General features: G+C 63.1%; 45 protein-coding genes, 5 pseudogenes and 2 riboswitches (1 of these 52 running past the window's edge). Of the genes and pseudogenes, 28 read left to right on the top strand and 22 right to left on the bottom strand.

Annotated elements, in window-relative coordinates; translation table 11 throughout:
• A protein-coding gene (locus AB3X96_RS23160) for a response regulator transcription factor (RefSeq protein ID WP_368591708.1) crosses the window boundary here: on the top strand, positions 1-58 show its end. It extends 560 nt beyond the left edge of the window; 58 of the gene's 618 nt are visible here — the last part of the coding sequence; the start codon falls outside the window, past its left edge; the stop codon is at positions 56-58.
• A gap of 62 nt (positions 59-120) precedes the next feature.
• On the opposite strand, the gene AB3X96_RS23155 is transcribed toward AB3X96_RS23160, so the two are convergent.
• A complete protein-coding gene (locus tag AB3X96_RS23155; RefSeq protein WP_368591555.1) occupies positions 121-639 on the bottom strand; it encodes a response regulator transcription factor in 519 nt (172 codons plus the stop codon).
• 293 nt (positions 640-932) lie between these two features.
• Here AB3X96_RS23155 and AB3X96_RS23150 point away from each other — a divergent pair, with 293 nt between their 5' ends.
• The 4 genes from AB3X96_RS23150 to AB3X96_RS23135 all read left to right on the top strand — a co-directional run bounded on the left by AB3X96_RS23150 (position 933) and on the right by AB3X96_RS23135 (position 5,745).
• Entirely contained in the window at positions 933-2,414 is a 1,482-nt protein-coding gene (locus AB3X96_RS23150; protein WP_368591554.1) for a PAS domain S-box protein, read from the top strand.
• Positions 2,415-2,445: 31 nt separating this feature from the next.
• A complete protein-coding gene (locus tag AB3X96_RS23145; RefSeq protein ID WP_368591553.1) occupies positions 2,446-2,895 on the top strand; it encodes a response regulator in 450 nt (149 codons plus the stop codon).
• 3 nt (positions 2,896-2,898) lie between these two features.
• The gene (locus tag AB3X96_RS23140; RefSeq protein WP_368591552.1) at positions 2,899-4,452 is read left to right on the top strand and encodes a PAS domain-containing protein; all 1,554 of its coding nucleotides are present in this window, start codon (positions 2,899-2,901) and stop codon (positions 4,450-4,452) included.
• A gap of 138 nt (positions 4,453-4,590) precedes the next feature.
• Positions 4,591-5,745 carry a PucR family transcriptional regulator gene (locus AB3X96_RS23135; protein ID WP_368591551.1) on the top strand — a complete coding sequence of 385 codons (1,155 nt, stop codon included), beginning with the start codon at positions 4,591-4,593 and terminating at the stop codon, positions 5,743-5,745.
• A gap of 181 nt (positions 5,746-5,926) precedes the next feature.
• On the opposite strand, the pseudogene AB3X96_RS23130 reads toward AB3X96_RS23135, so the two are convergent.
• Positions 5,927-6,100 (bottom strand): annotated as a pseudogene (locus AB3X96_RS23130) (IS66 family insertion sequence element accessory protein TnpB); the annotation flags it as partial.
• Between the two features lie 661 nt (positions 6,101-6,761).
• Positions 6,762-6,965, bottom strand: a pseudogene (locus AB3X96_RS23125) (IS5/IS1182 family transposase); the annotation flags it as partial.
• Between the two features lie 566 nt (positions 6,966-7,531).
• On the opposite strand from AB3X96_RS23125, the gene AB3X96_RS23120 reads away from it, so the two are divergent.
• Complete coding sequence (locus AB3X96_RS23120) at positions 7,532-8,569, top strand: glycosyltransferase family 2 protein (RefSeq protein ID WP_368591550.1); 1,038 nt, start codon at positions 7,532-7,534, stop codon at positions 8,567-8,569.
• A 146-nt stretch (positions 8,570-8,715) separates the two neighbouring features.
• On the opposite strand, the gene AB3X96_RS23115 is transcribed toward AB3X96_RS23120, so the two are convergent.
• The 3 genes from AB3X96_RS23115 to AB3X96_RS23105 all read right to left on the bottom strand — a co-directional run bounded on the left by AB3X96_RS23115 (position 8,716) and on the right by AB3X96_RS23105 (position 12,516).
• Positions 8,716-9,381: a trans-aconitate 2-methyltransferase gene (locus AB3X96_RS23115; protein ID WP_368591549.1), complete on the bottom strand. Its 666-nt coding sequence runs from the start codon at positions 9,379-9,381 to the stop codon at positions 8,716-8,718.
• Between the two features lie 96 nt (positions 9,382-9,477).
• On the bottom strand, positions 9,478-10,734 hold the full coding sequence (locus tag AB3X96_RS23110) for a N,N-dimethylformamidase beta subunit family domain-containing protein (protein WP_368591707.1): 1,257 nt from the start codon (positions 10,732-10,734) through the stop codon (positions 9,478-9,480).
• A 912-nt stretch (positions 10,735-11,646) separates the two neighbouring features.
• Positions 11,647-12,516: a LysR family transcriptional regulator gene (locus AB3X96_RS23105; RefSeq protein WP_368591548.1), complete on the bottom strand. Its 870-nt coding sequence runs from the start codon at positions 12,514-12,516 to the stop codon at positions 11,647-11,649.
• A gap of 122 nt (positions 12,517-12,638) precedes the next feature.
• Here AB3X96_RS23105 and AB3X96_RS23100 point away from each other — a divergent pair, with 122 nt between their 5' ends.
• From AB3X96_RS23100 to AB3X96_RS23090, 3 genes are all read left to right on the top strand, one after another.
• Complete coding sequence (locus tag AB3X96_RS23100) at positions 12,639-14,030, top strand: MFS transporter (protein WP_368591547.1); 1,392 nt, start codon at positions 12,639-12,641, stop codon at positions 14,028-14,030.
• 106 nt (positions 14,031-14,136) lie between these two features.
• Entirely contained in the window at positions 14,137-15,255 is a 1,119-nt protein-coding gene (locus AB3X96_RS23095; protein WP_368591546.1) for an NAD(P)/FAD-dependent oxidoreductase, read from the top strand.
• A 196-nt stretch (positions 15,256-15,451) separates the two neighbouring features.
• The gene (locus tag AB3X96_RS23090) at positions 15,452-15,820 is read left to right on the top strand and encodes a hypothetical protein (RefSeq protein WP_368591545.1); all 369 of its coding nucleotides are present in this window, start codon (positions 15,452-15,454) and stop codon (positions 15,818-15,820) included.
• Between the two features lie 40 nt (positions 15,821-15,860).
• Here AB3X96_RS23090 and tatA read toward each other — a convergent pair whose 3' ends face one another.
• The 3 genes and pseudogenes from tatA to AB3X96_RS23075 all read right to left on the bottom strand — a co-directional run.
• Entirely contained in the window at positions 15,861-16,073 is a 213-nt protein-coding gene (gene tatA / locus AB3X96_RS23085) for a Sec-independent protein translocase subunit TatA (protein WP_176105829.1), read from the bottom strand.
• A 374-nt stretch (positions 16,074-16,447) separates the two neighbouring features.
• Positions 16,448-18,733: a hypothetical protein gene (locus AB3X96_RS23080; RefSeq protein ID WP_368591544.1), complete on the bottom strand. Its 2,286-nt coding sequence runs from the start codon at positions 18,731-18,733 to the stop codon at positions 16,448-16,450.
• Between the two features lie 544 nt (positions 18,734-19,277).
• Positions 19,278-19,715, bottom strand: a pseudogene (locus AB3X96_RS23075) (integrase core domain-containing protein); the annotation flags it as partial.
• Between the two features lie 512 nt (positions 19,716-20,227).
• On the opposite strand from AB3X96_RS23075, the gene AB3X96_RS23070 reads away from it, so the two are divergent.
• Together AB3X96_RS23070 and AB3X96_RS23065 are read left to right on the top strand one after the other, a co-directional pair.
• Positions 20,228-20,845 carry a hypothetical protein gene (locus tag AB3X96_RS23070; protein WP_368591543.1) on the top strand — a complete coding sequence of 206 codons (618 nt, stop codon included), beginning with the start codon at positions 20,228-20,230 and terminating at the stop codon, positions 20,843-20,845.
• Between the two features lie 280 nt (positions 20,846-21,125).
• Positions 21,126-21,536 (top strand): annotated as a pseudogene (locus AB3X96_RS23065) (IS21 family transposase); the annotation flags it as partial.
• Between the two features lie 453 nt (positions 21,537-21,989).
• Here AB3X96_RS23065 and AB3X96_RS23060 read toward each other — a convergent pair.
• A complete protein-coding gene (locus tag AB3X96_RS23060; RefSeq protein ID WP_176110364.1) occupies positions 21,990-22,394 on the bottom strand; it encodes a nuclear transport factor 2 family protein in 405 nt (134 codons plus the stop codon).
• Between the two features lie 947 nt (positions 22,395-23,341).
• Positions 23,342-24,331, bottom strand: coding sequence for a LysR family transcriptional regulator (locus tag AB3X96_RS23055; protein WP_368591542.1), 990 nt, complete (start codon positions 24,329-24,331; stop codon positions 23,342-23,344).
• 102 nt (positions 24,332-24,433) lie between these two features.
• On the opposite strand from AB3X96_RS23055, the gene AB3X96_RS23050 reads away from it, so the two are divergent.
• The 4 genes from AB3X96_RS23050 to AB3X96_RS23035 are packed head-to-tail and all read left to right on the top strand — an operon-like array spanning position 24,434 to position 27,724.
• Positions 24,434-25,927 carry an aldehyde dehydrogenase gene (locus AB3X96_RS23050; protein ID WP_368591541.1) on the top strand — a complete coding sequence of 498 codons (1,494 nt, stop codon included), beginning with the start codon at positions 24,434-24,436 and terminating at the stop codon, positions 25,925-25,927.
• 22 nt (positions 25,928-25,949) lie between these two features.
• Positions 25,950-26,603 (top strand): NADPH-dependent F420 reductase, encoded by a 654-nt coding sequence (locus AB3X96_RS23045; RefSeq protein ID WP_368591540.1) that lies wholly within the window; start codon positions 25,950-25,952, stop codon positions 26,601-26,603.
• Positions 26,604-26,623: 20 nt separating this feature from the next.
• The gene (locus AB3X96_RS23040; RefSeq protein ID WP_176105836.1) at positions 26,624-27,310 is read left to right on the top strand and encodes an NADPH-dependent F420 reductase; all 687 of its coding nucleotides are present in this window, start codon (positions 26,624-26,626) and stop codon (positions 27,308-27,310) included.
• 3 nt (positions 27,311-27,313) lie between these two features.
• On the top strand, positions 27,314-27,724 hold the full coding sequence (locus tag AB3X96_RS23035; RefSeq protein WP_176105837.1) for an ester cyclase: 411 nt from the start codon (positions 27,314-27,316) through the stop codon (positions 27,722-27,724).
• 32 nt (positions 27,725-27,756) lie between these two features.
• Here the strand turns inward: AB3X96_RS23035 and AB3X96_RS23030 are convergent, their stop codons facing one another.
• Both AB3X96_RS23030 and AB3X96_RS23025 read right to left on the bottom strand, forming a co-directional pair.
• A complete protein-coding gene (locus AB3X96_RS23030) occupies positions 27,757-27,927 on the bottom strand; it encodes a hypothetical protein (RefSeq protein WP_368591539.1) in 171 nt (56 codons plus the stop codon).
• A gap of 5 nt (positions 27,928-27,932) precedes the next feature.
• A complete protein-coding gene (locus AB3X96_RS23025; protein WP_368591538.1) occupies positions 27,933-28,838 on the bottom strand; it encodes an NAD(P)H-binding protein in 906 nt (301 codons plus the stop codon).
• Positions 28,839-29,076: 238 nt separating this feature from the next.
• On the opposite strand from AB3X96_RS23025, the gene AB3X96_RS23020 reads away from it, so the two are divergent.
• Positions 29,077-29,988 carry a helix-turn-helix domain-containing protein gene (locus AB3X96_RS23020; RefSeq protein WP_368591537.1) on the top strand — a complete coding sequence of 304 codons (912 nt, stop codon included), beginning with the start codon at positions 29,077-29,079 and terminating at the stop codon, positions 29,986-29,988.
• A gap of 34 nt (positions 29,989-30,022) precedes the next feature.
• Here the strand turns inward: AB3X96_RS23020 and AB3X96_RS23015 are convergent, their stop codons facing one another.
• The 3 genes from AB3X96_RS23015 to AB3X96_RS23005 all read right to left on the bottom strand — a co-directional run bounded on the left by AB3X96_RS23015 (position 30,023) and on the right by AB3X96_RS23005 (position 32,267).
• A complete protein-coding gene (locus AB3X96_RS23015; RefSeq protein ID WP_368591536.1) occupies positions 30,023-30,874 on the bottom strand; it encodes an anti-sigma factor in 852 nt (283 codons plus the stop codon).
• Positions 30,871-31,389, bottom strand: coding sequence for an RNA polymerase sigma factor (locus AB3X96_RS23010; RefSeq protein WP_176105843.1), 519 nt, complete (start codon positions 31,387-31,389; stop codon positions 30,871-30,873). Before AB3X96_RS23010 ends, AB3X96_RS23015 begins: the two co-directional genes overlap by 4 nt.
• A gap of 152 nt (positions 31,390-31,541) precedes the next feature.
• Entirely contained in the window at positions 31,542-32,267 is a 726-nt protein-coding gene (locus AB3X96_RS23005) for an anti-sigma factor (RefSeq protein ID WP_368591535.1), read from the bottom strand.
• 166 nt (positions 32,268-32,433) lie between these two features.
• Here AB3X96_RS23005 and AB3X96_RS23000 point away from each other — a divergent pair, with 166 nt between their 5' ends.
• From AB3X96_RS23000 to AB3X96_RS22965, 8 genes are all read left to right on the top strand, one after another.
• The gene (locus AB3X96_RS23000; RefSeq protein WP_368591534.1) at positions 32,434-32,706 is read left to right on the top strand and encodes a DUF4148 domain-containing protein; all 273 of its coding nucleotides are present in this window, start codon (positions 32,434-32,436) and stop codon (positions 32,704-32,706) included.
• A 175-nt stretch (positions 32,707-32,881) separates the two neighbouring features.
• A complete protein-coding gene (locus AB3X96_RS22995) occupies positions 32,882-33,931 on the top strand; it encodes a catalase family peroxidase (protein WP_368591706.1) in 1,050 nt (349 codons plus the stop codon).
• Complete coding sequence (locus AB3X96_RS22990; RefSeq protein ID WP_368591533.1) at positions 33,928-34,467, top strand: cytochrome b; 540 nt, start codon at positions 33,928-33,930, stop codon at positions 34,465-34,467. Before AB3X96_RS22995 ends, AB3X96_RS22990 begins: the two co-directional genes overlap by 4 nt.
• A 218-nt stretch (positions 34,468-34,685) precedes the next feature.
• A complete protein-coding gene (locus AB3X96_RS22985) occupies positions 34,686-38,207 on the top strand; it encodes an SNF2-related protein (RefSeq protein WP_368591532.1) in 3,522 nt (1,173 codons plus the stop codon).
• A gap of 1,037 nt (positions 38,208-39,244) precedes the next feature.
• The gene (locus tag AB3X96_RS22980) at positions 39,245-39,985 is read left to right on the top strand and encodes a response regulator transcription factor (RefSeq protein ID WP_368591531.1); all 741 of its coding nucleotides are present in this window, start codon (positions 39,245-39,247) and stop codon (positions 39,983-39,985) included.
• Positions 39,982-41,433, top strand: coding sequence for a FecR domain-containing protein (locus tag AB3X96_RS22975; protein ID WP_368591530.1), 1,452 nt, complete (start codon positions 39,982-39,984; stop codon positions 41,431-41,433). The genes AB3X96_RS22980 and AB3X96_RS22975 overlap by 4 nt, the downstream gene beginning before the upstream one ends.
• A 66-nt stretch (positions 41,434-41,499) precedes the next feature.
• Positions 41,500-43,986 (top strand): CHASE2 domain-containing protein, encoded by a 2,487-nt coding sequence (locus AB3X96_RS22970; RefSeq protein WP_368591529.1) that lies wholly within the window; start codon positions 41,500-41,502, stop codon positions 43,984-43,986.
• Between the two features lie 42 nt (positions 43,987-44,028).
• Positions 44,029-44,643: a DUF4136 domain-containing protein gene (locus AB3X96_RS22965; protein ID WP_368591528.1), complete on the top strand. Its 615-nt coding sequence runs from the start codon at positions 44,029-44,031 to the stop codon at positions 44,641-44,643.
• 38 nt (positions 44,644-44,681) lie between these two features.
• On the opposite strand, the gene bluB is transcribed toward AB3X96_RS22965, so the two are convergent.
• The 5 genes and pseudogenes from bluB to cobA form a co-directional block, all read right to left on the bottom strand.
• Positions 44,682-45,341, bottom strand: a complete 660-nt coding sequence (bluB, locus tag AB3X96_RS22960; RefSeq protein WP_368591527.1) for a 5,6-dimethylbenzimidazole synthase — start codon at positions 45,339-45,341, stop codon at positions 44,682-44,684.
• Positions 45,325-46,677 (bottom strand): cobyrinate a,c-diamide synthase, encoded by a 1,353-nt coding sequence (locus AB3X96_RS22955; protein ID WP_368591526.1) that lies wholly within the window; start codon positions 46,675-46,677, stop codon positions 45,325-45,327. Before AB3X96_RS22955 ends, bluB begins: the two co-directional genes overlap by 17 nt.
• A gap of 3 nt (positions 46,678-46,680) precedes the next feature.
• Positions 46,681-47,283, bottom strand: coding sequence for a cob(I)yrinic acid a,c-diamide adenosyltransferase (gene cobO, locus AB3X96_RS22950; RefSeq protein WP_018421084.1), 603 nt, complete (start codon positions 47,281-47,283; stop codon positions 46,681-46,683).
• The gene (locus tag AB3X96_RS22945) at positions 47,280-47,714 is read right to left on the bottom strand and encodes a cobalamin biosynthesis protein (protein WP_368591705.1); all 435 of its coding nucleotides are present in this window, start codon (positions 47,712-47,714) and stop codon (positions 47,280-47,282) included. The genes cobO and AB3X96_RS22945 overlap by 4 nt, the downstream gene beginning before the upstream one ends.
• 63 nt (positions 47,715-47,777) lie before the next feature.
• Positions 47,778-48,503 (bottom strand): annotated as a pseudogene (gene cobA / locus AB3X96_RS22940) (uroporphyrinogen-III C-methyltransferase); the annotation flags it as partial.
• A 243-nt stretch (positions 48,504-48,746) separates the two neighbouring features.
• Positions 48,747-49,015: riboswitch (cobalamin riboswitch) on the bottom strand.
• A gap of 80 nt (positions 49,016-49,095) precedes the next feature.
• A riboswitch (cobalamin riboswitch) is annotated at positions 49,096-49,374 on the top strand.
• Positions 49,375-49,576: 202 nt separating this feature from the next.
• Here cobA and cobW point away from each other — a divergent pair.
• From cobW to AB3X96_RS22920, 4 genes are all read left to right on the top strand, one after another.
• Positions 49,577-50,668 (top strand): cobalamin biosynthesis protein CobW, encoded by a 1,092-nt coding sequence (gene cobW / locus AB3X96_RS22935; RefSeq protein ID WP_303246724.1) that lies wholly within the window; start codon positions 49,577-49,579, stop codon positions 50,666-50,668.
• A gap of 13 nt (positions 50,669-50,681) precedes the next feature.
• Positions 50,682-54,500, top strand: coding sequence for a cobaltochelatase subunit CobN (cobN, locus tag AB3X96_RS22930; protein ID WP_368591525.1), 3,819 nt, complete (start codon positions 50,682-50,684; stop codon positions 54,498-54,500).
• Positions 54,497-55,588: an ATP-binding protein gene (locus AB3X96_RS22925; protein WP_368591524.1), complete on the top strand. Its 1,092-nt coding sequence runs from the start codon at positions 54,497-54,499 to the stop codon at positions 55,586-55,588. Before cobN ends, AB3X96_RS22925 begins: the two co-directional genes overlap by 4 nt.
• Before the next feature lie 131 nt (positions 55,589-55,719).
• Positions 55,720-56,259 carry a VWA domain-containing protein gene (locus AB3X96_RS22920; RefSeq protein ID WP_368591523.1) on the top strand — a complete coding sequence of 180 codons (540 nt, stop codon included), beginning with the start codon at positions 55,720-55,722 and terminating at the stop codon, positions 56,257-56,259.
• A gap of 63 nt (positions 56,260-56,322) precedes the next feature.
• On the opposite strand, the gene AB3X96_RS22915 is transcribed toward AB3X96_RS22920, so the two are convergent.
• Positions 56,323-57,267, bottom strand: coding sequence for a flagellar brake protein (locus AB3X96_RS22915; protein WP_368591522.1), 945 nt, complete (start codon positions 57,265-57,267; stop codon positions 56,323-56,325).
• Between the last annotated feature and the right edge of the window lie 404 nt (positions 57,268-57,671).

Raw genomic sequence — 57,671 nt, 5'->3', positions numbered from 1 at the left:
TCTTGTCAGAAAGGCGGAAGCACTTGGCCTCAAGCCGCAAGTGGACGGAGCCTCCTGATCGCGTCGCCCTGTTGCGGACGTCCCGGTGGCATCGTGCGGGCCGGGTGCGCCAGCGGGCGATTACCGATTGCCTTGCGGCGGCTGCTCCTTCAACGCGAGGCTGAGCCAGCGCACCACGTCGTCGGCTGCAACGGGTTTCTCGAGCAAGACCAGTGCGCCATTTTCAATGACTTCGGCGTGCAGGTCGGGAGTTGGAAACGCGGTGATGAAAATGGTGGGTGGTGCATTCCCCTGGCTACGAAGCCGGGCGTGCAGCGCGACACCGGACATGCCGGGCATTCGTACGTCGGAAATCAGGCAGGAGGTGTCTTCCACGTGTCCGGATTCGAGGAATTCCTCGGCAGATGCGAAGATGCGTACGTTCCAGCCCAACGAACGAACAAGGTTCGCAGTCGCGATACGGACTGCCTCATCGTCGTCAACGATCGTAACTACCTCAGACGTATCCACCAGAAGGACCCCGATCGTCGAGAAGAAGGTGTGCGGAGATATCGGCAGCGCATTGCGAAGAATAGTACGTGCATGTCGGAACAGAAATAATACGGATGTATGTAGCGCACGTGATGGAGTGCCAGGCATCTGCCGGATACTTCTCTTTTGAGGGTACTCGTGCTCCTAGCCTTGCCGCTTGTCGCGGCAGTGAAGCGTAGCGGAAGTGAGTCGTAAGGCACATCGGGAAGGCAGCATCCTTGCAGCGTGCGACGCGTTTGCTAGTATAAAAACCATGCCCTGTCGCGAAACGTGAACGACACGGAACCCGCAAGGCCTCGACTCGCGAAGTCCGCCTGACGATCTGGTGTAGCGGTCCAGGGCAGTGCGCCGCCGGCCTTACGCTCTAACCTTGAAAACGAGAATTCTTGCCAGGAGGTCAGATGGAGCAACGCAAGGAACTGAGCGGCCTGACTAACGAGCTCTTTCGGCAAGTCGTGGAGGCGGCTCCCAACGCCATGGTGATGGTGGACCGTGCCGGCAAGATCGTTCTCGTGAATGCGCAGGCGGAGAAGCTGTTCGGTTATGCGCGTCAAGAATTGATGACGAGAGGTATCGAAGCGCTTGTGCCCGAGCGTTTCCGATCTGGTCATCCGGATTTCCGGAGCGCATACTACACCGACATGAGGAGCCGCCCGATGGGGACAGGCCGCGACCTCTACGCAATGCGTAAAGACGGCTCCGAATTTCCCGTTGAAATAGGACTCAATCCTGTCTCAACCGACGAAGGCACGTTCGTCCTCGCGGCCGTCGTCGACATCACTGAGCGCAGGAGGCAGGAGGAACGTTTCCGGCAGGTGGTGGAAGCGGCGCCTAACGCAATGGTGATGGTGGACCACGATGGCCGGATCGTTCTCGTGAACGCACAAACGGAGAAGCTCTTCGGCTATCCGCGCAACGAGCTGATCGGGCAAAGCATCGAAGCACTCGTGCCGGAGCGTTTCCGTGCGCACCACCCGGAGTATCGTGCGTCGTTCTACAGCAATCTGACGAGCCGCCCCATGGGAGCCGGCCGTGACCTCTACGGGCTGCGCAAGGACGGCTCGGAATTTCCCGTCGAGATCGGCCTGAATCCGCTGTCGACCGACGAAGGGAAATTCGTACTTGCAGCCGTGGTCGACATCACGGCGCGCAAGCACGCGGAAGAGGAGTTGCTTAGAAAAACCGACGAATTGGCCCGCTCGAACAAGGACCTGGAACAATTTGCCTATCTGGCTTCGCACGACCTGCAGGAACCCCTGCGAGCAGTCGCCGGCCCCTTGCAGATGCTGCAGATGCGATACCAGGGGCAACTGGATAACCGTGCCGATGAATTCATTACACACGCGGTCGATGGCGCGACGCGGATGCAGGCGCTCATTAACGATCTGCTCGCCTATTCGCGGGTCGGCCGCTCCGATGACGCGCGCCAGTTGACTGACTGCGCGCAGATCCTCGATCAGGCGCTCAAGAGCCTGAGCGTCATGATGGAGGAAAGCGGCGCCGAGGTGAGGAAGGAAACGTTGCCTACCCTGATGGCGATTCCGACGCACCTTACGCTTCTGTTCCAGAATCTCATCGGCAACGCCGTCAAGTTCCGCGACAAGTCACGCCCTGTACGGATCGACGTGGGTGCGAAGCGCCAGGGCGAGGGGTGGCTATTCTGGGTCAAGGACAACGGGATCGGTATCGATCCGCAATACTTCGAACGGATTTTCCTGGTCTTTCAACGCTTGCACACGCGCGCAGAGTATCCAGGCACCGGGATTGGCCTGGCGCTTTGCAAGCGGATCGTCGAACAGCACGGCGGCCAGATCTGGGTCGAGTCTGCTCCGGAGGAGGGCGCGACGTTCTTTTTCACGCTGGGCGTCAAGAACACAATCTGAAGCCAAACACGAAAAAGAGGAGACAACTACGATGTTTTCCGAAAATAGCGAGCAGATGTTTCATATCCTGATGGTGGAGGATAGCCCCACAGACGTGATGATGACGCGCGAGGCGCTGGAATACTACAAGGTGCTCAATCCCCTGCACATTGCGGAGGACGGCGTGGAGGCAATCGAGTTCCTCAAGCGCGAAGGAAAACATGCAAACGCACCCCGTCCCGGCCTGATCATCCTGGATCTCAACCTGCCACGAAAGAGCGGCCAGGAAGTGCTTCAAGAGCTGAAAACCGATCCGGAGTTGATGAACATTCCGGTCGTCGTGCTAACCACGTCCAAAGCCGAGGAGGATGTGGCGAAGTCGTATGGCCTGCACGCCAACTGCTACATCACCAAGCCCGTGGACTTCGAGAAGTTCGTTCAAGTCGTGCGCAGCATCAACGACTTCTGGCTTCGCGTCGTGACGCTACCTACCCCCCGTTAAATCGTGAACATCGATCATGAAATACATATCCTCCTGATCGAGGACAGCGCGACTGACGCACTGTTGATCGACAGGGTGCTCGAGGACGTGGTGGAGTTAAAGTACCACGTGGTGCGCACCGAATCCATGGCGGAGGGCGTCGCGTGCGCGCGGACCACGCATTTCGACGTGGTGATCCTCGACCTGGGGCTGCCGGACGCAAAAGGGGGGCTCGACACCTTCAGGAAATTCCATCAGATGGTGCCCGGCATGCCGGTGCTGGTCCTTACCGGACTGGACGATAATTCGGTCGGTCTGCTGTCCATCCAGCACGGTGCACAGGACTATCTCCTCAAGAAGGATATCCGCGCTTCGGAACTGAGCCGTGCGATCCGTTACGCAATCGAACGCCACCGCGTCGCGGTCGAGCTAAGGGCGAGCGAGGAACGCTTTCAGCTCGCGGTGAGGGGCGCGACGGCGGGCTTGTGGGACTGGAATCCGCAGACGGGCGCGATGTACTTTTCGCCCCATTTCAACGCAATCATGGGCTATGGGGAAAACGACCTGCCCAATGAAGCGAGTGTGCATCAGGAGGCAATTCATCCAGAAGACATCGATCGGGTGACGGCCTGCCTCACGGCGCATCTGGAGCACAAGAACGCCTACGACGTCGAATATCGTATTCGCACCATGTCGGGAGAATACCGATGGGTTCAGTCTCGCGGACAGGCACTCTGGAACAATTCCGGCCAGCCCTATCGGATGGTGGGCTGGATCATCGACGTGACGGAGCGAAAACTGGCCGAAGAGGCACAGCGCGATTCACGCGAGCGGGCGGCGGACGCGTTGCAGCAAACCCAGGCCGATATGGCGCGCCTGAACCGCGTCTTGATGCTCGGCGAAATGGCGGCCTCGATTGCGCACGAGGTCAAGCAGCCCGTGTCCGCCGTCGTCATGCATGCTACGGCCGGATTGCGCTGGCTGGATGCCCAGCCTCCGGAGCTGGAGGAGGCCCGGCAGTCGCTGAATCACATTCTCAAGCAAGGCAACCGGGTAGTGGAGGTTGTTGGCCACGTGCGGTCTCTCGTCAAGCAGGCGCCGCCGCGCGAGGACCCGGTAGATATCAACGAGGCCATTGTCGAAGTGTTGGCCCTGATCAACGCCGAGTTGCAGAGAAACAGCGTGCGGTTGCAGACTTGCCTTTCCGCAAACCTACCGCCTGTGCTCGGCGACCGGGTCAAGATGCAGCAGGTGATCGTCAATCTTGTCATGAATGCTTCGGAGGCGATGAGCGCAGTGAGTGACAGACAGCGCGAGTTGACGATCGTCTCTGAGCGGAGTGACTCGGACGCTGTGATAGTCGAGGTGTGGGACACCGGTTCAGGGCTTCCACCTGGGAGCGCAGAACAACTGTTCCGCTCGTTCTACACCACCAAACCCAATGGAATGGGCATGGGACTCTCCATTAGCCGATCGATTGTCGAAGCCCATGGCGGGCGACTGTGGGTCACGCCTCGTGAGCCGAATGGCACGGTGTTCCGGTTCACACTGCCGATTGAGGCGAATTTCGCACAATAGCCGAAATCCGTGCTGTTGCCAGTTGCAGGTCCTTCTACAGGGAAGAGTCTACTCATGATAGTCATCCCGACGATCAGCGCGAGCTTGCGTGAACGCACGGCTTTGCTTGCAGCGAACCCGACGGCCGTGAATGAGCGCATGTATGAGACGCTGATGAGCGTCGAAGGTTACGAGAACCTGATGCCATCAGTCAGACAGGACATCGCAGCGTCGATCGACTTGACGGCCGGTTTGTGGTTCCAGTCGCTTCTGACGGGTCGCCCTCCATCGGCGGACGACATGGATCGCTTCCGGGAATTCGGCCGCCGACGCGTTCACCAGCGCGTACCGCTGCAATCCGTGCTGCGTGCCTTCCGGCTCGGATCGCGCGAAATCTGGCGCACTTACATTGCACAGGGAGAGGACGACGGAACTCTCGTCGACGAATTGCTGTTCGCCATCTCGCCCTACCTTTTCGACTTTTTTGACGACATGGCGCAGAGCATCGCGCAAAGCTATCTCGAAGAGCAGTATCAACAAGCGCGCTGGCGTGAGGCGTTGCGTCATCAGCTTTACAACATTGTGTTTTATACACCGGATGATCACGACGGCTTTCGGGAAACAGTGGAGGCGCTGGGTCTCGATTCCACTGCGCCACGCGTGGCGCTCGCCATCGACATCGAACTACCCGACCATACGTCGTACGAACGTGAACGGGAACTCGACCGCATCGTACTGGCGTCAGCGCGTCATCTTGCTGCCGCGCCAGGCGATCTGGTGCGAGCGTGGCATCGTGGCAGGCTGATTCTGTGGGCACCCTGCCTGCGAGGCGATTCGATCAACCGTATCGATCGGCTCACGGCAGAACGGGCCGGTGCGCTGGCGGCTGCGGTGCCGGAGCTTCATCGTATCGGCGTTGGCCTGATGAACGAAGGCGCGTCGGGTTGGGCGGCCACGGTCGACGAAGCGATCCGGGCATTGGACTTCACACCCAAAAGCCAGGGGCAGTCGCAGGTCGCAATGTATTCTAGTATCCTCATTGAAGAAAGCGCGCGTCTCGCATCGAACGCGCGGCGCTACCTCGTCTCCCTGCTCGAACAGCTAGCCAACGAGCCTGAGCTGGTGGCGACGCTGCAGACCTATTTCGAGCAGGGGCAGCGGCGCGGCCAGTCAGCGGCCGCCCTTGGCATACATCCAAATACGCTGAACTACAGGATGGAACGCATTGAAGCGCTGCTCGGAGCGAGCTTCGACGACGTCGGCTGGATTGAGAAGCTCGACATCGCACTGAAGCTGCGTCGGGCGCCGACGTGAGTCCTCGTTCGCAGGCCACTATCGTCACGTCGTGGGCTGGGAGATCGTGATTCGAAAGATCAAATTTGGATTGCGAACCGATGTGCGGGTAGAAGCCACTGTGGTCTTGCAGGCATCCACGGACCGATAAACGCGCATGTAAGAGGTCAACGCCACTTCGTGGATGACTCTGTTTAAGTATTCACGCTGCTCTTCTTCTCGAGGCTGCCAGGTCGCTACGCGCCACGAGCACGCAATCGTTCGTTTCGGCCTGCTCGACCCAACGTCGAAGCAGATTGGCGTACAGCTTGTGGTGCAACGCGATCGCCGCGAGCGACACCCCGGGCCCCTGGCAAGCTGCCACAACCTGAGCCTTGAACTCGACGCTCTAGCGCCGGCGGCGACGACGGCCAGGTGCCGCTGCTTCGTCATTAGTGTTCACGTGTCCACCTATTTAAGTGGACACGATGCTCCCAAGACTCTCAACGCAACTCAAGATGGAATAACCGGGCGCTTACGAACCGCCGCAGCGGCGTGAGGACAATAAGCCAGAGGTCTGCGGCTCATCGGGAGTGTCAGGGGCGATCGCAGCGATATTCGGCGACTGTTAGAGACAAATCCGGAGTTGATGTTCGAGAGGCTGCGGCACGCACCGCTTGATCTAGTCATGCAAGACAAGCGGACCGCTCCCGAACTTGCCGAGGCAAAGTTCGTCTGCTCCTTGCGGAAGGCTACCGCCTAACTAAACGGGGATTCGAGCGAATAACGAAGGCGCTCGTGGTGCCAGGTTTGCTGGAGAGGCGTTTCTACGCGTGAAAATGTGTTAGCCACAACGGAAGACAAATGGTTTAAAGACTCGAATCTTGGAAGTAATATGGTTGATCGAACCCCCAGTTGAACCGGTTCCAGCCTGCTCGATGGACCAGATCCGGAAGTTTTTTGGTTGAATTCTGCGGGTCGCGAAAGAGGTGACGCCGGGCCATTACGCGGATGGCGATGGCCTCTACATGCAGATCGCGGATAGCGGTGCGCGCTCATCCAACGATCAGCATGCGAACCATTAACTCCGGAGGGATCGATGGGCGGCCCGTGTGGCTGTAGAACGGCGCAAGGTGACGGCGCAGGTCATCAGCGTCGAACAGATGATCGATCCCACGCAGAAGGTGGTCATGCGGGACATGACTGTCCAGCTTAAATGAATAGAAGAGCCTATCCTGACCGCTAGCCTGTTGACCCATCATGACGATGCACTCCCGTCGATCGATGTCTTCCAGGATAGCCAAAATCTCGCTTCTTGGGCGGGTTTTTCAACAGAATCAACCAGAATGCGACGTTCGCTGTTGCGTTTCAACTGCCACTTACACTACTTACATATGGAAAGTGGCGCTTCACTCGGCTTCTGCGTTAAATTGGCTTCGACCTGTTTTGCATATGCTCGGGCCGCGCCAGGACAGTCAGATTTCATCTGACTTGCGTGTAAAACCGCCGTGGTGTTGGCAGGATCTCACAGGATTCCTCGGCCTGTTCATTGCCATCGGCAGTGCAGAATACGTCGCACACCTATCCAGGGACAAACCCGCACCATTCGATCGTTATATGTGGGGGCGCGCACCGAGACCACCAATTATCTGTCGACTCAGCGGGGCTTTGCCTCTGTTACTTGGGTAGTCCGACTGCGAGGGCATCGTCGCAGGCAACCCGTCGATTTGGAAAATCTCCATCCTCGCTTTGGGGTTATTTCCGCCTATCCCGACTTCAGCAGAACGCTGTCCGACAATCTTTGCAAACTTGCGTCAGAACCATGACTATGAGCTTAAAAGGCAAAAATCTCGCATCGGCGGCACTTCAAAGCGGTTTCGACGACAAGGAGCCAGCCACCGCGAATCGTACGAGCATTTCCGCGTTGGCACCTTCTGTCACTGTCGTGATGGCCAACTTCAATGGAGAGAACTGGATCGGAGAGGCGATCAGGTCGGTTCAGAGGCAGAGCCTCGCGGATTGGGAACTGATCGTTGTTGATGATGCGTCAACCGACGCCAGCACTGAGATTGTCCGCGCCGCTGCTGCTAACGACCCACGTATCGTTCTCCTCACATCTTCTTCCAACGCGGGGCCCTCGGTCGCGCGCAACCGTGCGCTGGCATGTGCGCGAGGACGCTGGATCACGATCCTCGACAGTGATGATGTGTTTGCGGACGGACGCCTTCAGTCGATGCTCGCAAGGGCCGAATCGGACGGCGCGGGCATTGTAGCGGACGACTTGCTCATCATGAGCGAAAGCGGCTCGCTGACCGGGTATTCGCTGCTTGGCCTGCGGACCGCGAGGACCGTCGATGCCGTTGCGCTTGTCAAAGCGCCGCAACTCGGCTATCTGCAACCCATGATCAGAACCGAACTGCTGTCCGAGCTTCGGTATGACGAGCGGGTTCGCTCCGCCGAAGACTTCGATCTTTTGTTGCGCATGTTGGTCAGGCACGAAGCGGAAATGGTCGTCTATCCGGCTATGGGTTACCACTATCGCAGACGTGATGATTCGCTTTCCACAGACAAGTCAGCGGATCGACGGGCGCTTCGAGGCATGCTCGAAGCAAACGCGCGTTTCCGCGCATCGCACGCGCTGTCAGGAAGGTTAGCCCACGCGTGTGCGCATCGGCAGCGAACCCTCGAAACCCAGCTTCGCTGGGTCGATGTCACCGAGGCAGTTCGTGAAAGGCGTTTCGCACAAGCCTTTCGGCACACAATGCATCACCCTAGGGTCCTCAGTTGCGCCGCGCAATTCCTTGCGAAGCATTTTCACTTTCTCGTACTCAGAAACAAACGCCGCGCCGTGACTTTGGGACTTTGAGCTGAGACGCGACGGATGCCGGCACGTCCGCAACGGAGGGTGCGGGCGCCCTTTGGGGCGCGGGCGATGCCTGCGATTTTCCAGAACTGCATGGCTCGAGGCGGCCGCTCAGGGGCGGCATTTGATCAGATGCATGCGTGCAAAATTTACCGCAACTTCAGCACGGCCACGTCCCATTTGAATCGCGTCGACGCGTGTGTGATACGGACACGATCGAGTTCGTCGAAGGCCGCCTTCAACCTGTTCCACGTCCGTATTCCGTCGTCGTGATACCAGATACTGACGATCAATAGCCCACCGGGCGCGAGACAGCGCGCGAGTCGACGAATCTGTTCCTCCGGTTCTTCCAGGTAATAAAGCATCTCGTTGAAGACGATGACGTCGAATACCTGCGAAGGCTCGAAGGTAGCGGCATCGGCGACGGCGAACTCCGCTCCATCGATATTCGCCTGGCGGGCCTGCTCAATGGCGACTTCGGAAAGATCAACGCCGAAATAGCTCGAAATCGAGGCGCCCGAAAGCCAACTTGCAAGAACGCCAGCGCCGCATCCAACGTCGAGCACTCGCGCGGCGGGTTTCAGATGCTTGCAATACCCGGCGATCACGCTATAGCGGGCAATTTCCTGCGTCGTTCCCAGATAATCCCAGGTGCCCGAGCCGTACGCCTGATTCCACGTCGCGTCCGAGATTGAGACGCTGTGGGCCGGCAGTATCCTGGCCTTGATCGCAGGCGGGACAAACCTTTTAACAGGCCACTTTATGGCTTTACCGAGGAATCCGTACACTCCTCTTCTATCTGTCGGATTAAGCATGGTCGGCTCTCATGTCAAACCAACTGACGCTACGTGGCTTCTTCAGGCCAGCACCCGATATCCCCGCGCGACTTTAGGTGCGCGGCAGAATCGTCATTAAGCCTGTGCTGTAACGGACTGTCTGTCGCGATTGCTCGGATTGGCCAGCAAGCGTTCGAAGACGTTGCTGGTGATACGGTCGACGACAGCATGACTTTCGGCGTGCGGATCCATGAGGACGCGAGCCCAGTCTGTCGTGCCTGCGTTGAAGACGATGCCCGGCTGAACTCCTTTTTCGGCCGCCCGCTGCAGCACGCCAAATACGCCGCGTCCGCCGACGTCCCATCCATTCAGCGCGCTTGTCATGCCAAGCACGTGGAAACCATTGGGGTTCGGCGGCAAGCCGTCTACTTCGTAGCCCACCAGACGATCTTCGGCACCAAAAATGTCTCCGTTGTTCAACTCCGTACCGGCGAGCGCCCAGTGACTCGCGTCCTCGACCCGGAATCCGGTTGCTGGGCGCTCGCGCCGGATCCAGCCACCACGCATTAGACGCCATTCTCCCCACCAGCCGCCGCCATAACCATAACTGAGCCCGATCAGGTCGCTTTCGTCGTGACCGGGCCAATTTTCCGCGAGGCGAGTCACGCGCAGATCGGGAGCGTGAGGGCTGCCGCGCGAAAATTCGATTGGCCGATAGCAGGTGTTTCCACTAAAGATCGCGTAGTGTCCGCCGTTTGCAATGAAGCCGGCCATCCTGTCACGCATGCGCCTGCTCCAGTATTCATGATGACCCACGCTAAGCACGCAGCGATACTGGGTTAGATCAAGGCGGTCACCATCATCGAGATCCAGGTCGGAGTAGAAGTCGCAAGCAATGTTCTTCGCCTGCAGCCAGCGCACGAACTTCGCGTCCCAGTGTGGGAACTGTTGGCGCGGGGACCGAGGTTCATAGGGGTCGGCAGGCTCGCCGAACTGCGCCCCGAAGCCGCCACCTGGTCTTAGCAGGGTCACGGTCGTGACAGGTTTCTTACGTCGAACGGGATCGTGATAAAAACCGCCGCCGCCGATCGAGTTGTACGCTTGATACGTCGCGACAGGCACGATGTAAGCGACCGACGCCGATGGTCGCGGAGGGCGCGCGACCAACATTGCCATACTTCTGCTGTCCGGCGGCAGCCCGTATAGAGGCTCATGCGCGGCGCAGTTGCGCCCCAGCGGGCGCACGGGCTCGCCGTTGGCGCGCACCTCGTAAGCCACCGCGACATACACCCCCGACGTCGCATCGGCTCGATCGAAGCGAAACCGGAAGCTCGGCCACCGCCATGCAGCGTCGCAACGCGTTGGGGTTCGTCCGCGCGGCGAAGTCAGCATCCATTGGCCACTCACGCTGTCGCAATCCATCGCGCCGCGGTCCTCTACAAGGATTCCGCAGTGGAACTCGAGCGCTTCTCCGATGCCTTGCCGGTAGATTGCAACAGAAAAGCGGCGCCCTGGCTCGACGGCGAGTTCGAAAATGCCGCCGGCATCGTAGGCGGGCGCGAGCGGATATAACCTCATCGATCACTTTCTCCGATCTTTGACGAAGCTGCACGTGGACGAGATGGCGGGTCATAGTGGCAACCATGTCCCGCACCGGGGCAATTTGACGCGGGGTTACTCACTGCGACGTGAATGCTTTGGGCGCCCTTTGGGTCTGTTCGGAATTGGCAAAATGATACCTCCCGCGCTCCGCTTTCAATTACACGGTATGCGACATAAGATACGCGGTATGCGCCGAGTGACATCGAAATGCTTGATCATCGGGCTGTTCAACGAGTCGGACTATCCGACGCTTGCCAGCATGTCGGAGAAATTCGCCGTCAGGCTCGCGGTGTTGCTATTTCCTGACGCGTCGGGCTGCTCTCGGCCGATACTGTTGAAAAAGTCGCTGCGTGGTTTTATCAGTCCCGCCGCGAGAGAATCGACCTCTCAGATCGGCCCACAGACCGCTCGCGCACACCGGCCAAGGGTAAGAAGACCCCTAAAAACCTAGCGCGAAGGACGGGCAGTGACTTTTTCAACAGTATCGACCCTCTCCGGTCGTTCAAAGCGAGCAACGGCGCATGGCAGCTTGCAAGGCAAAACGGTCATTGGTCCATCATGCTCGCTTAGTGATCGTCGGAGCCGGGAGGGGCGGCGTTGATGCTAATGGCCAGCGCAGCGTTTCTGGTCCACCGTCAAGAATCCCAGACAGCCAAGCCAATCACGATCCTTGCCGGTTCATCGTGCTGTTGCCGCGCCAATTCATTTGAGGGCGGCGAGAGCCATTTCGATAAGTTGTTGCTGACGTCCGGTAGCGTCGCTACTCTGTTTGCGCAAAATCATAAAAAGAGAAAGTGGGTCGGGCGGACTTAGCGCGATCCGGTGGATCGTGCAGCCCGTCTCCTTCGCCAATGGGGTCGTCAAAAAACTGGGAACGATGGCCCACGCTGCATTTCTGAGCATCGGCGCGAGCATGTGTGCTTTCTCAACCCAATTTACGTGCCGCGACAATCCGCGGCGGCTGCGCCACATGTCGAACTGAGGCGACCACGGCAGATAAATTTCTCTTGACGGTTCGAGGTCGGTAATGTCGAGGGCTTCCGGCAACGAGGTCTTACCCGAGCCAGCGTAGACCACAAGCATCGCGTAATCCCGGACCTTCCTTGAAACAAGATCGATGTGTTCGGATGGGGACAGCGTGAAGGCTACGTCCAAATGACCAGATGCAACCCGGTTGGCGAGTTGAAAGTAGCGCGAGCTTTCCATGTGCAGACGCACGGGCGGTGTCTCATCGCAGAGCGCAGCGACAAACGGAGGCAGGACGTTGATCGCGACCGCGTCTACGGAACCCACAGCAAGATGTCGTACCTGGTCGGCCTGAAGTTGCTCGGCCTCAATTTCAAGCATTTTCCAGCGCTCGGCAATGTCGAGAAAACGCTCACCCTCGGAGGTCAGTGTTATGCCCCTGGTTCCCCGCGAGCGCAGGAGGAGCGGATGTCCTATCCGGCGCTCGAGGGACTGGATCCGATACGAGACTGTCGATTGCGTCGTAGATACGATCTCGGCCGCCTGAAGCAAACTTCCCGAGCGGACCACCGCCAGGAACGTGTTGATCTCCTCGCTGAACAGCATATCGAATCCTTCGATATCTGGTGAATAAAATCTGACATTGACCGATATTGTGCCCCCACCTTAGCCTAGCTGAATAGAAAAACAAATCCCGTCATTTGATTCGGTAACGTTTGGAGGCACATATGGGAAAGGCACTCGTCGGCATCGAAGATTTACCTCCGAGCCGCTTTCATAAGAGGATAGCCCTCGTGGCGGCAGGGGGACCGTTCTGTGACGGGTATCTGCTAGGGATCATCGTTGTAGCGCTGCCGTTCATTGCGAAGGACCTCGCGCTGAACGCGCTGCAGATCGGTCTGATCGGCGCGTCGAGCCTGATCGGCATGTTTGCCGGCGGCCTGGTTTTCGGACCCATGACGGACCGCTTCGGCCGCCAGAAGATGTATGTGCTTAATCTCGCCGTATTCGTTATCTGCTCACTCGCGCACCTGTTCGTACATGACGTGACGACGTTGTTCATCCTTCGTTTCGTCATGGGGGTTGCGCTGGGCGCGGACTATCCCATAGCGACCGCGCTCGCAGCTGAATTTCTGCCTCGGAAGCTTCGCGGGCCGGTGCTCGCGAGCCTCGTGCTTTTGCTCTGGGTTGGATACACCATAAGCCTTGCAACGGGTCTGATCGTTAGCGGTAGTGATAGCGGTGTATGGCGCTACATTCTTGCGAGCGCTGCGATCCCTTCGGCGATATTCCTGCTGCTGCGCCTGAACATCCCCGAGTCGCCGCGCTGGTTGATTTCCGCAGGACGCGTAGAGGCGGCTCGTAGCATCGTGGCACAGCACCTTGGGCCACAGGTTGACTTCGATGCACTCGTTGCTGAAACGCGCGTGAGCACCTCCAGGCGTGGCCTTGGGCTGTCCAAAATCCGCGAACTGCTTTCGCGAGGCTATGGGCGCATGCTGGTGTTTTGCTCGATCTTCTGGATGTGTCAGATTGCGCCTTCGTTCGCAATCAAGACGTTTCAACCGATGCTATTGAAATCGCTCGGCGTCACTCAGCCACTCGCCGGCTCGCTCGTGATCATTTCATTTGCCATCGTCGGAACTGCGATCGGCATGTTCGTCGTCAACCGCGTCGGTCGGCGCACGCTTTGTCTGGTCTCTTTCGTTCTTGCAACGCTCGCGCTTTTTCTTCTGGCAACGCCGATGTCGAACATTGCCACGGTTGCGATCGGTTTGTTCGTTCTCTTCACGGTGGCCGAAGCTGCCGGCTCCGGGCTGCAATTCATCTACCCGAACGAGATTTTTCCGACTGATCTTCGTGCAACCGGTATGGGACTCGCGATGTCTGCAAGCCGCATCGGAGCCGCGGCAGGAACGTTCCTCCTTCCTACCGTGCTAGTCCATTTTGGAAGCGCGACTGGTCTGCTTATCGCGGGTGGGATCAGCCTGATTGGCCTGCTCGTATCGGTTCGCATGGCTCCCGAGACCCGTAACGTGTCGCTCGGCGCGGCGAATGCTCCGAGCATGGCAGCGAGCGCCAGCGAACACTCTCTGCAGCGAAGAGAGGCTCGCAGCTGAGCGGAAAGGACGGCGTAGCCATCGCTGACGCCGGTCAGCCACAGCAACTCGGATTTAAGAATCTCACCCTGGCAACACTTCTTGCACCAATGCAAAGAGGCACTCTATGAATTCGGCACCTAAAGTCATCGTCATCGGCGCTGGCATCATCGGCACCACACTCGCTTATGATTTCGCGAAACGCGGCGCGCGCGTCACCGTGCTCGACAAGAACGAAGTCGCGAGAGGCGCCACTTCTGGATCATTCGCGTGGATAACGAATCAGACGAAGTTCCGCAATGCGGACTCGCTTGGCGAAGTTGGCGCGCAGCATTACTTCAATCTGCATCGCCTGTCGCACCTGCGCTGGCGTTTCCTGCAAAGCGAAATCGACGGTCTGCCGATTCGCTGGTCAGGCTGCTTTCAAAGCGCCGAGCCCGGCACCGAGGAGGCACGGGAACTCGCGGCGGAACTGGACCGGCGCCTGCGCTGGGGCAGCCCGACGTACCGCGTCACCGCGGCCGAGGCACGCGAGATTGAGCCGGGGTTTGAGCCGGGAGCCGAAACGGACATTTTCTACACGCCCGATGAAGGGATGATGTCGCCTGTGCAACTGACGTCAATGATGCTCGATGCGGCGGTCGCACGAGGCGCGCAATATTCGCCGCACGACGCGTATCAAGGCTTCACCAAGACGGCGGGCGGTTACGAGATCCAAAGCGGAAGTGGCAAGCGCGAGGCCGACATTCTCATCTTCGCGGGCGGCATCGCGAACCCGGAACTCGTCGAAGGCACGGGGCTTAAGGCACCGCTCATCCACAGCACGGGGAGCGTCGTCCATCTCGCGCCGTTGCCACGGATTTTCGATTCGGTCATTCTTGGCGCGCATGTTCACGCGATCCAGCGCATCGACGGTCGTGTGGTCATCGCCAAGCACTTCTCCGGTTCGCCCGTTGGCGATCCAAGCACGCCCGACCCCGAGGAGCTTGTACGTGTCGCCGCGCGCGTGCTGCCCGGCTTAAAGGACGCCGTTGTAGAGAAAGTCACCGAAACGCGTCGCGTCATTCCCGCTGATGGACTGCCCGTCGTGAGCCGTTCTGAAGACCTGCCCGGCGTGTTTTCGATCACAACGAACGCGGGCATCAGTCTGGCAGCCGGATTGTCGCAGCTTATCGCGACTGAATTGCTTGACGGCGTGGCTGTGAATCTATTGGACCCGTATCGCTCACAGCGCTTTGCCGATTAAGAAAGGCTGTGACCCCATTCAGGCGGACCGCCATGAACGGCCTCGGTTTGATGACCGCTTGCCAATGCCCTCCGGCCGCCTGAAGGTCTCCGACCGAAGGGCGACGACCGTCGCCTATTGGCCGGTTGTACCCATTCAGATACGGCGCCACAAAGCTGCCGCTGCCGTAGGGAACGGCGGCTTTCAATGACGGGAGTTGAATGCGTACAACCGGCCACTTTCTGCCGCTCGCCTGAGCCATGCGGTGGTCGTTCGAACGACCCGTCCACTTCGAAACCCGCATGGTGCTCAACCCCAGTTGTCGGCCAGAGCCGACATTGGAGCGGGCTGGATTTTAGGTCAGCAATGTGGCGGATTGCCGACGGTGGAGCTATCGAGCGGCCGGACACCTGCTACCTGCATCGCCGAACTCACACTCTCAACCATCAACTGCCTTTGGAGCCGGCACCGCAGGCTCGTTATTGTTCACATTGAGTGGGACGATCTCGGCGCGGCCGCCTGGCAGGATATCGGCGAGATCGGGGCTTGTACCGAGCACACCGCAGAAACGAGCGAATTTCTGTAAACCGGAGGCTGTGGCTCTGGATGCTAATGTGGCGGGTCCGTTACTTCGCGATTACATCCTTCGCCTGAACATCAATCGTCGGCTGGGCCGCGGCTCCATTAGTGGTCGACGGTGACCCACCACCCATGCCTTCCTTGAACGCTTTGAAGGCACCGCCCAGGTCGGAACCGGCGGTACGTAATTTCTTGGTGCCGAAAACAAGCGCAATAATGGCCAGAACGATTAGCCAATGACCGATGCTGAGACTTCCCATATCAAACCTCTAGAACTAGAAAAACGTTGAACGATGACGCGCAGCTTTTCCGCACGTTCCGGAAATTAGTAGCGGGTTCCGGTGTAGCCCCCATTGTCAAACTCCGAAGCGATCCCGTCTCATTGAGCCATTTGCGGAATCGAAACCGTGATTGCCGCCACCAATGCGTGTCACCCGCAGACTCAAGAAAGCTCCGGTCGTCCCAGCCGTGATTTGCGTTCGCAGCGTTCGAAGCGTTCGCTGCCGATGCAATTGCGGACCTTCTCAAACGCAGAAGCCAGGTGTGAAAACGCTAGCGTTTACGCACATTCGGCATATCGAGACATGCTAGTGCCGTGACGATCGCGAATACCGACTCTGGCGTCCGCATCGGCTCAGGTGTCAGGATTCGCTGCGACGAAGCTCTGGAACGCACCGTAAGTCGGCTGGATCGGTACCAGACTGTTCGAGACGATGCCGAACGTCTGGTCACCACTCGTCAAGTCGTAGTACATCACCGACTGAACCGCAGACGTCTTGCGCGCCGCATAGAATTCGCCGAGTTGCTGACTGACGTAGGTCGCGCGGAACGCTTCGGTATCTTCGGGGGCGGCGTTCCATTCGGAGATGATGAACGGCACTCCATAGCGCGCCTTGCAGTAGATTGGCAGGTTGAAGCCTGGACCGGCACCGTCCGAGCCTACGTCGAAGATATCGCCATAAGGCTGGTAGTTGTGCCACGTCGTGATGTCCCAGCGAACCTTCGGGTAACCGCTCGTCCCATTCGGCTGCAAGCCATCCCATAGCATGTCAGAGGCGGCGATATCCGCCACGCAGAAGTTGATACCGCACTTGGCGTTCGGCTGCACGGATTTGATGCCATCGATCATGCCGCGCATCGCGCCGCGCATGATCGGCCAGTTCGCGTTGTTGAAGTCGCCCCTGCCTGTTCCGGCCGTTGCCGAATTCAGGATGATCGCCCCGTCGCGGGTCAGTTCATTGCCACATTCGTACATCGTGACGCCATACGGCGCCAGCGCCGTGGCAATCGCCGCAGCCCCTGAGAATGAAGCCTGATAGGCCGCCGATTCACTCGTGTACAGGTTGTTGTTTGTGTCACGGAGCCCGTATTCGACGAGCGGGAAAAGCGTCAGTCCGGCGGACTTGAAAGCGCTTGCCAGGGCTACCAACGCGTTTATCTGGGTCGGCGTGTTGAAAACGCCGACGCGATACGTCGTGCATCCTAGCGCACGCAGCGCGCCGACGACCTGCGCGGGCGTAAACGTATAATCGTAGTGCCCGTTGATGCCGTAGAACGCGCCCGGCGTCGCCGCCGCGGCGATACGCGGGTCCGTACACGGTAACCAGTTGCCGTTCCATGTCAGGACAGAGAACTGCCCGCCCGTCCCCGACTGATAGATCATGCCGCCATACCACAACAGCAGGCTCACGTTGGAGGAGGACGGATCCTTGACCTTGTTCTTGTAGATATAGCCGTTCGAAAGCGTCCAGATGTTGCTGGACTTGTCGATGATGTAGGCGGCGGACGGAATCGTCGTGCCGTCTGCCGAAGTGCCGCCAAGGCGCGGATCGATACACGACGTCCATCCCGACCCAAGCCACTGATAGAAATTGCCGCTCGTGTTTTCCTGGTACACGCTGCCGTTGTACCACAGCAGCATTGTGACGTTGTACGAGTAGGGGTCTTTGGTCCCGTTCCTGTAGATATACCCGTTGGAGGTCGTCCACACGATGCCGGACGCGTCGATAATGGACGTCGCCGGCGGGGTTGTCGTGCCGTTGGCCGAAATATTACCCCCGACGCGCGGATCGACAGAGGGTGTCCAGCCCGTCCCAAGCCATTTGTAGAAATCCCCGCCCGTGTTCTGCTGGTAGATGCTGCCGTTGTACCACAGCAGCAACGCGACGTTGTACGAGTAGGGGTCTTTGATCCCGTTCCTGTAGATATACCCGTTGGAGGTCATCCACACGATGCCGCTGGCGTCGACTATGGACGCCGCAGGCGGGGTTGTCGTGCCGTTGGCCGAAGTGCCCCCGAGGCAGGGATTGGAAGCCGGTGTCCATCCCGACCCAATCCACTGATAGAAATCTCCGCTCGTGTTCTGCTGGTAGACGCTGCCGTTGTACCACAGCAGCATCACGACATTGTACGAGTAGGGGTCTTTGGTCCCGTTCCTGTAGATATACCCGTTGGCGGTCATCCAAACACTGCCGCTGGCGTCGACAATGGCGGACGCCGGCGGGGTTGTCGTGCCGTTGGCAGAAGTCGTACCGTTGGCCGCAATGAGGCGCGGATCGACAGAGTTTGTCCACCCCGTCCCAAGCCACACATAGTAATCCCCGCTCGTGTTCTGCTGGAAGACGCTGCCGTTGTACCACAGCAGCATTGTGACGTTGTACGAGTAGGGGTCTTTGGTCCCGTTCCTGTAGATATACCCGTTGGAGGTCGTCCACACGATCCCGGAGGCGTCGACAATGGATGCTGCCGGTGGGGTTGTCGTGCCGTTAGGTGAGGTGGATACGCTGGCGTTTGCCTTGGCCGCACTGCTGTTGCTGCCAGGCGCAGTGGCGTCGCTGTTGCTCCCGCCACCGCACGCCACCAGTACATAGCTGCTTGCAGCAGCCGTCAGGCAGCCGAGAAATCGTCGTCGATTGATCACAGAAATAATCCGCAGCCGGAAGACCCGGCCAAATTCAGTTGGTAAGCACTCGAGTCACACGGGTCTGACGTGCGCCAGAAAGTGGTTGCATCTTTTAATTCGGTATGCTTATCAAACCGCTGCAATACGATCGGACGACGGCTCCCAGGCGTTCATCAAGGCGCCGCGTTTTCTATCGAACTGCTTGTCGGAGGGATTTCGATTACCGGAGCGATCCTCACTTGACCTGCCTTTGCGCAGCCAGCGAGCGAATTCGCAAAAAGGGAATAAGCGATAGTGATTCGGTAGTAATTACCTTTTCGAGCCTCTCGTCAGGTAAGAGATACTACTGGATGTCGGCAGGAAGTGGGCCGGAGGTTAGAGCACGGCGGAAAATAGGCTTATTCTTGCGATAAAAAGGCGCCCGCAGGTTACTTTTTTCGCGGTCTGCGAATCGGAAGCGACGAACGTCCAGAGGGTGGTGGACGATGAGCACTTTTCCACGGGGTATCTTTCCAATGATCTTGGGGAGCGTTCAGGGCCGGAAAGTGACCTTGCCCCTGTTTCACGAATCCCATAGCTGAAGTGTGTTAGCTGGAACTCGATCTGACAGGTAGTCTGGGCCGATAGAGAAGACGCGATCAATGGGAATGAGTTTCTCCCTCGCGAGTTGCAGTGAATCGAGAAAGGGGCGCATCGGGGTCTTGCCGTAACACCATCGTCCCTGATGTTCACGTTCATTGTTGTACTGGTCGAGCCACGCATCAAGATCAGTCTGCAACACGTCTATCGATTCGTAGATCTTCTTTCGGAAGGCCACACGATAGAACTCGTTGAGCATGGTTTTGTGCAGCCGTTCGACGATCCCGTTGGTCTGCGGCGACTTGGCCTTGGTACGAGTGTGATCGATATCCTCCACGGCCAGATACAGCTCATATTCGTGATGCTCGGGATTGCCGCAGTATTCCGTGCCGCGATCGGTCAGCACACGCAGCAGCGGGACAGATACGCTGTTGTTGAATAAAAAGATTGCGAGGACAACCTCTTTGCGTACCTCTAGAACCGTTTTTTACTTATCCTCGTTATGTTCGTTTTCCAACACAACACAAACAACACAACAGGTTTTTTCCCAACGTGCGTACTAAAAACATATGGCCCATCTATCATCTTCCTTGCACTATCAAAAAATGACAAGACCCTATGAGAGACCCTGCCGTGAGCAAGTTCGCAAAACTGTTGACGTTCGTTGTTTGCGCAACGAAGCGCCCGGAACTGCCGGAAGATCATGCGGGGAGTAGCAGCTGGCCAGATTCCCGAAGCTTTGTCGAGCAGTAGCCGCGACGCTCACCAGCCGGACTGACGATTAGAACGGTCGAGTCGGCAAGCCGTTAAATGCAACCGTCGGCACAGTGGGCTCTGGTCGGAAATTGGAAGGCCACGCGCCTCGAAAAAACGCTCACCGACCGCCGGCCAGGAGTCGGTCCGCGAAACCCTCATAAGGAAGTGAGGCCCGTCATGAACATGCTTACCATCACCGCTCGCCAGCTCTTGTTATATAGCCACACCCTCGTCTTCGCCTTCGCCATCGCGCGCGTGTTGCGGGAAGACGTGGCGCTGCTCACGGCTCGGCGCATTGATGCCGTCAGACTGGAAGCCACCGGACGTACCATTGCAGGGTTGCTCGGCCTGCTCTGGATAACGGGCGTCGCTATGATCCTGCTTGGCACCGGCTTACATATGGCTGTGCTGGTCTCCAAGCCGAAGCTGGCTGCAAAGCTGACAGTGGTATGCCTGCTGACGGCGAACGGCTTGCTGCTGCATCGAGTCGCGTTTCCGATGCTGACCACACCGCAGCGTCGCCCACGTCGGGCGGCGACGATATGCGTCTTGTTGGGGGCCATCAGTTCGGTGTCGTGGCTCTATGCGTCTTTTGTAGGCGTGGCGCGCCTTATCGCCCCGGCGATGTCCTATACGGCCTTTCTAGCCTTGTACGGGGTGGGGCTGCTGGGCGGGATCGGGACTGCGTTGGCGGTGGCGCGGCCGCGTGTGGAGCGGCTATTGGCACCGTTGTCCGGCGGGGACGTGGTTGCCGGTTCGGCGCCAGCCGGACGATTGAGCTTGCCGCCTTTTTAGCTCGACCCTGAAATAGCGCCGCACGCAACGCCATCCGGTCGTCCAAGTCGAGCGCGGGCTTGGCGATCTACGTCTCAAGAAGCCACTCGCGTTAAAGGAGTTGCTGCGCGCGATAGATGAAATAAGCGTGGCCACAAAATTGGGATGGCGGATCAGGAATGACCGTGCTTGCTGTCGTCTCGGACCTAGCGGTTTCTATGCAGTCCACGGGAATCTGAAGTATCCGAAGCGCACCAGTCCCAGTGTCATCGATGACTGGGCTGCGCAACTGACGGGTTGGCTCCGGGCGGACAGTCATCGACCGAAGCGTGACCGGCGCACGGCGCGCTTCATGTTCGAGGCAATCCGTGAACAGGGCTATGCCGGCAGCTATGGCCGTGTCAGCGCGTTCGTGCGTCGCTGGCGCGAGCGGCAGGCCGAAGCGCCGCGCAAGAAGGCCTATGTCCCGCTCGCCTTTGAGCCCGGCGAGGCGTTCCAGTTCGACTGGAGCTGTGAGTACGCCTTCATCGGCGGTCTGCGGCGCCGTCTCGAAGTCGCCCACGTCAAACTGAACGCCAGCCGCGCCTTCTAGCTGATCGCATATCCCACACGGAGTCACGAGATGTTGTTCGATGCGCACGCACGCGCATTTGCCGCGTTCGGCGGCGTGCCGCGTCGCGGCATCTACGACAACATGAAGACCGCCGTGGACACCCACCATTGCCACATCGTTGAAACAGGCAATGAATCGTGGCGCTTCAGGACCAGTTCTGCCAAAGCAAAAACGACGAGAAAGAGAGTTTCAAAGACGATAATGCGGTGGAAGTTCGGCACGTTGTAATTCGTTCCCGCGCTGCCTGCCGGCGTGCATTGCGCTTCGCGCAAAGCACCACCGATGTATTCGCGATGTATCCCTGCCGTCGCGCTGCGCGGGTCATCCCGCCCGATGCAGCTTCGTGGCTACCGTGCCGGCGTGACGCTTAACGCGTCGGGGTCCGTTCGCCGCTTTGCGGTGACGCCCCCTCGCTATGGGCCGGGCAATACCTGATCCGCGTTCTTGTTGCGGAGATGGACAGCCTTCCGCGTTGCGCTAAATCGCCGGGACTAGGTCGAATTCGGCATCCAGATTTGCCATACGTGATCTAACCTTGTAGGCCAATGATCTCTATGGCCGATGGGCCGCCGCTTCACGCGCCGTGTCGTGGTATTCCTTGAATTTTGTGACTCTTCCGTTTTCGATTGTGAAGACGTGAGCCCACTCATCTTCATACGTAATGCCAGTTGAATTTACGCGCCAGCGCTGGACCCCAAGCACGACCACCTTGTCTTCGCTGGCAATAAAATCGAGAGGTTCGAATCGTTCGGCAGTCTGAGTCGCAGCAAGCGCACTGAAGAATTCCGCGACCTCCTGAGGGCCGTGCCTTCTGCCGGCGAATGGGATGATTTCAGTGGGCCCAGGTATGAACCAGTCGACATTATCGGCGAGCGTTTTCAGGACGCCCTCGATATCGGCTTTGCTGAATGCATCGTATGCCTGCTGCACCAATTGAACGTTGAGTTGCTCGATCATCGCGCCTCCCATAATCGCCATTTGGAGATCTTCCAGCATCGCAGCGGAATCGAGATCCGTACAAGATCATCATAGTTGTGTCACCGAAATCGTGCTCGCCAAGCAGCAAAAATCTTAGAACCTGCTGGACGCTCCAAGCTCATGGATGGCTGTCGGAATCCTGACAGCCGCCGTCGAGGTCCGGCCGGGTCGAGAGGCAGAGATGGGTCGTGAAGACTCGTTCGCATTCCCCGGAAGGCGACATTCGCCGGCACCTGGTTGCCAACGACAGCAAAGGGACATGCAGCAGCCACACGGCGCCTGACCGGCGAGCGTCCGCATTGGCCGACCAGCCGCCGGCAGGCTCAAGGCAGCTGTGACCTGACGGTATCGCTGGCGGCATCGACCTCCGAAGTCATCTGGAGATGCAAGGCTTGGACGATCTCTCTTAAGCGGGCGGAGCTGATTTTCCGATGCGGCCCACCTAAGGCCGTTGAGTGCCGGGCGGGAATGCCGGTATCGCTGACGGTATCGGCGGCCGCTATGGGACCCGAATTAGGCCCAGCATTGGGTTTGCGGCGGGTTGTTGTCAATTGAGTGGGTGTTGGATCTTCTCCGAACGTGTTTTGCTTTGGGACTGCCTCCCCGTCATGCCGCGACAGGTCCGCCACCTTCGGGTCGTCTGTCGTGAAACGCAACACTAATTAGCCTAGGAACCGCAACGGAACTCAGCGCAGGTTTTGGCGCAGGTTTGTTGGCAGAGGCCTGTTGGGCAAGGCCGCTTCACTACTTCGACGAGAACGAATAGAGAAAATTGCGGACCATTCTGGGTGAATCCGAAGTGTTCCGTTGAGGCCGGTAAGTGCCCGCGCGAAGCGCGATGACTTGCTACCTTGATCGGAGATTTCAAGGCGGCGAACCAGCTGTCGATTGGGAAAGGGCCGCTTCCCGTTCCGTCGCCCGGCAGCCTACCCGGGAGCCTGTGTTTCCGCCTGCGTGGCCTGCTGCCGCCGTCCGATCGCGATCGCGCGCTTCACCGGTTCGCTTTCCCGCACTTCCGCCACGACAAATTCAACAAATGCCGTGACGCGTGGCGGCAGATGCCTGCGAGCGGGGTAGTAGACGCAGATGTCGCTGCGCCGCTCGGCGCATCCCGGCAGTACATGCTTCAGTCTGCCGGCGTCGATCAACGGCGCCGCGTGATGTGCGCCCAACAGGGCGATGCCACAGCCCGCGACGGCGAGTTCGGTCAAGGCCTCGGTGTCCGTCACGACCAGCCGGGAGCGAGGCTGAAGCACGATCTCGCTCGTGCGCGCCTGAAACTTCCATGTCTGAATTCGTCCGGTATTCGGCGAACGAAACGAAATAAGCTCGTGGTGCTCCAGATCTTCGACGGACGAGGGCTCCCCATGCCGTTCAAGGTATGCCGGCGCCGCGCAGAGAATCAACGTCAACGGTGCGAGCGTTCGCGCGACCACACTCGAATCCGTATCCTTGAGCTGACCGATCGCGCAGTCATAGCCCTCCAAAATCAGGTCAACGCGGCGATTATCGAAACGCAGATCGAGCTCTATCTGGGGGAAGCGCTCTCTGAATCGGCCCAGCACGGGCAGCAGCGCCGCGCGACTGAATGCGATCGGCAACGATACCTTCACGGGTCCGCTCAACTGCGTTTCGTCGGATGACAACGTCGTGATTGCGTCCTCGATCTGCTGCGTCGGCTGCCGCACCTGCGCGTAGAGCCGCCGCCCTTGCTCGGTGACCGACAGGTGCCGCGTGGTCCGCTGAAACAGCCGGCAGCCGACCAGCGCCTCGAGCATGCCGATCTGTTTGCTCACAGCGCCGGGTGTGACCCCGAGCTGGCGGCCGGCGGCCGAGAAATTCGCCAGATCGACCGTCGCGGTAAACGTCTTCAATGCCCGCAAGAGGTCAATCGAGCTGGCTCCGTCCGCTTTCATTTTGCACCTCCGCTCACAACTGTTTTCTCTCCGGGTAGCATAGACGAGCACTGCTCCGGCGCTGAAAATGGTCTCCACTTGGCAACAGTCAGGAGGTCGATCATGGTCCAGGAATCGGCGGCGCTCCCGCGGCGCAAGTGCATGCCGCGCGGTCAGCTTCTTATCGACGGCAACTGGCGTGACGCATCCGACGGCTCGACCCTTTCGAGCATTGATCCGACCACCGAAGGGACGGTCGTGGAGTTCGCGAAGGCGACTGTGACGGACGCCGACGCAGCGGTCAAAGCAGCACGCAGGGCATTCGAGACGGGCGCCTGGCGGCGCATGCATCACGAAGCGCGGGCAAGAATCCTGTTTCGCGTGGCCGACCTGCTCGAAGAGCGGGCGGAAGATTTCGCGTTGCGTGAATCGATGGATATGGGCATGCCGTACCGCGATTTCGTCGACGTCATCATGCCCCACTGCGCGGGCCTTTTCCGTTTCTTCGGCGGGATCGCGATGCACGCGATGGGAGGCGCCTATCGCACGTCATACGAACCACACATCCGTATCCTGACGCGTCGCGAACCGCTAGGCGTGGTCGCAGCGATCACGCCTTTCAATTTTCCGCTGGCGCTCACCTGCTCGAAAGTTGCGCCGGCGTTGGCAGCCGGCAACACCCTCGTGCACAAGCCGGCGTCCGATACGCCACTGACCGCGCTCGCGCTCGCCCAGGTGATGCTCGATGCTGGGGTGCCGGAAGGCGTCTACAACCTGATCACGGGACCCGGCGGAGCGCTCGGCGACGCGCTCGTGAAACACCCGCTCGTCGACAAGATCGCCTTTACCGGTTCGACCGCTGTCGGCCAGACGATTATGCGCAACGGCGCGGACACGCTGAAACACACGACGATGGAGCTCGGCGGCAAGTCGCCGAACATCGTGTTTGCAGATGCCGATGTGGACGCGGCAGTCCAGACGGCCTTCTGGGGTGTCTTCTGGAACAAGGGCGAAGTCTGCGTCGCCGGTTCGCGATTGCTCGTGGAGCGGCCGGTCTACGACGAGGTCGTCGAAAAGCTGGCGCGGATGGCGCAGGCCGCCGTGCTGGGCGATCCGCTCGATCCGCGCACACAGGTCGGGCCGATTGCGTCGAGGGCGGAATTCGACAAGGTGCAGCGGTACATCGACGCCGGCAAGTCATCGACGGCCCGCCTCGTAGCCGGTGGCGGCACCCGCCGGATCAACGGCAAGGGGCTCTTCATCGAGCCCACGGTGTTCGCCGACGCAACGAGCGATATGGCCATCAGCCGCGAGGAGATTTTCGGACCGGTGCTGCCGGTCATTCCGTTCCAGGGCGAACAGGAGGCCGTGCGCATCGCGAATGACACGCCGTATGGGCTCGCCTCAGGCATCCAGACTCGCGATCTGGGCCGCGCATTGCGGCTCGCGGATCGCATCGAGGCCGGCACGGTCTGGATCAACACCTGGCACAAGTACCACCCGAGCGGACCCTTCGGCGGCTACAAGATGTCAGGCTACGGCCGCGAGCAAGGTGCCGAAGCGTTCGAGAGCTATACGCAATACAAGTCCATCTGGGCAAACATTTCGCAGGCCTGACGATAGGGAAGGAGGCTCGACCATGAAAATCGGCATCATCGGTGCGGGAAATGTCGGAACCGGTCTCGCGAAGCATCTGCTCGGCAAAGGGCACTCAGTGATGCTAAGTTTCAGTCTCGACACAGAGAAGCTCCGGGCAACGGCGGCGGAGCTGGGTGCGGAGGTCGGCAGCGTCGCCGAAGCGGTGCGATTCGCTGATGTCGCGGTGCTGGCGACGCCCTGGGGCGCCGCGGCCGACGCGCTCGCGCAGGTCGGCGCGCCACCCGGGCGGAAGGTGTTGTGGGACTGTACCAATGCGCTGAGGCCCGACATGAGTGGTCTCGTCGTCGGCACGACGACTTCCGGCGCCGAAGAGATCGCGAAGCTGGCCCGCTGGGCAACAGTGGTCAAGGCCATCCCGCCTTTCGCGGAGTTGCTGCATTCGACGGAAGTAAGGGTCGGTGGCGAGCGGGTAGGTGTGTTTGTCTGCGGCGACGACGCAAACGCGCGGACGGTCGTCGCGCAACTGGTTGGCGACATCGGCGCCGAGCCGATCGACGCCGGTCCCCTCACGCTTGCGCGTTACACTGAACCTGCCGCCATGCTGCTCGTACAACTCGCATACACACGCGGGTTCGGCACGAGAATCGGCTTCTCGTTATTGCGCGATATAGCGGGAAACGTGCCTGGCGGCTAGCGTTCCTGATCGCGGAGGTGATGCTGGCGATCGCCGGCGGAGGAGAGGGTGAAATGAAAGTTGGTGTATTGGGTTCAGGTGATGTCGGGCGGGCACTGGCGGCAGGTTTTCTCAAGCATGGGCACGAACCGATGCTGGGTACGCGCACGCCCGGCAAGAACGACGTGCAGGAATGGGCGCGCAATCACGCCGGCGCAAGGACCGGTACGTTCGACGAGGCCGCCCGCTTCGGCGACATCGTGGTGCTGGCAGTCCTTGGCCGCATTGCGGGAAACGTGATCGAGCTTGCGGGAGCGGACAATCTCGCCGGCAAGACCCTGATCGACGCCACCAATCCGCTCGCCGATGAGCCACCGGTCAACGGCGTGCTGAGATATACGACAGGTCCGAACGAATCAGTCGGCGAGCAGATTCAGGCCCAGATTCCCCGTACGCACGTGGTCAAGGCATTCAACAGCGTCGGCAATGCGCTGATGGTGGATCCGCAGTTCCCGCAAGGCACGCCGACCATGTTCCTCTGCGGCAACGACGAACAGGCGAAGGAACGGGTTGCCGCGATCATCCGCGAGTTCGGCTGGGAACCCTACGACTGCGGAAGCATTGTCTCGGCACGCGCGCTCGAACCGCTTTGCATGCTGTGGTGTCTACCGGGCTTCCTGCGCAACGAATGGCGGCATGCGTTCAAGCTATTGACCAGCGAGGGGTGAGCCATGCAGCCATTACCCGTGCCACCGGCAGGCGATCCGGGATTCACGCTTGAAGAAATGAAGCAGTTCGTGATCGAGCACTTCGAGAACTTCGTGAACCGGAAGAAAGCGGAAGTTGCGCGGCAGAACCTGAGCGTCGATTTCCTCGACCACGACGAACCGTCAGGTCCCCAGGTCGGCCCCGAAGCCGCGATTGAGATGATGACGGAGCTTTACAAAAAATGGCCGGACCTGCATGTCACTGTCGAAGACATCCTCGCCGAGCGGGACAAGGTGATGGTCAGAAACACCTGGCGCGCGACCGACGCGGCGTCCGGGCAGAAGATCGAGTTCCACGGCTTCGTGCTGTGGCGATTTGCGAATCGCAGGATTGTCGAGAGATGGGCCACGGTGACCGCGCCGCGCGCAGTGTGACAAAAGCTGCAGTAAGCCGGAACGCCAGCAACCTAGAACACGCCGAAATCGTCGTTGCTATCGGGAATCGCGGCGAGCAGGTTCGCAAGCGCGCGGCAGCCGATCAGGCTCGAAAGCGTTATCGCCGCGCGCAGCCAGCGCTCGGCGCGTGAGTCTGGGTGCGCCGCTGCTCGCGCCACGCCGTCCGCTTGCCGGACGTCCATGCAGCTCACCGCGCCGCCGCTTGCGTACCGCCCACGCGCGATAGCAGCGCCTCCAATACCTGTCGCAACGTCGTGGCGCCGAAGCGTCGCTCGCTCACGTTCGCCTCCACGTCGATGCGGCCAGCGTTGTGCGCGTCGTACAGATCGACGATCAATTGCGTGTGACGCTCGCCGAGCCCGGCGCCGCGCAGCACGCCACTCCATTCGTCGCGCGGCACCCGCTGGGCAATCACCGGCCGCCCCGACAGTTCCGCCAGCGTGCGCGCGACGTCGAGCGCGCTCACCCGTTCTTTCGCTTCGATACTGACCACCCGCGGCGTCTCGCGCGACGGCGCTTCATCGAGCAGCAACTGCGCGGCAAGCGCGCCGACGTCCTCGGCGGCGACGGTCGGAAACAGCTTGTCGAGCGGATCATGCAGACTCGGCAGCATGCCCCGGCCGAGCGCGACCGGCAGCACGCGCGCCCAGTTGTGCATGTGCTCGGCGGCGCGCAGCAAGATCAGCGATGACGCGACGTTGCGCAACTGCGTTTCGAGGTAGTGGAACAGCGTCGTGATGCCGGTGCCGTCCGAGTGCTCGGCGCCGTAGTCGGATAGCGCGAGGAGCCGCGGCGGCGCGGCCGTGCGCAAGGCAGCGACGCCCGCGTCGATGATGCGCCGCATGGCGGCCGCGGGATCGTCATGCGCACGCGGCACCGGACAGAGCCATTGCACCGCCCGCGCGCCGTCGATCGCGCGCGCGACCGATTCCGCGTCGTTGAGGTCGGCGAGCGCGATCTCGCAGCCGATTGCCGCGAGTGCTTCGGCTTGCGCTGCCTCGCGCACCACCGCGCGTACTGGTTGGCCCACGCGACGCAAGGCGGCTGCGCTCGCCTGTCCCACATGACCGGCCGCTCCGAAAATGACGAACACGTTGTGCTCCTTGTGAGGATCGCTATGGCGTGATGGTAGGGACGCGGTGCCCGCGAGGCGCTCAGATCCGGATGACATTGCGCAGATATGGATGATTTATTACTGCGATGCCGCGCAGGTCGCGCGGATCGCGTGGGCGGTTGGCGCGTTACGAAATTCCGTCACGCCGGCGAAGCCGCCGAAAACACCGCACAATGCAGGTTTCTCGCCGTCATTCAAGTCACTCAGGAGACAAGCGATGAACGCCGTCACCCCGATTCCCGCGCCTGCGCCGCACAGCGGCTCGCGCATCGCCGTACGCACCAGCAGGGCGCTCGGCTGGCATGGCTTCGGTGCGGATCTGGTCAACGTGTCAGCCGGTTTGCATCGGATGCCGGCGTTCGTCCATCACCGTGTGGGCGTGCACGTCGGCGCGCCGGTGACCGCGCGCTGTCTGTGCGATGCGCGCCGCCACACGCGGATTCAGGCGCACGGCGACGCGGACGTGATCCCCGCGGGGCTCGAAGGTCAGTGGAGCGATGACGCCGCCTGCACGATTTTCAGCGTCTGGTTTGCCGAGGACTTCGCGCGACGGACCGTCGAGCAACTCGCATTGAAACCGGCCGACGCGCAGCTGCGTCCGCGCTTCCAGATGCGCGATGCGCGCTTTCAGCATCTCGCCTGGGCGCTGCGCGCGGAGCTCGAAGCGGACGATGCATCCGATCCGCTGTACGCCGAAAGTCTGTGCACGGCGATGCTGGTGCGTCTGATCGGCGTCGAACCGCTGCCCGCCAACCGTCGGCGGACGCTCGCGCCGCGTACGGCCGCGCGCGTGATCGAGTTTATCGACGCGCATCTCGATCAGCGTTTGACGCTCGACGAGCTCGCCATGCAGGCACAACTGAGCGTGCCGCATTTCAAGGCGCTGTTTCGCGAAACGCTCGGTGTGCCCGTGCATCAGTACGTGGTACAGCGCAGGGTGGAGCGCGCGCGAGCGCTGCTGCTGCAAGGACGCCTCAGCGCAAGCCAGATCGCGCTCGAGACGGGCTTTGCGCATCAGAGCCATATGGCGCACTGGATGTCGCGTTTGCTGGGTGCAACGCCGCGTGAACTGCGCGTCGCCGCGCGCGATGACGCGGTGACGTCGGAGCAGGCGAAGACACTACGTTGATGCGCGGAACCGCGCGGCGCGGAACGCATTCGATTCAACCATGCGCCGCACCCGTCAACTGCGCATAGACATCATGCGCGAGCTGCAAAAGCTCGTTGCGATCGATTCCGCCCGACACCGCATAGCCAAAATCGCCGTCGACCCAATAGAACACGTTGACGGGCCCCGCCTGATACAGCTTGAACGCCGTTGTATTCGCGTTCTCGCGACGATGCGAGATGCACAGCGTGACACGCTCGCCGTTCGGTCCGCGATACATGAACTGCGCGGTCGGTCCATCGTCGCCGGGCAGCAGGCGGCCGCCCGACAGCATGAAACCGCTCTTCGACAGCATCGGCGGATGGACCTCGGTGCCGAGCCGGTCCGCGAGCCATTGCACGAAGTCCTGCTCGTGATCGGCGCTCATCTCGCTCGGCCGGTCGATCGCCGGCATGTAGACGACATGCGCGACCGCCGCCCGGCGCGCGAAACCCTCGGCGCTGGTCGCGCTGACCGCACGATCGCCGGCTTGGGTGTCGGCCCGGGTATCGGTTCGATCGATCGCAACGGGTGGAATCAGATCGTTCCTGTGCATGCCGATGCCCACGCCGAGCACGAGCGCGGCAGCCATGCCCGCGAACTGCGCGGCATAACGCGGCCAGTTCGCGGCCGCCCGCGCGCGGCGCGGCGCGCCGGTCTGCAGACGCATCGGCACGGGCTCGCTGAGCACGCGGTCATAGCGATCGTGAAGCAGCCCATTGAGAGAAAAGTAATCGCTGACGCGCGCGGCCAGCTCCGGATTCTGTTCGAGCGCGCGCTCGACCTCGTCACGGCGCTCGCCGGACAGCGTGCCGTCCACGTACGCGTGCAAGTCTTCTTCGCCGATCGGCATTTGCGGCTCGCTCATCGCACCACCTGTAATTTCGCACCGGGCTGGGCGCCCGCCATCAAAGCTCGCAGCCGTTCGCGTCCGCGCGACAGCCGCGACATCACCGTACCGATCGGAATGTTCAGCGCGAGCGCGACGTCGGCATAGCTCATCTCCTCGAGACCGACCAGCAGCACCACCTCGCGCTGCTCGACCGGCAGACGCTGCAGCGCGTAATCGAGGTCGCGCATTTCGAGCGAACGCGTCTGGCCCGACGGCACCGAGAGCTCGCTTTCGGCGATGCTGTCGTCGTCGACCGCGACGTGGACCGCGCGCGCCGCCGCCTTGCGCGCCTGATTCGCGAACACGTTGTGCATGATCGTGAACAGCCATGCGCGCAGATCGGTGCCCGGCTGGAACAGACGGGTGCGGCCGAGCGCGCGCTCGAGCGTGTCCTGCACGAGATCGTCGGCGAGCTCGCGATTGTTGATCAGCGCCCGCGCATAGCGCCGCAGACGCGGCACGTGCTCGATCAGCTCGTCACGGACATCCATGGTCGATCCAGGGGCGTGGGGGTGGCATCGGCTTCACTCGCGTCGGTATCGATACGCACCGGGCCGGTCGCGGAAGCTTCCGTCGCGCGATGCGTTCGAACTGCAAACACCTGTCAGCGCATTTTATTCCGCGAGGGCCGCGCGCACCGGCGTCAGCGCGCGGTCATCAGATCGGCGGCGCGCATCAGGCCGTGGGTGCGTGCATCGCCCGCGACGACGAAACGCTGCCGCCGCGCGGTCCACGTCAACAGCCGCAATTCGCCGATGCGGCGCGCGGCCCACTGCGGCTCTTCGCGCGCAAACGGCGCCGCCGCCGACAGCACCACCACGGGCTGCTGATCGCCGTTCAGATAGACGAGCTCGTCCACGCGCTGCAATGGCCCGAGCCGCAGCACGCGTTGCTCGACGAGGCGCAGGCCGACCCCGCCGAGATCCGGCGCGGCCGGATCGGCGCGCGTTGGCGATGCCGACGAAAAGGGCCGCGCGCTGGCTTCGGCGAGCGCCATCACGGCGGCGTTGTCGAGCGCTTGTGCTGATACCTGCGCCGCCGCGAGCCAGCCGCTGACGGCGATCACCATCAGCGCGAGGCCTATGAATGCGACGAGCGTTCGACGCGCGGGACCGGCCGGTTGCGCGCGCATGCGAAGCCGGCGCGATCCGCGCAGGTACTCATGCGCGGGCTCCTCGGTGGTCTGAAACGTCGCCTGGATCTGTGCGTTCAAGCGGTCGTAAAAGGCCACCCGCCGTGCTTCCGCCGGATGCTTGTTGAGATAGTCGCGCAGCGCCGCGGCACGTTCGGGCGTCAGCGTGCCGTCGGCATAGGCCTGGATGTCGTCTTCGGACGGAGGAGTGCCGAACGGGCGATGAGTCGAGGTCATGGTGATGCGCGGTGTTGGCTACTGCTATCCGAGTGCAAACACAGGCGCTTGCGCATTTATTCCCCGCGCCGGCGATGTTTTTTTCACGCGGCGAATACAGGAATAAACGCTGCCGACTCGTGGTTCTCCCTGGTGCGAACCCGCACAACACTCTCTGGAGTCGATCATGAAAAAGCTTTCGTTCGTCGCTTTGTCGTTCGTCGTTCTGGCCGCTTCGTCGAGCGCGTTTGCGCAGGCCAAGACACGCGCTCAGGTGTACCAGGAATTGATCGAGGCCCAGCAGAACGGTCTCGACTACGTCACCGACGCGTCGTACCCCGACGTCAGTCCCGTGTTCGCGCGTCAGGTCGAGCAGCACAAGATTGCGCTTGCCACGCAAGCGGCGGCCGCCGCGAGCCGCGTCGCGAACTCGGGCGCGCCGGCTGTTGGCACCCGTTGAAGCATCGGCCACCGGCGCGCGAATGGGTTGGAACGGGCGCGCCGGTGCCGGATGGAATAGATCGTTGCGCGGCGTGTTTGCCCGTACGTTGGTATCCATCCGGCAAGGAGTCTCCGTGACACAACCCTCCCGACCCAAACCCCATCCCCCCGGCTCCGGCCCGCGGCCGAGCTGTGTGCCATGCCGGCTCGCCGCGATCGGCGCGGTCGTGCTCGCGCTTGCGGGCGGCTTCGCGTACACCGCGGGCTGGCTCACGCCCGCGCGTCTCACCGCTCCGCGCATCATCGATACGTTCGAAGCAGTCGCGGGCCAGCATCCCGGCTATCGACGCAATCACGCCAAAGGCCTATGCGTGGACGGCTATTTCGACAGCAACGGCAATGGCGCGGCGCTGTCGCACGCGGCAGTGTTCGCGCCGGGCCGCACGCCGGTGTCGGGGCGCTTCGCGGTGCCCGGCGGCAATCCGTCCGCGCCCGATACGAGCTCGCCGGTGCGCAGTCTCGCGCTGCAGTTCCGGCTTCACGATGGCGAACAGTGGCGTACCGGCATGAACTCGACGCCGGTGTTCGCGGTGCACACGCCCGCGCAGTTTTATCAGCAGTTGCTGGCCTCTAAGCCCGACGCCGCGACCGGCAAACCGGACCCCGCGAAGCTGAAGGCGTTCTACGCGGCCAATCCCGAAACGCAGCCGTTCCAGCGCTGGATCAAGTCGCACGCGCCGTCGTCGAGCCTCGCGAACGCCGCGTACTACGGCATCGACGCGTTTCTGTTTACCGATGCTCACGGCACGACGCGCGCGGTGCGCTGGGCCGTCGTGCCAGACACGCCATACGCGCCGATCACCGCCGAGCAACAGGCCGAAAAGAACTTCCTCGCCGCCGATCTCGACGAGCGTCTGCAACACGGCCCCTTGCGCTGGCATCTGATATTGGCCGTCGCGCAGCCGGGCGACCCCACGAACGACGCGACGCTGCAATGGCCCGAGGACCGTCAGCGCATCGACGCTGGGACGCTCGTGATCGAACGCACGACGTCGCATGAAGACGGCACCTGCCGCGACGTCAACTTTGATCCGACGATCGTGCCGGCCGGCATCGCGCCATCGGATGATCCGCTGCTCGCCGCGCGCTCGGCGGCCTACGCGCAGTCGTTTCAACGCCGCACGCGCGAGGAGGCGCTGCATCCCGAGCTCCATCGAACCCAGCCAAACGGAGAGCACTCATGACCGGCGACCGCACTCACTTCAGTCCGCTCGCGCGGCTGCTGCACTGGACGATGGCGCCGCTGATCGTCGCGATGCTGTTCATCGGCGTGGGCATGGTCGCGACGGTATCGCGCACCCACGAGGCGTTGGTCGCGCTGCATCGGCCGCTCGGCATCGCGTTGCTGCTGCTCTTGCTGGTACGGCTCGCGGTGCGCGTGATGCGCGGCAGTCCGCCATTGCCAGCGCGCATGTCGAAGCCGCAGCGAATCGCGGCGCATGCGTCGCACGTCGTGCTGTACGGGCTGATGCTCGCGATGCCGCTGATCGGCTGGGCGATGCTGTCGGCGGCCGGCTATCCGGTCACGCTGTTCGGTCCGTTGCATCTGCCGCCGATCGCACCGCACGACGTCGCGCTGTTCGCGCTGCTGCGCGCGCTGCATACGTGGCTCGCGTTCGCGTTGTTCGCAACGGTGCTGCTGCATCTGGCGGCGGCGTTGCTGCATGGGCTGATCCTGCGCGACGGGGTGTGGGGCAGCATGGCCCGCGCAGGACGCTGATCCCGGCCGAACTGGCCGCGCCGCGGCTCGTTCGGGCCGTTCTCGATTCGACCAGATCGGCCGGCCCAGCGATTTTCGTCCAACGCGTAAAATGGCCGGTTACCACAGGCAAATCGCAGCTGGACAGAATCGGCCGGGCGTCGCGAGCGAGCGTCTCCCGTCGCATGGTTCGACCCTCGCGCGCTTGCCTTCGCCGGTTTGAACAGGAATGCACGCGGATGTCGTCAGTTTTCTTCGATCGGGAAAGCATTGCGGAATGGCTCGGTGAGCACACCGTCGCCAAGGCGCGCTCGGTGGGCGCGGTCAGCAACGTCAAATGGCAGGGCGAGACGCTGTCGGGCGACGTGCAGGGCTCGCAGCCCCAGCCCTACCGGACACGGGTCCGATTTCGTACCGATCGCGGGTCGCCGTGGGCCGAAGGCGAATGCACGTGCCCGGTCGGGCGCAATTGCAAGCACGTCGCGGCGCTGCTGCTCGCGGAACTCGACTACCACGACGAGATGGATCACATCACGCAGGTCGAGGACGACAGCGGCCCGGCCACCTCGGAGGTGTTCGTCGCGCGACGGATCACGGTCCCGGGCGTGCCGCCGGCGCCATCACCATCTTCGACTCCAGGTGTGCGGCCCGAACTGGTCAGCTGGCTCGAGCGTTTTCGCGCGCGAGCCCGCGCGGCTGACGCCGCCGCCGAAAAAAATGCCGCCCGCAAGGTGGAGGCCCCGAGCAGGGAAACGCTCGCCTATCGGCTCAACTGGTCGCGTTTTCATCTGCGCCACGAGGTCGTGCTGCATCGCGCGCGTTGCGACGCCGACGGCGCGATAGTCGAAGTCGGCGACAGCTGGGGCGACGTCGAAGGCGCGCTGCTCAGGCAGCCGCGCTTCGTGTCCGACGAAGACCTGTCGATTCTGCGCGGCCTGTGGCTTGGCCGCTCGCGCGAGGACTTGGGCCAGTTCGTGCTGCGCGGCACGAGTGGCGCGGAAACGTTGCAGAAGCTGATCGCGACCGGCCGCCTGTTCTTCGACTTCAGGATCGCGCCGGGCGAGGCCCGACCGACCCCGCTCGCGCGCGCCGCCGACCGGCCCGGGCGCATCGAATGGGAGCCGCTCGCCGACGAGCGCCTGCGCCCGGTGCTGCGCACCGAACCGCGCGCGAGCATGGTGCTGCCGACCGAGCCGGTCTGGTACGTGGACGGCGTCGCCAACGAGGCGGGCGTCGTGCCGCTGTCGCTGCCGTTCCAGCAATTGCCCGACTACCTCGCGATGCCGCCGATTTCGCTCGCCGAGGCGCCGCTCGTCGCGTCGGTGCTGCGCGAGATCGCGCCCGAGCTGCCGCTGCCGCCGACCCACGACGCGCCCGCGATTCGGGTGATCGATGTCGAGCCGGTGCCGGTGCTGACGCTGAACAGCCACGCGCTGCCGGGCACCGCGAAGGGCATGAAAACGGCGAAGGCCGCAACAACCGCGAAGGCCGCGAAGGCCGCGAAGGCCGCCGAGCACAAGTCCGCCGCGGTCGAGCTGGCCGCGGCGAGCTTCGAATACGACGGCGTCAGCATCAACGCCGACAGCAGCGTGACGCTGGTGCCGCTGCCGGGCGGCGACGTGATTCACATCCGCCGGCGCTACGACGTCGAGAAAAAGCGCTTGCTGGAATTGCGCAAGACCGGTCTGCAGAAGGTGCCGACGCGCAATATGCAGGCGGCGCGTCTGTTGCCCGACACCATGCTCGGTCTGCCCGATGCCGACGCGTGGTCCGAGTTCGTCAACGACGCGGTGCCGGATCTGGTCGCGAAGGGCTGGCGCGTGACGATGGCGCCCGAGTTCCGCTACAACGTGATCGAGATCGACTCGATCGACGGCACCGCGCAGCAAGCCGGCGACGGCTGGTTCGATCTGGAGATGGGCATCCGCGTCGGCGAGCGCAACGTGCGGCTCGAGCCGCTGCTGGCCGATCTGTTCCGGCGCGACCGGCGCTGGCTGTCTGGCGCGCTGGAGAGCATCCGCGACGACGAGCCGATCGAGCTGAAGACGGAGGAGAACAAGCGTCTGCGGTTGCGCGCCGATCGACTGAAGCCAGTGGTGCGGGTACTGGTCGATCTGTTCGATTCGCTCGGCGGCGCGCTTGCCGAAGGCGCGCCGCTGCGCGTGCCCGCGGTCGATGCCGGCCGCCTCGATGCGCTGCACGACACCGGTCGCTGGCAGTTCAGCGGCGACGCTTCGATTCGCGAGCTCGCGCGCCGTCTGCAAGCCGGACCGGGCTTGCGCGAAGTGGCGGTGCCGCGCGGTCTGAAGGCCGAGCTGCGCGCGTATCAGCACCAGGGCCTGAACTGGATGCAGTTCCTGCGCGAACAGGATCTGGCCGGCGTGCTCGCCGACGATATGGGGCTCGGCAAAACCGTGCAGACGCTCGCGCACATTCTCGCGGAGAAGGAGGCGGGGCGGCTCACGCAGCCCGCGCTGATCGTCGTGCCGACCACGCTGGTGCACAACTGGCGCGAGGAAGCGCGCCGCTTTGCACCGGAGTTGAAGGTGCTGGCCCTGAACGGGCCGCACAGGAAGGAACGCTTCGAGCAGATCGGCGAACACGAGCTGATCCTGACCACTTATGCGCTGCTGTGGCGCGATCAGAAGGTGCTCGGCGAGCACGACTATCATCTGCTGATTCTCGACGAAGCGCAGTACGTGAAGAACGCGAGCACCAAGGCCGCGCAGGCGATTCGCGGCTTGCGGGCGCGGCATCGGCTGTGTCTGACGGGCACGCCGCTCGAGAATCATCTCGGTGAGCTGTGGTCGCAGTTCGATTTTCTGCTGCCGGGCTTTCTCGGCAGCCAGAAGGACTTCACGCGACGCTGGCGCAACCCGATCGAGAAGAACGGCGACGACGTGCGCCGCGCGTTGCTCGCGCGCCGCATCCGGCCGTTCACGCTGCGCCGGCGCAAGGACGAGGTCGCGAAGGAACTGCCGCCGAAGACGACGATCGTGTGCCCGGTCGATCTCGAAGGCGCGCAACGCGACCTGTACGAAACCGTGCGCACGGCGATGCAGCAGAAGGTGCGCGCGGCGGTCAGCGCGCAGGGGCTCGCGCGCAGTCACATCATCGTGCTAGATGCGTTGCTCAAGCTGCGCCAGGTGTGCTGCGATCCGCGGCTCGTGCGCACCCCGAGTGGCATCACGGACGGCGCGGCCGCGAGCGGCGGCGAGCGGGCGATGCGCTCGGCCAAGCTCGATCTGCTGCTGTCGATGCTGCCCGAGCTGATCGAGGAAGGTCGTCGCGTGCTGCTGTTCTCGCAGTTCACCGGCATGCTCGCGCTGATCGCCGAGGCGCTCGACGAGGCCGCGATCCCGTACGTGATGCTGACGGGCGACACGGCTGATCGGGTGACGCCGGTCGAGCGGTTCCAGCAGGGCGAGGTGCCGCTGTTCCTGATCAGCCTGAAGGCGGGCGGCGTGGGGCTGAACCTGACCGCCGCCGACACGGTGATCCACTACGACCCATGGTGGAACCCGGCCGCCGAGAACCAGGCGACCGACCGCGCGCATCGGCTGGGACAGGACAAGCCGGTATTTGTCTACAAGCTGATCGCGGCCGGCAGCATCGAGGAAAAGATCGTCGAGCTGCAGGAACACAAGGCCGGGCTCGCCGACAGCATTCTCGCGGAAGACGCGGCAGGCGCCGCGAAGTTCTCGGACGACGATCTCGACGCGCTGTTCGCACCGATACCGGAAATCGAGGGCGCGCGGTGAGCGCGAACTGACGATCGAACGAGGCAATGCAGAGGCAATGCGCAGCATCCCAGGTCTGGGAATCTGATGCACTGCAGCAACATCAAAGGGGGCCGGACTGTAACAAAACGTCTGTGTATGTAAATGGCCGCCGCGGTCGGCTTCAACTCATACCAATTTCGAACTCGCGCTGTGTAAGACTTGCGCGCCGCGCACTTCTGGACGATGCGTAACAACTACGCTGGCAGCGGTTACAAAGGAAGTTCTTTCATCTTGAGGACGGCTTCGCGCGGGGCTAACGTGAGACTACTCGCGCGGTTAGACCCCGGCGAGCGTGTGTAGTGTTTGGGCGGCGTTGCTTCGACAGGAGCAACGCCGCATTTTTTTGGCCGCCACACTTTGCGCCCGGCATCACCCGCTGACTGCCTTTGACGCATTGCGTCATCGCATTGGTCAGCAATTTAAAGCAGGTCGAACGCATCGAACAAAAACGGGCCTGCGGTCCCGCGCTCGTGCATGACGATTGCATCAAATGACAGATCGCCCCGAGACGAAATCTAACAATGTTTAAACGATTTATTCTGAGATTATTCTTATACTGAACAAGCAATTGTTAAATAAGAGTATCTGAAAGGAATCTTAAAGCGGATAAGCGGCATCGCCGAAAAGCCGCTCCAGCAAGGATCTGCGGTCCGCATTGTGACGTCCGTCCGGGTGCCTCGCACTGCTGGCAGACTGGAGGAACCTAAGAAATACGGCAATCGTTTTTCAATTAGGGTTTTTCGCCACGGATTGCCGGTACCAGGTAAGCGGGATGAAAGAGGGTTTTCGACTATCATGATCTGCCCTGCATAAATCGCTATGGAAATGACATTTATGCGCTGATTTCAGCTTCGTGAAACCAGCGTCATGGCGGGGTACGGCGAGGGACCATTAGTCAGAAAGTAGCAGCCGGAATTTAATGGAAAGCCGGATCGGCGGCGCTATGTCGTCATCCCGGTCGTCAGCCGGTGCGCCGGCCGTCAGCCGCGAAAGGTGCTGTTACGTTGTGGGGTGTTATGAGAATTGCTGTCCTCGATGATGATTCGGCTCAGGCCGACCTTGTGTGTCAAACGCTATCCGCCGCTGGACACGTCTGTCATGCGTATGGCGCAGGGCGCGAACTCGTGCGCCAGTTGCGTCGCCAGACGTTCGACCTGCTCGTGCTCGACTGGAACGTTCCGGACATGTCCGGTGAAGAGGTGCTTCGGTGGGTGCGCGAGAGCCTGTCCGAGCGTCTGCCGGTGCTGTTCATGACGAGCCGCGGCCGCGAATCCGACATCACTTCGATTCTGAATATCGGTGCCGACGACTATCTCGTCAAGCCCGTGTCGGGCGCGGTGCTGCTCGCCAGGGTCGGCTCGCTGCTGCGGCGTGCCTATTACCTGAAGCCGCCGGCGACCAGGGAAGTGTTCGGTGACTTCGAGTTCGACCTGAGCGCCAAGCACGTCGTCGTGCGCGGCACGCCGGTCTCCGTCACGCAGAAAGAGTTCGAACTCGCGCTGCTGCTGTTTCAGCATATGAGCCGGCCGCTGTCGCGCGCACACATTCTCGACGTGATCTGGAAGCAGGCCACCGACATCCCGTCGCGCACGATGGACACCCACGTGTCGATGTTGCGCAGCAAGCTCGGTCTGCGCCCGGAGCAGGGTTATCGGCTCACACCCATCTACGGCTATGGCTACCGCCTCGAGCGGATCGAAGCCGCAACACCACCTACCGCCGACGACGAACCCACTGAAGAAGCGGGGAAGGCGTGACGGTCTGCGTGGGTGTGGCGGCGTCGGGCAGCGGCGCTATCTCCGGCCGCCGCGCCGCCGCGTGGCTTGCCGCGGCCTGTCTGATCGCAACGGGCGCGACCGGTTGGAGCGCGCTCGCGCACGCGCAGCCCGCGCGCGGCAAGGCCGGTGCGAAGGCGTTGCCGGTCTACGCTTCGTACACCACGCACGAAGGCGACACGCTGTACGACATCGCCGGCCGCTACATGGCCGACCCGTCCGACTGGGCGCTGTTGAGCAGGCTCAATCACGTGCCCGCGCCGCGCCGCATGCCGGCCGGCATCGTGCTGCGTTTGCCGTTCCAAAGGCTGCGCCAGGATCGGGACACGGCGCGCGTGGTCGCGACCAGCGGTCCGGTCGAGCACGCGTTCGACGCGAGCCCTTATCTGCCGTTGAAGAGCGGTGAAACGCTTGCCGAAGGCGATCACTTGCGCACCGGCGCGAACGGGTTCGCGACGCTCGAACTGCCCGACGGGTCGTATGTGACGGTCGCGCAAAACGGCGAACTCAATATTGAGAGGCTGCGGCACGTCACGCTGACCGGCGCGGCAGATCGCATCTTCCAGTTGCGTTCGGGCGAGGTCGAAAGCCAGGTCACGCGTGCGACGCGACGCGACGATCGCTTCCAGATCCGGTCGCCTTCGGTGGTCGCCGGGGTGCGCGGTACGCGCTTCCGCGTCGATTACAACGGCGACACGCAGACCACCGCGGTGGCCGTGCTCGATGGCGCGGTCGGCGTCGATCCGGCCACGCAGCACGGCCAGAGCGCCGCGCCGGCGCCGGGCAGGCCGCTGCAGGCGTCCGACCAACTGGTCAAGGCAAGCTTCGGCAACGTCACGCACTCGGGCGAAGCGGTCGGCAGTCCGCTCCAACTGTTGCCGGCACCTTCGCTCGCGCGGCCGGCGCGCGTGCAGGACGGCAAAACCGTCGCGTTCGACGTCAACCGGGCCGAGCACGCGCTCGGCTATCGGCTGCAGATTTCGCACGATGCCGATCAGCTCGACCTGGTGCGCGATCTACGCGTGAGCGTGCCGCACGCCGACTTCGGCGATCTGCCCGACGGCACGTACTTCGTGCGTGTTGCGTCGACCGATAGCAACGGCCTCGACGGCCTGCCGAGCGTGTATGCGTTCGAGCGCCGCCAACTCGGGCTGGACGCTTCGGCCGCGCAGCGCGCGGGCAGCCACGACTACGAGTTCCGCTGGTTCGTCAGCCGCAGCAACGTGCCGACGCGTTTTCGCTTCGTGCTCGCGAAGACGGCTGATCTAAGCCATCCCGTGATCGATCGCACCGATCTCGCGGGCGGCGAGCTCGTGATCAGCGATCTGCCGCCAGGCGTCTACTACTGGACGATCGTCGCCGAGCAGTTCGACAACGGTCGCTTCTACGAAAAGAGCAGCCCGGTCCGCTCCTTTACGCTGGCGCGCTGACGCTGGTAGATTCTCGGAGCCGGCCTGCTGGCCGGTCCGTCCTCTGGTTCCCGACTACATCGTCCCTTGCCCGCCACTTCTACGCGACTGAGCCTCGATCCGCGCGCCCGTCTCGGACGGCGGGCCGGCCGGCGCTTTCTGATCGAGTGGCTCAGCGTTGGCTGCCTCGGCCTCGCGGTGATCCTGCTGACTTCGTTCGGGCGCGTCGGCGCCGGCATCGATCTGCTGGTGTACGACCAGTTTCTGAAGCTGCGCGAGCAGCCGCTGCTGTCGGACATCGTCGTCGTCGAGATCGACAATGCGACCATCGACGCGCTCGGCCGCTGGCCGTGGCCACGCAGCGTGCATGCGCGGCTGCTCGATCGGCTGGCCGCGGCCAAACCTGCCGCGGTGATCTACGACGTGCTGTTCACCGAGCCCAACGTCGACGACGCCCGGCTCGCCCACGCCATCGCGCTGAGCCCGACCTATCTGCCCGTGCTGCTGACGCCGCCCGATGCGAGCGGCGAGCGCACCGTCGATGAACCCATCACGCCGCTCGCGCAGGCATCCGCCGGGCTCGGTCACATCAATTTCGAAGTGGACAGCGACGGCATCGTGCGCAGCGTCGCGCGCTTCCAGGGCGACGAGCACTCGCGCTGGCCGCAACTGACGGTGCTCGTCGCCGACGCGGTCGAACACGGCAAGCTGCATCTGCGCAACGGGCTGCCGCCGCGTCGCTCGAACGAGCCGGCGCGCGGCAGCGACGACGGCCGCGAAGACCGCTTCCTGATACCGTTCGGCCCGAATGCCGCGAACTACGCGAGCTTCAGTTTCGCCGACGTGCTCGCCGGCAAGGTGCCGGCCGATCAGTTGCGCGGGCGCATCGTCGTCATCGGCGTGACGGCGTCGGGTCTGTACGACCGCTTCGCGACGCCTGTGTCGGGCGAGCTGGGTCCGCTGCCAGGCGTCTACATCCACGCGAGCGTGCTCGACACGCTGCTGACCGGCCGCGAGATCCAGCCGGTCACGCTGTGGATCGTGTTCGCGGCGGCACTCGCGCCGCTCGCCGCGTTGCTCGGCGGCTTCCTCGTGCTGTCGCCGCGCCGCTCGCTGATGCTGACCGGCGCGCTGGTGCTGCTCGCCGTGGCCGGCAGCGCGCTGCTGCTGTACGGCGGCAGGCTGTGGATGTCGCCGGTGCCGGCGATCCTCGGCGTCGCGATCGTCTACCCGATCTGGAACTGGCGACGCCTCGAAATGACGATGGCGTATCTACGCGGCGAGCTGCAACGTCTCGCCGACGAGCCGCATCTGCTGCCCGAAACGCCGAGGCGCCGCCGCGAGTTCGGCGGCGACGTGCTCGCGCAGCACATGGCGCTGATGGCTGAGGCCGCGCAACGGGTGCAGGACATGAAGCGCTTCGTGTGGGACAGCCTCGACAGCATGCCGGAGCCGATTCTCGTCAGCGATGTGGGTGGCGTCGTGCTGATCGCGAATCACGCGGCGAAAGCGCATTTCGCGCGGCTCGGCGCGCCGATGCCCGAGGGCCAGCCGATGCATAACGTGCTCGGCGGGCTCACGCTCGTGAAGACGATCGATACCGGCGCGGCCTCGGACAACCAGCGCAACGTGCACGCACACGCGCACTGGCCGGCGCCGCTCGATCCGACACGCGTCGAGTTCGCGGCGCTGATGGCGCAGGGTGTCGAGGTGCGCGACACGAACGAGCGCGACCATCTGCTGCGCTATGCGACCTGCACCAACGCGCAGGGCGAGACGACCGGCTGGATCGCCGGTCTGGTCGACGTATCGGCGCTGCATGCGGCCGAGCGTCAGCGCGAGGACGCGCTGCGGCTGCTGTCGCACGACATGCGCTCGCCGCAAGCGTCGATCATTGCGCTGGTCGAGATCGAGCGGGCGCGGACCGAGCCGGCGCTCGCGCGCGGCGTGCTCGAGCGCATCGAACGCTACGCGCAACGCGCGCTCACGCTCGCCGACGACTTCGTGCAACTGGCGCGCGCCGAATCGCAGGCCTATGTGCTCGAGCCGCTGAGCCTGACCGAACTCGTCATCGATGCGAGCGACGAGGTCTGGCCGCAGGCGCACGCGAAGCGCATCACGCTGCATACCGAAACCGGCGACGACAGCAACGACGATCCCTGGATTTGCGCCGACCGCTCACTGATGACACGCGCGCTCGTCAATATTCTGAACAACGCGGTCAAGTACAGTCCGCCCGACACGCGCATCGTGTGCAGCTTCGCGAGCCAGCCGGCGGCGAGGCGCGAGGGCAGTGGGGCGGCACGCGTGGCGTGCACGATTCGCGACCAGGGCTATGGCATCCCGAAGGAGCAGCAGGCGGGGCTATTCGAGCGCTTTCGCCGTTTTCACGAGGCGCAGCGGCCGGAAGTGGGCGGCGCGGGACTCGGCATGGCGTTCATCAAAACCGTCGTTACGCGCCACGGGGGCAGCGTCGAAGTCGTCAGCGCGCCCGGCGAGGGGACGGCCTTTACGATCTGGCTGCCCGCGCTCGACGACGCGCCGCTCGATGAAACGAGCGCACCGCGCGCCTGATGCGCTCGTGATGGATTCGATGGAATAGAGAGAAGGCAGAAAATGGCGAAGATCGCTCACCTCTGTGCCGCGCTGGCCGCGGCGAGCCTCACCGCTTGCGCGGGCCTCGGCGCCGACGTGCACACCGTCTGCGCTAACTGCGCCGACCCCGCCGTTGCGCTGCAAGGCGAGCAGACCTATTCGCTCGCGCGCACGCAGTCACAGGACGACAGCGCCGACCATCCGCAAGTCGAAAAGCTGCTGCGCGACGAGTTGGCGAAACACGGCTTCCTCGATACGGCGGGCAAGCCCGCGCATTATCTGCTGTCGATCGCGTATAGCACGCGGCCGGCGTCGATCGGCATTGGCGGTGGGGATTGCGCGCCCGCCGATTGCGGCGCGGGCAGCGACGGTCCAGGCGCGCTGCTTTTCGGGAGCAAGTATCAGCACGCGCTGACGCTGCGCTTTTTCGACTATGCGAGCGGCACCGAGCGGTACAAGGTCAGCGCGGTGTATAGCGATCGCGACGCGGACCCGCTGCATGCGCTGCCGCTGCTCGTGAAAACCGCGCTTGCGAAGCTGCCGTACGACGCGCCGGCCGACTGGCGCGTGAAGCTCAGTATCGACAAGGCGAGCGGTGCGCCGAACGTCGAGTCGATGGAGCCGCTGCAGCGCTAAACGACGCAGCTTCGAGTCGCCGGAGCCGTGCGTGTCGGTTATTCCTGCACCGGTTCGCCGCGTGGCCAGCGGTTTTCGAACACACAATCGGCTAGCGGCAGACGGCTCGCCCAGCGCTCCGTTTCGAGCATCGGCTCGCTGTAGAACGCATCGACGTGGCCGAGACACAGAATCGCGACCGGCCGCGCGCCTTCCGGCATCGCCAGCAGCCGGTGCACCGCGTCGACATCGAACAGCGACACCCACCCAAGCCCGAGTCCTTCCGCGCGCGCGGCGAGCCACATGTTCTGGATCGCGCACGCGACCGAAGCGAGGTCCATCTCCGGCAGCGTGCGACGGCCGAACACGTGCCGCTCGCGCCCGTCCATCAACGCGATCACCAGCAGCTCCGCGCAGTCGCGCATGCCTTCGACCTTCAGCTTCATGAATTCGTCGCGGCGCTTGCCGAGCGCGTCGGCGGTAGCGAGCCGTTCGCGCTCGACGATGTCGCGCAAGCCCGTGCGCAGCGCCGCATCGGTGATGCGCACGATGCGCCACGGCTGCATGTAGCCGACGCTCGGCGCGTGATGCGCCGCGTCGAGCAGACGCCTTAGCACCGCCGGATCGACCGGATCGGGCACGAAGTGGCGCATGTCGCGGCGTTCGTAAATCGCGCGATAGACCGCATCGCGCTCGGAGTCGTCAAAAGGCTTCGCCATGAAAGAGGGCGGCCGTGAAAGCCGGGTTGGAGGGCCAGTAAGCGTGCATATAGGTTGCCACAATCGGGCCCACGCGGAACACCGCTTCGCCGGGGGTGTCGCTGCGCGCGCGGGTGGCGAAGCGCTGCGGCTCGAGCGGTGTCGCGAGCTTCGAGTAGTGGAACGTGTGGCCGGTCAGCGTGCCGTGGATGCCGTCGATCTGCTGCATGCCGAGCGACGTGAAGCGCGTTTGCATCGTCGCGTGACCGGGCAGCAGGCCGAGCATCCGCGTGCTCGTGCCTTGCGCGTCGGTCAGGGTGTCGAGCAGGTAGAGCATGCCGCCGCATTCGGCGACCACCGGTTTGTCCGCCACGACGTGTGCGCGGATCGATGCCGCGCTGCTCATGTTGCCCGCGAGCGTCGCCATATGCAGTTCGGGATAGCCGCCCGGCAGATAGAGCGCATGCGCGTCGGCGGGCAACGTTTCGTCGGCGAGCGGCGAGAAATAGCTGAGCCGTGCGCCGAGGGCTTCGAGCAGCGCGACGTTGGCGGGGTAGATGAACGAGAACGCGGCGTCGCGCGCGATCGCGATGTGCGTGCCTTCGAGCAGACGCGGCAGCACCTCGGGCGACGGTGTGCCGAAATCGACCGGCGGCGGCAGTTCGGCGAGCGCGGTCGACGCGAGCGTATCCGCCGCGTGTTCGAGGCGCGCTTCGAGATCGTCGATCTCATCGGCCTGATGCAGGCCGAGGTGCCGGTCGGGCAGCGTGATCTCGTCGCTCGCGGCGATGTGGCCGCACCGGCGCAGTTCGGGCGGCAGCGCTTCCTGCAGCATCTGCGCGTGCCGGGCCGAACCGACGCGATTCGCGAGCACGCCATGAAACGGCAGTTGCGGTCTGAAGCGCGCAAGACCGAACGCGAGCGCGCCGAAGGTCTGCGCCATTGCCTGCGCGGAAATCACCGCAAGCACCGGCACGCCGAACGTGGTCGCCAGATCGGCGCTGCTCGGCGTGCCGTCGAACAGGCCCATCACGCCTTCGATCAGGATCAGATCGGCTTCTTGTGCCGCCTGCGCGAGCAGGTTGCGGCACGCGCTTTCGCCGACCATCCATAGATCGAGCGACAGCACCGGCGCGCCGCTCGCGCGCGCGAGGATCATCGGGTCGAGAAAATCCGGCCCGGTCTTGAACACGCGCACTCGGCGTCCGAGCCGCCGGTGATAGCGCGCGAGACCCGCGGTGATCGTGGTCTTGCCTTGTCCCGAGGCGGGCGCGCTGATGAACAGCGCGGGGCACGCTGCGGAGCGAGTCCCCTTGGGGGGCGCCGCGAAGCAAGTCCCGTTGGGGGGCACGGACATCGCTCAGAACTCCACGCCGCGCTGCGCCTTCACACCCTGCTCGCGATACGGATGCTTGATCGCGCGCATTTCGGTGACGAGGTCGGCGGCTTCGATCAGCGCGTCGGGCGCATGGCGCCCGGTCACGACGACGTGCAGCATCGGCGCGCGCGCGTTGATCACCGCGAGCACTTCGTCGAGCGGCAGGTACTCGTACTTCAGCACGGTGTTCAGCTCGTCGAGGATCACCATCTGGTAGTCGCCGCTTTCGATCATCCGCCGCGCTTCGTTCCAGCCCTTGCGCGCGGTCGCCATGTCGGCTTCGCGGTTCTGCGTGTTCCACGTATAGCCGTCGCCCATCGTGACGAAATCGCATTGCGCGATCGCGCCGAGGAAATCGCGCTCCGACGTATGCAGCGCGCCCTTGATGAACTGCACGACACCCAGCCGCATGCCGTGGCCGAGCACCCGCACGGCCATGCCGAACGCGGCCGTGCTCTTGCCCTTGCCGGTGCCGGTGTTGACGATCAGCAGGCCTTTTTCGACGGTCGCGCTGGCCTGCTTCTTTTCGTGGCCTTCGCGGCGCCGCTCGGTCATGCGTTGATGCGATTCGGGGTCGGTTTTCATCGGAGGTCCTGATCTTGAGGGGCGGGATGGAAGGGCGCTACGTCGCCGGGTGCGCTGTCGCTCGCCGCCGCAATCGCGACGGTAATGCCGGCGTGCGTGGTCTTGCGTACGACCAGACGTGCGTTTTGCGTGATTGTCGCGCAGACCGACGCTGCTGCCGCCAGTAGCGCACACGGTTCGCACACACCGTCGACACCAAGATGCGCGCGCGCGGCCGCCGACGGCGACGCGACCGGTGCGGCGGCGATCTGCTCGCGGCTGAACAGTCGCAGCGGTAGTTGATGGCGCGAACAGAATTCGAGCAGACCTGCTTCGTTGGCTTTTGCGTCGATCGTCGCAATGGTGTGGATCTGCTCGAAGGCATTCGAACCGAGTGCTGCGCGCACGGCGGCTTCGATGTCAGCCGCATCGCTGTGCAAGCGGCAACCTATGCCGACGCTCAGCGTTTTAATCGCGCTCGCAGCTTGTTCGTGAGCGACTCGGCCGTCGCGTTTGGCCGCATCACGCGCAAGCGCGAACGAGGCCACGCCGCCGATCACGACGATCGCCGGCGAGCCGAGCCCCGCGCGCACGACCGCCTCGGCAAATTCGCGCAGCGGCGCGAGCACGTGACGCTGCTCCGGCCGCGTCGCCGATTCGATCGCCGCGCAGGGCGTATCGGCGGACATGCCGGCCGCGAGCAACGCGCCGACGATTTCGCCGAGCCGCCGCATGCCCATATAGATCACGAGCGTCATGCGCGTCGCGGCGAGTGCGGCCCAGTCCGGCTCGCCACCGTCGGCGCCGTGGCCGGTGACGAACACGACGCCCTGCGCGTAATCGCGATGCGTGACCGCGATGCCGAGCGTCGCGGGCGCGGCGATGCCGGCCGTGATGCCGTTGATCACGTCGACTTCGATACCGGCCGCCTGCAGCGCCTGCAATTCTTCGCCGCCGCGGCCGAACACGAACGGATCGCCGCCTTTGAGCCGCGCCACGCTGCGTCCCGCGCGCAGATGCCCGAGCATTTGCGCGACGATGTCCGCTTGCGGAGTCGACGGATGGCCGCCGCGTTTGCCGACGTACACGACTTGCGCGTTGGCGGGTGCGAACTGCAGTACGTCGGGATTGACCAGATCGTCGACCAGCACGACATCGGCCTGCGCGAGCGCACGGGTGGCCTTCAGCGTCATCAGTTCGACGTCGCCGGGACCGGCGCCGATCAGCCAGGCGCGCGTCATCGCGGCGTGCATGGCGCCTGCCATGCGGAGATTGGGGGAGAGAAGCGGCGCGCGACGGTGCACGCGGCGGTGAATATGGATGTCATGCGGTACAGCGAATCGGGGCGCGGCCACTCGTGCGGTTCGCGGCGGATTCTTCAGTGAGAACGCCACGACACGCGCGATGCCACGTTTCTACGCCTTCACATCCGTTCCCCGCGGATTCCGGCGGCCGGCGGCGCAACCTGATGCACGGATGCATGCGGCGCCGCCTCCACGTCTGGCCGGTATCCGGGCTGGCGGCCTCACGCGCTTCGCCTTCCCGTGCCGGTTGCGAATCTGCGGATTCGCGGGGACAGTGGCATCAAAAAACGCATGCGCGGCACAGCGGAATCGAAGGCGAATCGAATCGCGCGCCGCAGGTCGCTTACCGTTGCGGGGACAGCACAGGTTGAACGCGCGACGCGCTGCCTGTTTCCCGTTTAACTGCACATGCGAGCGCATGTGCGGGCACCAAACGCGCGCATACGATAGCACATGACGCCTTGCCAGATAAGCCTCGGCGGCGCTTTCCGACGCCCTGCGTTCCTTGACTGCGCATGCCCGGGGGCCTACACTCGCACGCACTTTGGGTGCTCGCGTGCGCGTTCGTGCGCATGCAGTTAAACGGGAAACAGGGAGCCATCTGCGCTAGAGCGGCTAACCTGTGCTGTCCCCGCAACGGTAAGCGAAAAGCGGTTCCGGCTTGATAGCCGGGCGCCGCGGTGCCGGCTTCGATGTCCTCGCGCAAGGTCGCGTCGACATATCACCACTGGACGAGAAACCACTCGTCCGGGAAGGGGAAGCGGCGCTTTCGCCAGCCCGGATACCGGCCCGAAGAAGCAGAACGACCGCCGCGGGGATGCGGCGGCGCGTTCATGACCTCAGTTCCGCTTTCTGTATTTCCGTTGTCGCGGCAATGCCGTCGTTCGTCCCCGTTTCTGGTGATCGCTGGTACTGTTGCGCGTGCTTCATTCGCTCCATTCGCCAGCCGATGCCGACCGATGCGCGGAACTTGCGGCAGACCGATGCAACGCAAAGGGATGGACCTCACGATGCAAACTCAATTGCGCAAGATTCCCGTCACGATCGTCACCGGCTTTCTCGGCAGTGGCAAAACTACGTTGCTGCGGCACATTCTTCAGCATGCGGGCGGCAAGCGCATCGCGGTGATCGTCAACGAGTTCGGCGAACTCGGCATCGACGGCGAAATCCTCAAGGGCTGCGGCATCGGTTGCGATGAAAACGGCGTCGAGACCGAAGGGCAATTGTATGAACTCGCGAACGGTTGTCTGTGCTGCACCGTGCAGGAAGAGTTTTTCCCGGTGATGGAAAAGCTCGCGGAGCGGCGCGACGAACTCGATCACGTGCTGATCGAAACCTCGGGGCTCGCGTTGCCGAAGCCGCTCGTGCAGGCGTTCAACTGGCCGCAGATCCGCAACGGCTTCACGGTCGACGCGGTGGTGACGGTGGTGGATGGCCCGGCCGCCGCAAGCGGGCAGTTCGCCGATAACCCCGTCGCCGTCGATGCGCAGCGCAAGGCCGATCCGAATCTCGATCACGAGTCGCCGCTGCACGAGCTGTTCGAAGACCAGTTGTCGGCTGCCGATCTGGTGATTCTGAACAAGACCGATCTGATCGACGACGCGCGGCAGCACGAAGTGGAGGCCGCGATCCGCGCGGAGATTCCGCCGCAGGTGAAGATCGTGCGCGCGCAGCGGGGGCAGCTCGACCTGCATACGCTGCTGGGGCTCGAAGCGGCGTCGGAACAGACGATCCATCTGCGTCACGACCACCACGGTTCCGCCGACGACCCCGATCATCACCACGACGAATTCGATTCGGTCGTCGTGCAGGCATCGGTGCCGTCGCGCGACGCGGCGCTCGCCGCGTTGCAGACGCTGGTCGAAAACCACACGATTTACCGTGTCAAAGGCTTCGCGGCACTGCCGGGCGCGGCGATGCGCCTCGTGATCCAGGGCGTGGGCCGGCGCTTCGACAGCTACTTCGACCGGCGCTGGCAGGCGGGCGAAAACGGCGACGACGCCCTGAGCCGCTTCGTCCTCATCGGCGAAGACCTCGATCAACCCGCGCTGCAACAGGCGTTCGACGCGGCGCTCGGCGCGACGTCGAACGCGACGGCATAACGGGCGCACAAGCATGCATTTGCTGCGCACGACGCCGGGCGGTTTCGTCGACGATACGCAGGGCGTGATCCGCATCGATCAGCAGCCCGCCGATATCGTCGTGCTCAGTTCCGCCGATACCACGCTGTCGCTGCTCGCGAGCGTGGTGCCGCGTCTCGATGAGGGCTTCCCGAGCCTGCGGCTCGCGAACGTCACGTATCTGCGTCAGCCGGCCTCGGTCGATTTCTATCTCGACGACGTGTTGCAGCATGCGCGCGTGGTCGTCGTCGATCATCTCGGCGGCGAAGCGTATTGGCCGTACGGCATCGAGCAGGTCGTCGCGCTCGCGCAGCGCAAACAGCAAACGCTCGCGATGTTTTCCGGCGATCTGCAGGAGGACCCGAACCTGCTCGCGCGCAGCACCGCGAGCGCCGAGTTGTGTCAGCAGTTGTGGCGCTATCTGCGCGAGGGCGGTCCGCAGAACGCCGAGGCGTTTTTGCGCTGCATCGCGTACCGCGCGCTCGGTTGGGGGCGCGAACCCGAGCCGCCGCGCGCATTGCCGGCCGCGTCGCTGTATCACCCCGAGCGCGATACGCCTACCGTTGCCGACTGGCAGGCGCGTTGGCGGGAGGACGCGCCGGTTGTCGCGATCCTGTTCTACAAGGCGCATCTGCAGGCCGCCAATACCGCGGTGTTCGATGCGCTGATCGATGCGCTCGAAGCGCAAGGGCTCAATCCGCTGCCTCTCGCGATCACGTCGTTGAAGGATGCGATGAGCCGCGATGTCGTGCAGTCGCTGTGCGCGCAACATGGCGTCGCGCTGGTGCTGAACACCACCGCGTTCGCCGCGTCCGCGATCGACGACCCCGAGCCGCTCGCACTCGCCGGCGAGGCGCCGGTGTTCCAGGTGATCCTGAGCGGCGGCAATCGCGACGATTGGCTGAAAGACAACCACGGCCTCAATTCGCGCGACATCGCGATGCACGTCGCGCTGCCCGAGGTGGACGGGCGCATCATCACGCGCGCGATCAGCTTCAAGGGGCTCGCGTATCGTTGTGCGCATACGCAGGTCGACGTGGTTCGTTATCAGCCCGACCTCGAACGGGTGCGCTTTCTCGCCGAGCTGAGCCGGTGCTGGTGCCGTCTGCGTTCGCTCGATAACGCCGACAAGAAAGTCGCGTTGATTCTCGCGAACTATCCGATGAGCGAAGGGCGCATCGGCAATGGCGTGGGGCTCGATACGCCGGCATCGGTGGTCGGCATTCTGTCGATGCTGCGCGATGAGGGCTATCGTGTCGGCGAATTGCCCGACGACGGCGACGCGTTGTTGAACAGGCTGACCGAGGGCGTGACCAACGATCCGGTCGTCCGCGATCTGCGTCCGGCCCTGCAAAGCCTCGCACTCGACGACTATCTCGCGCATTTCGACGCGTTGCCGGCGAACGTGCGAGACACGTTGAACGCGCGCTGGGGCAAGCCCGACCAGGACCCGACGCTGCGGCGCGGCCGCTTCATGATCGCTGGCTGGCGCTGCGGCCAGGTGTTCGTCGGCATTCAGCCTTCGCGTTCGCGCGAGCAAGGCGACTATGCGAGCTATCACGATGCCGAGCTCGTACCGCCGCATGCGTACCTCGCGTTCTACTTCTGGCTGCGCCACCAGTTCGGCATCGACGCGGTCGTGCACGTCGGCAAGCACGGCAACCTGGAATGGCTGCCGGGCAAAAGCGTCGCGTTGAGCGATGCGTGCTGGCCCGATCTGATTCTCGGGCCGATGCCGCATCTGTATCCGTTCATCGTCAATGATCCGGGCGAGGGCAGCCAGGCGAAGCGGCGCGCGCAGGCGGTGATCATCGATCATCTGATGCCGCCGCTTACGCGCGCTGAAAGCTATGGGCCGCTGCAAGACCTCGAGCGGCAGGTCGACGAATACTACGAAGCATTGATGGTCGATTCGCGTCGCGCAAAGCTCTTGCGTCGCACGATTCTGATGACGATCGTCGAGCATCGGCTGCACGAAGAACTGAGTCTCGCGGCGCCGAACGGACAGGACGATGAAGACGCGCTGCTCACGCGCGTCGATGCGTGGCTGTGCGAGCTGAAGGAAGCGCAGATTCGCGATGGCCTGCATACGTTCGGGCAGTCGCCGCGCGGCGTGCAGCGGCGCGATACGCTGCTCGCGCTCGGGCGCTTTCCCATCGGCGATGGACACGGCGGCAAGGCAGGGCTCGTCGACGCGCTGGCGCGCGATCTGCGCATCGATCATCTGTTCGATCCATTGAGGGTGGATTGGGCCGCCGCATGGGACGGCCCGCGTCCCGAAGTTTTGCAGCGGGTCAGCGACGCACCGTGGCGACATTGCGGCGATACCCGCGAGCGCCTCGAGTTGCTTGCGGGCGAGCTGTTGCGCGGCGTCTGCGGTGTCGATTGCGATGACGCGGATCGTTCGCGGGCCGTCCCAGCAGGCGACGAAGATCTGCCGCAAGCGGCACAGGTGATCGCGCGCCTGCGCGAGGACGTGCTGCCGCGCCTCGACGCCTGCGGTCCGCAGGAAATGACGCAGCTCAAGCGCGGCCTCGAAGGGCGTTTCGTGCCGCCAGGTCCGAGCGGCTCGCCTTCGCGCGGTCGGCCCGACGTATTGCCCACCGGCCGCAACTTCTATTCGGTCGACACGCGCGCGGTGCCGACCCAAGCCGCGTGGGCACTCGGCCTGAAATCGGCGCAGCAACTGATCGAGCGGCATCTGCAGGAGCATGGCGATTATCCGCGCGCGATCGGCCTGTCGGTCTGGGGCACTGCGACGATGCGCACCGGCGGCGACGATATCGCCCAGGCGCTCGCGCTGCTCGGCGTGCGGCCGAAGTGGGCGCCGGGCAGTCATCGCGTGACGGACTTCGAGATCATGCCGATCGAAGCGTTCGACCGGCCGCGTATCGACGTCACGTTGCGCGTATCCGGTTTCTTTCGCGATGCGTTCGCGAACGTGATGCATCTGTTCGATGCGGCCGTGCAGGCGGTTGCCGAACTCGACGAGCCCCCGGAGCTGAATCCGATTCGCGCGCGCGTGCAGCGCGAACGCGATGCGTTGATCGCCCGCGGCATGGACCCGGTCGATGCGCGCAAGCGCGCCGGCTGGCGTGTGTTCAGCGCGCGACCCGGCGCGTACGGCGCGGGTCTGCAGCAGATGATCGACTCGCGCGAGTGGCAGAGCGACGCCGATCTGGCGAACGCGTATCAGGCGTGGGGCGGATATGCGTATGCGCAGAAGAGCGCGGGCGAGGAAGCGCATCAAGCGTTTGGCGCGCGCCTCGCAGCGCTGGATGTGGTGCTGCAGAACCAGGACAACCGCGAGCACGACGTGCTCGATTCGAACGACTACTACCAGTTTCAGGGTGGCATGGTCGCGGCGGTCCGGCATCTGGCCGGTCAGCAGCCGAGTGTCTATCACGCCGATCACAGCAATCCGGCCGCGCCGCGCGTGCGGACGCTGCAGGAGGAGATTGCGCGCGTGATCCGCTCGCGCGTCGTCAATCCGAAATGGCTCGATGGCGTGAAGCGCCACGGCTACAAGGGCGCGGCCGAGATCGCCGCGACCGTCGACTATCTGTATGGCTACGACGCGACCGCGCGCGTGATCGCCGATCATCAATACGCGCTCGTCGCCGATGCTTATCTGAACGACGCAGACACCCGCGCGTTCATGCAACGGCACAACCCGCATGCGCTGCATTCGATCTGCGAGCGTTTGCTCGAAGCGATGCAGCGAGGGCTGTGGCAGCAGCCGGGCGACTATCGCGCGCAGGTGGAAGCGCATCTGCTTGCGAGCGAACAGCAGATCGAAGGAAGACAAACATGAATGGAGCGATGCGAGGAACGGACGACCTGGGTGGCGCCGGCTCCTCATCGGGCACCGCGTCGCGGCCGGTTTTTCCGTTTGCGGCGCTGATTGGCCAGGCTTCGTTGCAGCAGGCGCTGGTGCTCGCCGCGATCGATCCGGGCTTGGGCGGCGTACTGATCAGCGGGCCGCGCGGCACCGCGAAGTCGACCGCCGCGCGCGCGCTCGCCGAGCTGCTGCCGGAAGGGCAGCTCGTGAATCTGCCGCTTGGCGCGAGCGAGGATCGTCTGATCGGCACGCTCGATATCGAAACCGTGTTGCGCGACGGCTCGGTGCGCTTCTCGCCGGGGCTGCTCGCGAAGGCGCATCGCGGCGTGCTGTACGTCGACGAAGTCAATCTGCTGCCCGATGCGCTCGTCGATGCGTTGCTCGATGCGGCGGCGAGCGGCGTGAATACCGTCGAACGCGATGGCGTGTCGCACAGTCATGACGCGAGCTTCGTGCTGATCGGCACGATGAATCCCGAAGAGGGCGAGTTGCGGCCCCAACTGATCGACCGCTTCGGTCTGATGGTGGAGTTGCAGAACGCGTTCGAGCCGCAGGTGCGGCAGGCGATCGTCAAAGCGCGGTTCGCGTTCGATCTCGATCCCGCGGGGTTTCGTGCCTCTTATGCGGAGCAGCAGGCTTCATACGTGCAGCGAATTCGCTTGGCGCGCGCGGCGCTGCCGCTGCTGGCGTTCGATGACCCCGTCCATGCGCGCGTGAGCGCGCTATGCATCGACGCGGCCGTCGACGGCCTGCGCGCCGACCTCGTGATGCTGCGCGCGGCGCGCGCGCTGGCCGCGTTCGAACAGACGGATGCGGTGACGGTCGGACATGTGGAGCGCGTCGCCGATGCGGTGCTGCTTCATCGGCGACGTCAACATGATTCGCAACATGGGAATCAGCGTCAGCCGGAAAGCGAGGCGCGGTCACAGGGCGTCGCCGGGGGTGCGTGCGGCGATACGGCGATATCTTCCGCTGACTCCGACTGGGGTTACCTGCCGCCCGAGCCGACCGCGACTGTGCCTGTCAAAGGCGTCATTCCGCTCGACGCAAAAAAACGCTGAGCCATCGGAAGGGCGCCGCCGCTGACTCGCGCAGCGGTTTTCGATGGCCGCAAGGTGCGGGGACGGATGCGCGCGACACGTCGCGCGGCGAACCGGGCCGGCGCATTGCCTGGCCACCGACGCTCGCCGCGATGCGCGAGCGCACGCTGCGTCGCGAGCATTTGCGTTTCGCACGCGAAGCGCCGCGCGGCGGTGTGCTGCATTGCTTCGTGCTCGATTGCTCCGGGTCGATGCTGGCCGGCCAACGCCTCGCGCTCGCGAAAGGGCTACTGACTGCCTTGTTCGACCGTGCGAGTGCGATGCGCACCGAGGCTGCGCTGATCTACTTCGGCGGTGCGGGCGCGGACATACGCTTCGGCCCCGCCGTGCCGCGCTGGTGGAACGAGCGATGGCTCGCGCCCGTGGGCGGAGGTGGCGGCTCGCCGCTCGCGTCGGGCGTGCGGAGCGCCGCGCATTTGCTCGAGCGCTGCGCGCGGCGACGGCCGGCCCAGCAGCGCTGGCTCTGGATTCTGACCGACGGCCGCACGCGCGACGAACCCGCGCGGCCGGCCGACGCCGACGAAGTCGTGTTCGTCGATTTCGAGCGGGGTGCGATACGGCTCGGCCGTTGCGAAGTGCTCGCCAGTGCGTGGGGAGCGCGGCGGTTGACGCCGGAACAGTTGATCGGCTGATCGATGTGTGCGCAGCGAGTTCGGACGGCTCCGTTCGCGCGCGTTGGTTGCCAGCCGGAGCGTCTATTTCAGCCCGTTGGACCAATGCTGGACATCCTCCTGACGATCGAACACGAACACCTTCATCGCCATCTGTTGAGCGGAATCGAGTTGATCCAGTTCGAGCCCATGCATGGACGGCTCGCCAGGCGTCTTGCCCTTCTGAACGTTGCGGATCACTGCCATCGTCTCGATCTGCGAATCGTATTCGGCGGACTTCAGCCGAAACGCGATGCGCAGCCGCTCGCCGACCTCGCCCAGTGTCCATGACGCGCACAACGACATGCCGAGTGCGCTGATGCCTTTGGCGAGGCCAAGGCCTTCGTACGTGTCGCCGGCCCCACCGATGCCAAACCGCACGGGCAGATGCGCGTGGACGCGGATCGATTTGCGCTCGCGTAGCCGGCGGACCATGCCGGGTCTCGACAACACGACATAGTCGAACGGCACGCGGCAGATTGCTTCGACCGTGCAGACGAAACGGAACACGGCCTGACTCGCGATCGCGACGAGCTCGACGTTCTCGCCGGGCGTGAGCGGCAGCGGTTGGCCGTGCTGCATCGGCGGCGTGACGAACAGCGCATGATTCGGCGCGAAACCGATGATGCGGCATGGGTGCATCGGCGCGCCGCTGCCGAGTTGCGAACGCATGCCGATCAATGCGCCGATCTCGAGGTGCATGTCTTTCAGCGTCAGCTCGCCGGTCTCGTCGGGCTGGGTCGTGGGCGCCGGCGGTTGTTGTGCGCCGAGGTCGTGCAGGTCGCCGCGGTGCGGGTGGAAGTGTTGAAACAGAAAGGCGCGTTCGTCGGTGGTCGCGAGCGTCGTCGCGCTTGCGAACAGCAGCGTACCGTCGGCATCGACGATCGGCCATGGGAGCGGCGTGCCTACCGGCACCGAATCGGGTTCGAGCGCCGGCGATGCAGCGGCGCGCTGGGTTTCCTCGACGTGTGCGTCGACGGGATTGTCCATAGTCGGCAGCTAATTTAAGTGGCGGGATGATCTGATTGACGGCGCGGAAGGGTAAAACTTTAACTTGGGGACCGTTGGCGGATTCGAGCTGTGCTCGGACTACTTTGTTTTATCGGTATCTGGACTTCAGTGGATTGAATTGGAGGACTAACTATTTTTGCTTCTTTTTAGGTCTGACGTGCGTTGACTCTTTTACGGGTGTGGGCAAGGAGATGGAGACGAGAGTCTTTGCTCCCAAAAGAAATTCGCAGAAGGGGCTTGACGGGTTGTCGATCGCTCTCCATAATCTCGTTTCTCTGCTGCAGACGCAGCGACGCAAACGAAGCAGTGCCGGGTGGTGGTAGTTCAGGCGCTGCGGGTTGGGCGGATCGATCTTTAAAAACTAACAGCCGATAAGTGTGGGC

Source organism: Paraburkholderia sp. BR13439 (assembly GCF_040948805.1).
GTDB lineage: Bacteria > Pseudomonadota > Gammaproteobacteria > Burkholderiales > Burkholderiaceae > Paraburkholderia > Paraburkholderia youngii.
Note: the sequence above shows the minus strand (reverse complement) of the source record. Positions and strands in the feature narration are given on the sequence as shown.

Bases quoted from the DNA above. Each gene is read 5' to 3' on its own strand.
- AB3X96_RS23155 (WP_368591555.1), bottom strand. From the start codon at position 639: ATGCCTGGCACTCCATCACGTGCGCTACATACATCCGTATTATTTCTG.
- AB3X96_RS23150 (WP_368591554.1), top strand. From the start codon at position 933: ATGGAGCAACGCAAGGAACTGAGCGGCCTGACTAACGAGCTCTTTCGG.
- AB3X96_RS23145 (WP_368591553.1), top strand. From the start codon at position 2,446: ATGTTTTCCGAAAATAGCGAGCAGATGTTTCATATCCTGATGGTGGAG.
- AB3X96_RS23135 (WP_368591551.1), top strand. From the start codon at position 4,591: ATGTATGAGACGCTGATGAGCGTCGAAGGTTACGAGAACCTGATGCCA.
- AB3X96_RS23120 (WP_368591550.1), top strand. From the start codon at position 7,532: ATGAGCTTAAAAGGCAAAAATCTCGCATCGGCGGCACTTCAAAGCGGT.
- AB3X96_RS23115 (WP_368591549.1), bottom strand. From the start codon at position 9,381: ATGCTTAATCCGACAGATAGAAGAGGAGTGTACGGATTCCTCGGTAAA.
- AB3X96_RS23110 (WP_368591707.1), bottom strand. From the start codon at position 10,734: ATGCTGACTTCGCCGCGCGGACGAACCCCAACGCGTTGCGACGCTGCA.
- AB3X96_RS23105 (WP_368591548.1), bottom strand. From the start codon at position 12,516: ATGCTGTTCAGCGAGGAGATCAACACGTTCCTGGCGGTGGTCCGCTCG.
- AB3X96_RS23100 (WP_368591547.1), top strand. From the start codon at position 12,639: ATGGGAAAGGCACTCGTCGGCATCGAAGATTTACCTCCGAGCCGCTTT.
- AB3X96_RS23095 (WP_368591546.1), top strand. From the start codon at position 14,137: ATGAATTCGGCACCTAAAGTCATCGTCATCGGCGCTGGCATCATCGGC.
- tatA (WP_176105829.1), bottom strand. From the start codon at position 16,073: ATGGGAAGTCTCAGCATCGGTCATTGGCTAATCGTTCTGGCCATTATT.
- AB3X96_RS23070 (WP_368591543.1), top strand. From the start codon at position 20,228: ATGAACATGCTTACCATCACCGCTCGCCAGCTCTTGTTATATAGCCAC.
- AB3X96_RS23060 (WP_176110364.1), bottom strand. From the start codon at position 22,394: ATGATCGAGCAACTCAACGTTCAATTGGTGCAGCAGGCATACGATGCA.
- AB3X96_RS23055 (WP_368591542.1), bottom strand. From the start codon at position 24,331: ATGAAAGCGGACGGAGCCAGCTCGATTGACCTCTTGCGGGCATTGAAG.
- AB3X96_RS23050 (WP_368591541.1), top strand. From the start codon at position 24,434: ATGGTCCAGGAATCGGCGGCGCTCCCGCGGCGCAAGTGCATGCCGCGC.
- AB3X96_RS23045 (WP_368591540.1), top strand. From the start codon at position 25,950: ATGAAAATCGGCATCATCGGTGCGGGAAATGTCGGAACCGGTCTCGCG.
- AB3X96_RS23040 (WP_176105836.1), top strand. From the start codon at position 26,624: ATGCTGGCGATCGCCGGCGGAGGAGAGGGTGAAATGAAAGTTGGTGTA.
- AB3X96_RS23035 (WP_176105837.1), top strand. From the start codon at position 27,314: ATGCAGCCATTACCCGTGCCACCGGCAGGCGATCCGGGATTCACGCTT.
- AB3X96_RS23030 (WP_368591539.1), bottom strand. From the start codon at position 27,927: ATGGACGTCCGGCAAGCGGACGGCGTGGCGCGAGCAGCGGCGCACCCA.
- AB3X96_RS23020 (WP_368591537.1), top strand. From the start codon at position 29,077: ATGAACGCCGTCACCCCGATTCCCGCGCCTGCGCCGCACAGCGGCTCG.
- AB3X96_RS23015 (WP_368591536.1), bottom strand. From the start codon at position 30,874: ATGAGCGAGCCGCAAATGCCGATCGGCGAAGAAGACTTGCACGCGTAC.
- AB3X96_RS23010 (WP_176105843.1), bottom strand. From the start codon at position 31,389: ATGGATGTCCGTGACGAGCTGATCGAGCACGTGCCGCGTCTGCGGCGC.
- AB3X96_RS23005 (WP_368591535.1), bottom strand. From the start codon at position 32,267: ATGACCTCGACTCATCGCCCGTTCGGCACTCCTCCGTCCGAAGACGAC.
- AB3X96_RS23000 (WP_368591534.1), top strand. From the start codon at position 32,434: ATGAAAAAGCTTTCGTTCGTCGCTTTGTCGTTCGTCGTTCTGGCCGCT.
- AB3X96_RS22990 (WP_368591533.1), top strand. From the start codon at position 33,928: ATGACCGGCGACCGCACTCACTTCAGTCCGCTCGCGCGGCTGCTGCAC.
- AB3X96_RS22985 (WP_368591532.1), top strand. From the start codon at position 34,686: ATGTCGTCAGTTTTCTTCGATCGGGAAAGCATTGCGGAATGGCTCGGT.
- AB3X96_RS22980 (WP_368591531.1), top strand. From the start codon at position 39,245: ATGAGAATTGCTGTCCTCGATGATGATTCGGCTCAGGCCGACCTTGTG.
- AB3X96_RS22965 (WP_368591528.1), top strand. From the start codon at position 44,029: ATGGCGAAGATCGCTCACCTCTGTGCCGCGCTGGCCGCGGCGAGCCTC.
- bluB (WP_368591527.1), bottom strand. From the start codon at position 45,341: ATGGCGAAGCCTTTTGACGACTCCGAGCGCGATGCGGTCTATCGCGCG.
- AB3X96_RS22955 (WP_368591526.1), bottom strand. From the start codon at position 46,677: ATGTCCGTGCCCCCCAACGGGACTTGCTTCGCGGCGCCCCCCAAGGGG.
- cobO (WP_018421084.1), bottom strand. From the start codon at position 47,283: ATGAAAACCGACCCCGAATCGCATCAACGCATGACCGAGCGGCGCCGC.
- cobW (WP_303246724.1), top strand. From the start codon at position 49,577: ATGCAAACTCAATTGCGCAAGATTCCCGTCACGATCGTCACCGGCTTT.
- cobN (WP_368591525.1), top strand. From the start codon at position 50,682: ATGCATTTGCTGCGCACGACGCCGGGCGGTTTCGTCGACGATACGCAG.
- AB3X96_RS22925 (WP_368591524.1), top strand. From the start codon at position 54,497: ATGAATGGAGCGATGCGAGGAACGGACGACCTGGGTGGCGCCGGCTCC.
- AB3X96_RS22920 (WP_368591523.1), top strand. From the start codon at position 55,720: ATGCGCGAGCGCACGCTGCGTCGCGAGCATTTGCGTTTCGCACGCGAA.
- AB3X96_RS22915 (WP_368591522.1), bottom strand. From the start codon at position 57,267: ATGGACAATCCCGTCGACGCACACGTCGAGGAAACCCAGCGCGCCGCT.